53 protein-coding genes (2 of these 53 cut by a window edge) are annotated in these 57,166 nt (G+C 58.3%); 31 read left to right on the top strand and 22 right to left on the bottom strand.

All coding sequences use genetic code 11. The annotated features are described in order from the left end of the window. Positions 1-35, bottom strand: partial view of a CopG family ribbon-helix-helix protein gene (locus J2Y83_RS07405; RefSeq protein WP_017848887.1) — the 5' end (the start) only. The gene continues 208 nt to the left of window position 1, outside the view; only the first 35 of its 243 coding nucleotides appear in the window; the start codon lies at positions 33-35; the stop codon falls past the left edge of the window. Positions 36-583: 548 nt separating this feature from the next. Here J2Y83_RS07405 and J2Y83_RS07410 point away from each other — a divergent pair. The 5 genes from J2Y83_RS07410 to mqo all read left to right on the top strand — a co-directional run bounded on the left by J2Y83_RS07410 (position 584) and on the right by mqo (position 4,607). Then, positions 584-1,189: a hypothetical protein gene (locus tag J2Y83_RS07410; RefSeq protein ID WP_128192163.1), complete on the top strand. Its 606-nt coding sequence runs from the start codon at positions 584-586 to the stop codon at positions 1,187-1,189. A gap of 337 nt (positions 1,190-1,526) precedes the next feature. Continuing rightward, the gene (locus J2Y83_RS07415) at positions 1,527-1,760 is read left to right on the top strand and encodes a hypothetical protein (RefSeq protein ID WP_128192164.1); all 234 of its coding nucleotides are present in this window, start codon (positions 1,527-1,529) and stop codon (positions 1,758-1,760) included. Next, on the top strand, positions 1,729-2,094 hold the full coding sequence (locus tag J2Y83_RS07420) for a DUF6124 family protein (protein ID WP_253394154.1): 366 nt from the start codon (positions 1,729-1,731) through the stop codon (positions 2,092-2,094). The genes J2Y83_RS07415 and J2Y83_RS07420 overlap by 32 nt, the downstream gene beginning before the upstream one ends. Positions 2,095-2,233: 139 nt before the next feature. Beyond that, entirely contained in the window at positions 2,234-2,455 is a 222-nt protein-coding gene (locus J2Y83_RS07425) for a hypothetical protein (protein WP_253394156.1), read from the top strand. A gap of 505 nt (positions 2,456-2,960) precedes the next feature. Next, complete coding sequence (gene mqo / locus J2Y83_RS07430) at positions 2,961-4,607, top strand: malate dehydrogenase (quinone) (RefSeq protein ID WP_253394158.1); 1,647 nt, start codon at positions 2,961-2,963, stop codon at positions 4,605-4,607. A gap of 64 nt (positions 4,608-4,671) precedes the next feature. Here mqo and J2Y83_RS07435 read toward each other — a convergent pair whose 3' ends face one another. Then, complete coding sequence (locus tag J2Y83_RS07435) at positions 4,672-5,343, bottom strand: NADPH-dependent F420 reductase (RefSeq protein WP_253394160.1); 672 nt, start codon at positions 5,341-5,343, stop codon at positions 4,672-4,674. Positions 5,344-5,442: 99 nt separating this feature from the next. Between J2Y83_RS07435 and J2Y83_RS07440 the strand changes: the two genes are divergently transcribed. After that, complete coding sequence (locus J2Y83_RS07440; RefSeq protein WP_253394162.1) at positions 5,443-6,339, top strand: LysR family transcriptional regulator; 897 nt, start codon at positions 5,443-5,445, stop codon at positions 6,337-6,339. A 176-nt stretch (positions 6,340-6,515) separates the two neighbouring features. Continuing rightward, positions 6,516-6,845: a hypothetical protein gene (locus tag J2Y83_RS07445; RefSeq protein WP_253394164.1), complete on the top strand. Its 330-nt coding sequence runs from the start codon at positions 6,516-6,518 to the stop codon at positions 6,843-6,845. 7 nt (positions 6,846-6,852) lie between these two features. On the opposite strand, the gene J2Y83_RS07450 is transcribed toward J2Y83_RS07445, so the two are convergent. The 4 genes from J2Y83_RS07450 to J2Y83_RS07465 form a co-directional block, all read right to left on the bottom strand. Continuing rightward, a complete protein-coding gene (locus tag J2Y83_RS07450; RefSeq protein ID WP_253394166.1) occupies positions 6,853-7,248 on the bottom strand; it encodes a PIN domain-containing protein in 396 nt (131 codons plus the stop codon). Further along, positions 7,245-7,559 carry an AbrB/MazE/SpoVT family DNA-binding domain-containing protein gene (locus J2Y83_RS07455; protein WP_247401584.1) on the bottom strand — a complete coding sequence of 105 codons (315 nt, stop codon included), beginning with the start codon at positions 7,557-7,559 and terminating at the stop codon, positions 7,245-7,247. Before J2Y83_RS07455 ends, J2Y83_RS07450 begins: the two co-directional genes overlap by 4 nt. Positions 7,560-7,670: 111 nt before the next feature. Then, a complete protein-coding gene (gene ppnN, locus J2Y83_RS07460) occupies positions 7,671-9,044 on the bottom strand; it encodes a nucleotide 5'-monophosphate nucleosidase PpnN (protein WP_253394168.1) in 1,374 nt (457 codons plus the stop codon). A gap of 148 nt (positions 9,045-9,192) precedes the next feature. Further along, positions 9,193-10,017, bottom strand: a complete 825-nt coding sequence (locus J2Y83_RS07465) for an aspartyl/asparaginyl beta-hydroxylase domain-containing protein (protein ID WP_253394170.1) — start codon at positions 10,015-10,017, stop codon at positions 9,193-9,195. Between the two features lie 320 nt (positions 10,018-10,337). On the opposite strand from J2Y83_RS07465, the gene fabV reads away from it, so the two are divergent. Then, positions 10,338-11,531, top strand: coding sequence for an enoyl-ACP reductase FabV (gene fabV, locus J2Y83_RS07470; protein WP_046384297.1), 1,194 nt, complete (start codon positions 10,338-10,340; stop codon positions 11,529-11,531). Between the two features lie 176 nt (positions 11,532-11,707). Beyond that, entirely contained in the window at positions 11,708-12,331 is a 624-nt protein-coding gene (locus J2Y83_RS07475; RefSeq protein ID WP_253394172.1) for an HAD family hydrolase, read from the top strand. On the opposite strand, the gene J2Y83_RS07480 is transcribed toward J2Y83_RS07475, so the two are convergent. Next, positions 12,328-13,233, bottom strand: a complete 906-nt coding sequence (locus J2Y83_RS07480; protein ID WP_253394173.1) for a LysR family transcriptional regulator — start codon at positions 13,231-13,233, stop codon at positions 12,328-12,330. The two genes, J2Y83_RS07475 and J2Y83_RS07480, sit on opposite strands and share 4 nt — an antisense overlap. Positions 13,234-13,335: 102 nt before the next feature. Between J2Y83_RS07480 and J2Y83_RS07485 the strand changes: the two genes are divergently transcribed. Next, positions 13,336-14,505, top strand: coding sequence for an aspartate aminotransferase family protein (locus J2Y83_RS07485; protein WP_253394175.1), 1,170 nt, complete (start codon positions 13,336-13,338; stop codon positions 14,503-14,505). 57 nt (positions 14,506-14,562) lie between these two features. Here J2Y83_RS07485 and punR read toward each other — a convergent pair whose 3' ends face one another. After that, on the bottom strand, positions 14,563-15,477 hold the full coding sequence (gene punR / locus J2Y83_RS07490) for a DNA-binding transcriptional activator PunR (RefSeq protein ID WP_247395832.1): 915 nt from the start codon (positions 15,475-15,477) through the stop codon (positions 14,563-14,565). Positions 15,478-15,599: 122 nt separating this feature from the next. Between punR and punC the strand changes: the two genes are divergently transcribed. From punC to J2Y83_RS07505, 3 genes are all read left to right on the top strand, one after another. Continuing rightward, positions 15,600-16,784 (top strand): purine nucleoside transporter PunC, encoded by a 1,185-nt coding sequence (gene punC, locus J2Y83_RS07495; protein WP_253394177.1) that lies wholly within the window; start codon positions 15,600-15,602, stop codon positions 16,782-16,784. Between the two features lie 65 nt (positions 16,785-16,849). Continuing rightward, positions 16,850-16,987, top strand: coding sequence for a hypothetical protein (locus tag J2Y83_RS07500; protein WP_253394179.1), 138 nt, complete (start codon positions 16,850-16,852; stop codon positions 16,985-16,987). A 106-nt stretch (positions 16,988-17,093) separates the two neighbouring features. Then, complete coding sequence (locus tag J2Y83_RS07505; RefSeq protein WP_253394181.1) at positions 17,094-18,596, top strand: nucleobase:cation symporter-2 family protein; 1,503 nt, start codon at positions 17,094-17,096, stop codon at positions 18,594-18,596. Between the two features lie 38 nt (positions 18,597-18,634). Here the strand turns inward: J2Y83_RS07505 and J2Y83_RS07510 are convergent, their stop codons facing one another. Further along, positions 18,635-19,567 carry a proline iminopeptidase-family hydrolase gene (locus J2Y83_RS07510; protein WP_253394183.1) on the bottom strand — a complete coding sequence of 311 codons (933 nt, stop codon included), beginning with the start codon at positions 19,565-19,567 and terminating at the stop codon, positions 18,635-18,637. A 92-nt stretch (positions 19,568-19,659) separates the two neighbouring features. After that, positions 19,660-20,424, bottom strand: coding sequence for a LuxR family transcriptional regulator (locus J2Y83_RS07515; RefSeq protein ID WP_253394185.1), 765 nt, complete (start codon positions 20,422-20,424; stop codon positions 19,660-19,662). 184 nt (positions 20,425-20,608) lie between these two features. Between J2Y83_RS07515 and J2Y83_RS07520 the strand changes: the two genes are divergently transcribed. Genes J2Y83_RS07520 through J2Y83_RS07545 form a run of 6 tightly spaced genes read left to right on the top strand, consistent with a single transcriptional unit; the run spans position 20,609 to position 26,788 of the window. Then, positions 20,609-21,496 carry a proline iminopeptidase-family hydrolase gene (locus J2Y83_RS07520; RefSeq protein ID WP_253394187.1) on the top strand — a complete coding sequence of 296 codons (888 nt, stop codon included), beginning with the start codon at positions 20,609-20,611 and terminating at the stop codon, positions 21,494-21,496. A gap of 3 nt (positions 21,497-21,499) precedes the next feature. Beyond that, complete coding sequence (locus tag J2Y83_RS07525; RefSeq protein WP_253394189.1) at positions 21,500-22,447, top strand: ABC transporter permease; 948 nt, start codon at positions 21,500-21,502, stop codon at positions 22,445-22,447. Continuing rightward, entirely contained in the window at positions 22,444-23,301 is an 858-nt protein-coding gene (locus J2Y83_RS07530; RefSeq protein ID WP_253394191.1) for an ABC transporter permease, read from the top strand. The genes J2Y83_RS07525 and J2Y83_RS07530 overlap by 4 nt, the downstream gene beginning before the upstream one ends. Then, complete coding sequence (locus J2Y83_RS07535; RefSeq protein WP_253394193.1) at positions 23,298-24,254, top strand: ABC transporter ATP-binding protein; 957 nt, start codon at positions 23,298-23,300, stop codon at positions 24,252-24,254. The genes J2Y83_RS07530 and J2Y83_RS07535 overlap by 4 nt, the downstream gene beginning before the upstream one ends. Further along, complete coding sequence (locus J2Y83_RS07540) at positions 24,251-25,258, top strand: ABC transporter ATP-binding protein (protein WP_253394195.1); 1,008 nt, start codon at positions 24,251-24,253, stop codon at positions 25,256-25,258. The genes J2Y83_RS07535 and J2Y83_RS07540 overlap by 4 nt, the downstream gene beginning before the upstream one ends. A 15-nt stretch (positions 25,259-25,273) precedes the next feature. Then, positions 25,274-26,788 carry an ABC transporter substrate-binding protein gene (locus tag J2Y83_RS07545; protein ID WP_253394197.1) on the top strand — a complete coding sequence of 505 codons (1,515 nt, stop codon included), beginning with the start codon at positions 25,274-25,276 and terminating at the stop codon, positions 26,786-26,788. Between the two features lie 130 nt (positions 26,789-26,918). On the opposite strand, the gene J2Y83_RS07550 is transcribed toward J2Y83_RS07545, so the two are convergent. From J2Y83_RS07550 to J2Y83_RS07565, 4 genes are all read right to left on the bottom strand, one after another. Next, on the bottom strand, positions 26,919-27,659 hold the full coding sequence (locus tag J2Y83_RS07550; RefSeq protein WP_247405686.1) for a YciK family oxidoreductase: 741 nt from the start codon (positions 27,657-27,659) through the stop codon (positions 26,919-26,921). A 125-nt stretch (positions 27,660-27,784) separates the two neighbouring features. Further along, positions 27,785-28,456: an N-acetylmuramic acid 6-phosphate phosphatase MupP gene (gene mupP, locus J2Y83_RS07555; RefSeq protein WP_253394199.1), complete on the bottom strand. Its 672-nt coding sequence runs from the start codon at positions 28,454-28,456 to the stop codon at positions 27,785-27,787. 4 nt (positions 28,457-28,460) lie between these two features. Further along, the gene (gene ubiG / locus J2Y83_RS07560; protein WP_253394201.1) at positions 28,461-29,159 is read right to left on the bottom strand and encodes a bifunctional 2-polyprenyl-6-hydroxyphenol methylase/3-demethylubiquinol 3-O-methyltransferase UbiG; all 699 of its coding nucleotides are present in this window, start codon (positions 29,157-29,159) and stop codon (positions 28,461-28,463) included. Positions 29,160-29,221: 62 nt separating this feature from the next. Beyond that, positions 29,222-30,553, bottom strand: a complete 1,332-nt coding sequence (locus J2Y83_RS07565) for a TRZ/ATZ family hydrolase (RefSeq protein WP_253394203.1) — start codon at positions 30,551-30,553, stop codon at positions 29,222-29,224. A gap of 109 nt (positions 30,554-30,662) precedes the next feature. On the opposite strand from J2Y83_RS07565, the gene mtnA reads away from it, so the two are divergent. From mtnA to J2Y83_RS07625, 12 genes are all read left to right on the top strand, one after another. Beyond that, a complete protein-coding gene (gene mtnA, locus J2Y83_RS07570) occupies positions 30,663-31,739 on the top strand; it encodes an S-methyl-5-thioribose-1-phosphate isomerase (protein WP_253394205.1) in 1,077 nt (358 codons plus the stop codon). Between the two features lie 424 nt (positions 31,740-32,163). Next, on the top strand, positions 32,164-34,818 hold the full coding sequence (gyrA, locus tag J2Y83_RS07575) for a DNA gyrase subunit A (RefSeq protein WP_253394207.1): 2,655 nt from the start codon (positions 32,164-32,166) through the stop codon (positions 34,816-34,818). A gap of 238 nt (positions 34,819-35,056) precedes the next feature. After that, complete coding sequence (gene serC, locus J2Y83_RS07580; protein WP_253394209.1) at positions 35,057-36,142, top strand: 3-phosphoserine/phosphohydroxythreonine transaminase; 1,086 nt, start codon at positions 35,057-35,059, stop codon at positions 36,140-36,142. Next, on the top strand, positions 36,142-37,236 hold the full coding sequence (gene pheA, locus J2Y83_RS07585; RefSeq protein ID WP_253394211.1) for a prephenate dehydratase: 1,095 nt from the start codon (positions 36,142-36,144) through the stop codon (positions 37,234-37,236). Before serC ends, pheA begins: the two co-directional genes overlap by 1 nt. 9 nt (positions 37,237-37,245) lie before the next feature. Next, positions 37,246-38,358 (top strand): histidinol-phosphate transaminase, encoded by a 1,113-nt coding sequence (gene hisC / locus J2Y83_RS07590; RefSeq protein WP_253394213.1) that lies wholly within the window; start codon positions 37,246-37,248, stop codon positions 38,356-38,358. 28 nt (positions 38,359-38,386) lie between these two features. Then, positions 38,387-40,597, top strand: a complete 2,211-nt coding sequence (locus tag J2Y83_RS07595) for a bifunctional prephenate dehydrogenase/3-phosphoshikimate 1-carboxyvinyltransferase (RefSeq protein WP_253400355.1) — start codon at positions 38,387-38,389, stop codon at positions 40,595-40,597. Beyond that, complete coding sequence (gene cmk / locus J2Y83_RS07600) at positions 40,594-41,283, top strand: (d)CMP kinase (protein ID WP_253394214.1); 690 nt, start codon at positions 40,594-40,596, stop codon at positions 41,281-41,283. The genes J2Y83_RS07595 and cmk overlap by 4 nt, the downstream gene beginning before the upstream one ends. A gap of 119 nt (positions 41,284-41,402) precedes the next feature. Beyond that, on the top strand, positions 41,403-43,097 hold the full coding sequence (gene rpsA / locus J2Y83_RS07605) for a 30S ribosomal protein S1 (RefSeq protein ID WP_253394215.1): 1,695 nt from the start codon (positions 41,403-41,405) through the stop codon (positions 43,095-43,097). A 162-nt stretch (positions 43,098-43,259) separates the two neighbouring features. Continuing rightward, positions 43,260-43,544: a hypothetical protein gene (locus J2Y83_RS07610; protein ID WP_253394216.1), complete on the top strand. Its 285-nt coding sequence runs from the start codon at positions 43,260-43,262 to the stop codon at positions 43,542-43,544. Positions 43,545-43,675: 131 nt separating this feature from the next. Then, positions 43,676-43,972, top strand: coding sequence for an integration host factor subunit beta (gene ihfB / locus J2Y83_RS07615; RefSeq protein ID WP_017848846.1), 297 nt, complete (start codon positions 43,676-43,678; stop codon positions 43,970-43,972). A gap of 24 nt (positions 43,973-43,996) precedes the next feature. Next, the gene (locus J2Y83_RS07620; protein ID WP_253394217.1) at positions 43,997-44,239 is read left to right on the top strand and encodes a LapA family protein; all 243 of its coding nucleotides are present in this window, start codon (positions 43,997-43,999) and stop codon (positions 44,237-44,239) included. A 428-nt stretch (positions 44,240-44,667) separates the two neighbouring features. Continuing rightward, positions 44,668-46,032: a Wzz/FepE/Etk N-terminal domain-containing protein gene (locus J2Y83_RS07625; RefSeq protein ID WP_253394218.1), complete on the top strand. Its 1,365-nt coding sequence runs from the start codon at positions 44,668-44,670 to the stop codon at positions 46,030-46,032. Positions 46,033-46,078: 46 nt separating this feature from the next. Here the strand turns inward: J2Y83_RS07625 and J2Y83_RS07630 are convergent, their stop codons facing one another. From J2Y83_RS07630 to J2Y83_RS07665, 8 genes are all read right to left on the bottom strand, one after another. After that, positions 46,079-47,443, bottom strand: a complete 1,365-nt coding sequence (locus J2Y83_RS07630) for a formyltransferase family protein (RefSeq protein ID WP_253394219.1) — start codon at positions 47,441-47,443, stop codon at positions 46,079-46,081. Between the two features lie 4 nt (positions 47,444-47,447). Continuing rightward, entirely contained in the window at positions 47,448-49,040 is a 1,593-nt protein-coding gene (locus J2Y83_RS07635) for a YidC/Oxa1 family membrane protein insertase (protein ID WP_253394221.1), read from the bottom strand. A 118-nt stretch (positions 49,041-49,158) separates the two neighbouring features. Then, positions 49,159-49,386: a hypothetical protein gene (locus J2Y83_RS07640; RefSeq protein WP_253394223.1), complete on the bottom strand. Its 228-nt coding sequence runs from the start codon at positions 49,384-49,386 to the stop codon at positions 49,159-49,161. Between the two features lie 16 nt (positions 49,387-49,402). After that, the gene (locus tag J2Y83_RS07645; RefSeq protein ID WP_253394225.1) at positions 49,403-50,548 is read right to left on the bottom strand and encodes a CDP-glycerol glycerophosphotransferase family protein; all 1,146 of its coding nucleotides are present in this window, start codon (positions 50,546-50,548) and stop codon (positions 49,403-49,405) included. A gap of 2 nt (positions 50,549-50,550) precedes the next feature. Continuing rightward, on the bottom strand, positions 50,551-51,330 hold the full coding sequence (locus J2Y83_RS07650) for an NTP transferase domain-containing protein (RefSeq protein WP_253394227.1): 780 nt from the start codon (positions 51,328-51,330) through the stop codon (positions 50,551-50,553). Continuing rightward, complete coding sequence (locus tag J2Y83_RS07655) at positions 51,321-51,968, bottom strand: gamma-glutamyl-gamma-aminobutyrate hydrolase family protein (protein ID WP_253394228.1); 648 nt, start codon at positions 51,966-51,968, stop codon at positions 51,321-51,323. The genes J2Y83_RS07650 and J2Y83_RS07655 overlap by 10 nt, the downstream gene beginning before the upstream one ends. After that, positions 51,968-55,021 carry a PEP/pyruvate-binding domain-containing protein gene (locus J2Y83_RS07660; protein WP_253394230.1) on the bottom strand — a complete coding sequence of 1,018 codons (3,054 nt, stop codon included), beginning with the start codon at positions 55,019-55,021 and terminating at the stop codon, positions 51,968-51,970. The genes J2Y83_RS07655 and J2Y83_RS07660 overlap by 1 nt, the downstream gene beginning before the upstream one ends. A gap of 59 nt (positions 55,022-55,080) precedes the next feature. Continuing rightward, positions 55,081-57,166, bottom strand: the 3' portion of a protein-coding gene (locus J2Y83_RS07665; RefSeq protein WP_253394232.1) for a sulfatase-like hydrolase/transferase. 8 nt of this gene lie beyond the right edge of the window; 2,086 of the gene's 2,094 nt are visible here — the last part of the coding sequence; its start codon lies beyond the right edge, outside the window; it ends in the stop codon at positions 55,081-55,083.

Genomic DNA, 57,166 nt, shown 5'->3' on the forward strand with positions numbered 1-57,166 from the left:
AGGTCTTCCGGCAGGTTTAGGGATATCCCGGTCATGACAGCCTCGAAGGTGGAAGGTTATGGAGCATCTTACACCGTGGAACGCTGGGCTGAATCAGCAGGTCGTCGTGAGGTGTGGCTGGGCTTTTACTCTGCCAGCTCGAAGCCGGGTGCCGGGTATCGTAGTCTGACTTCGATATCGGCAAAATAATTAGCAGGTGATGAGGCGGCTTTTTGCTGTTTGGTAATTAGCTTTTTTTCAGATGTTATAAATAAATCTGTCCCCTTTTCGCCATATGGATTTCGTAGGCCATAGGTGACTCCTTCTGGCCGGTTTCTGCCTGTCGTGACCGGTAGAAGTCGATCCATAGCGAACGCTCGCCACGAACGGCTGAGTCTTCAGGCACGTCCCCTCTAGCGTACAATTCAGCCGATCAGGTTGAGCTGTGTCACTGATAGACACCTCGCGTAGATACCGAAAAAATTGAAGCCCTTCGTAGTCCACCTACTGGGACCAATCTGCCAACAGCACCTTTGCCCATCACACGGCACTACGATTGCGTACACCAAACCTCATGGCTCACACAAAAACCGAGAACTCCCACGTGCCAAGCAACTTCTTCATGCGCGCCCGAATTTACAGTTTTCTGGTGCAAAAAAAACTGTCTCCCATCAAAAAACTTTTTTCACTGGCTGTATGGAGCACCCTATCAACCGTCACCCTTGCAGCTTTCGCAGTGAAAGTGTCGATCGATCAACTGGACGCGAACAACACAACGTCAGCCAAAGGGGTTTACAAAGACTATTTGAGTCTTGCCTTGGCGAACCCAGAGTACGCGGGTGCCTCCTACCCTTTGTACGCCCCCCGATACAGCCACTTCAAATACGGATCCAATCAGCGAGAGGCATACGAGTTTTTCGTTTCACTGTTGCTGCACTCGGTCGACGAAATACTGAGCACACCGGAGAAGAAGCACTGGAGAAAAACATTGATAATGCAACTCTCGTATCACGCGTTGTATTTGAACACTCGAGAGTTTGGTTCGGAATCATATTTGTGTGAAACCCGAGACCTTGTCGTACTAGGCATCGAAGCGTATGCCGAGAGCCAATATGAATACAGCTCGGCTATGAATCCTATAAGGCTCGATAAAAAAATACGGTGCACAGAACAGGAGTGGAGGAAGGAGGAGAGCGAACAAAATGAGTGAGGGCAGCATTTTCGGTTATTCAAGGCCGATAAGCATCTGTTGGAGCTTACAGCCCAAGTTATTGCAACCAGCTTGGCGTTGAAGTTAGCTAGCACCGGACACTGTTCGCTTTATCAAAGAAGTAACGTTGGTACAAAAGTGGTACGCGGCTTTCAGGTCGGCTCTGTAGGGCAAGGAATACGTGGCCTACAGGATTAGCAGTTCCAATCCATCATCGGCGCGACAGAGAAACTGCGGGAAAGTGGACCTGTCTGTAGGGACATTGGCAATCTGAGTCAACGAGGCGAATGGCGTAGTTTAACGGGGATGTTTCTTAGGTGTCGGGGAGGTGTATACCGTGCTCTTCACCACTTCGAGCGGGGCGTTGCCATGTGTGGAATATGCCAGGAATATCGGTGAAATATCCCGCATTCTTCTCGACTTGCTCCTCAAACCTCCCGCCGCTAACCTCCTCAAGCCGCTGCCAATCCAGCGGCCGGAGGTGGAAGTCCGTATCGCTAAAGGCGTTTTAACTCCCGTCACTATTTGGAGCTTCGCCCATGCACAGCAACACGCCCAGTCTCTCTATTGATCGCGACCCTTCGCCCGTCGATACCAAGCTTCACGCCACAGCTCAATGTGCCATTGCTCGTGACTTGCCTCAATCCACCGACAATGCGCCTGACGAACACCCACCCCACAACCTATTCCTCGTCAGCCCCGACATAGACACCGAAACCCTCCTGGCCAACGCCTCCGAAAACCTCGCGTCCGCCAGCGAAATGGCCGCTACCGTGGCTTTCAACCTCGACGAGTCACAGCGCGCCATTGTCTTGGGTATTCAGCAACTGATCGACCTGAGCGCGCTACTCGTTGACCGAGCCCAGGACCAAGTCGCTCGTGTCATCAGCCCGGCTACAGCCTGACAATCGACCTCCGCCGCCTTACCCCAAGGCGGCAACCTGAACCCATTCTGTCTTCCGGCGAAGTTTCATCATTCCCTATGCCGTTGAGGCCTACGATCATCTCTATGGGAAACCCCCGAACCCACAGGGAACTGAAAAAATGATCTCGAACCTTGTCAAAGTCGTGATGATCGCCGGCGCGTTGCTGTTGAGCGCTTGTTCGTCGGATTCGTCGGGCGTGAGTCGCGACCCTTGTTTTGCAGGCGGATGCCAGGCGTTTGGTGACCACAGCCCCAGCAAGGCCGCCAAGATGAATTTTGGCGGCAGTGGGCTGGGGAGTCGTTATGGTGAGTACGGTTCGGGGTTGTTGCAGGATGACTGATGAGGTGGTGGGGCAGTCAGGGATGTGTTGATTGAACCGCCGCTATCGGGAGCAAGCCTCCTCCCACATGAGGGCCCCGGCGCGTGAAGCTGCATGCTATCAAATAGCTATGCCTGTGACTTCAGGTCGCGTCTGTCAGGCTTGACACTCACCCCGGTCAGCCCTGCCAAAACGCCTATTTTAGAGCTGTCAATTAGCCAAACAGCGCATGAGCGCCGGTTGGCGTGATATTCTGCGCGCCATCTTGGTCTAGTCTTTCTCCGGAACGTACACCCGTATACGTCCCGGCGGCTGGCTGTCGCCCAGGTAGCTGAAGCCAATAATGATAAGAAGTCAGCGCAGAAGGGACATAAAAGTGAGGTCGATACGTCGGCCTTGTGTGCCCACCCTGCGGTCCTTGAATGAATGTGCAAACCCCACGGTGCGTTGCCTGGCGCAGCGTGATCGAGGGTTCGCCAGGCTCAGGGGCAGTGGGGCGGATGGCGTTTTATCATAGGTGCTACTGATGTTTAAGAAAGTAAACACTGCCCTGCTGGGGTTGGCTTTGTCGATGGGGATCACGTCCGTTCACGCGCAAGAGGCAAAGAAAGTCGATGTGCTGCTGATCGGCGGCGGCATCATGAGTGCGACCCTGGGTGTCTGGCTTAACGAGCTGGAACCTAGCTGGTCGATGGAAATGGTCGAGCGCCTCGATGGCGTCGCCGAAGAAAGCTCCAACGGCTGGAACAACGCCGGTACCGGTCACTCGGCCCTGGCTGAGCTGAACTACACCCCGGAAGACAAGAACGGCAACGTTGAGATCCCGAAAGCGGTCGAAATCAACGAAGCGTTCCAGATCTCCCGTCAGTTCTGGTCCTGGCAGGTCCAGCAGGGCGTGCTGAAGAACCCGCGTTCGTTCATCAACTCCACACCGCACATGAGCTTTGTGTGGGGCGATGACAACATCAAGTTCCTGAAAAAGCGTTACGAAGCCTTGCAAGCGAGCCCGCTGTTCGCCGGCATGCAGTACTCCGAAGACCCGGCGCAGATCGCCAAGTGGGTTCCGTTGATGATGGAAGGGCGTGACCCGAACCAGAAAATCGCGGCCACCTGGAGCCCGCTGGGGACGGACATGAACTTCGGCGAGATCACCCGCCAGTTCGTCGCTCACCTGCAAACCACGCCGAAGTTCGACCTGAAACTGTCGAGCGAAGTGCAGGACATCACCCGTAACGCCGACGGTTCGTGGCGTGTGAGCTACAAAAACCTGAAAGACGGCAGCAAGACCGAAACCGACGCCAAGTTCGTGTTCATCGGCGCAGGCGGCGGTGCACTGCACCTGCTGCAAAAGTCGGGCATTCCTGAAGCCAAGGACTACGCTGCTTTCCCGGTTGGCGGTTCGTTCCTGGTGACCGATAACCCAACCATCGCCGAGCAGCACCTGGCCAAGGCCTACGGTAAGGCTTCGGTTGGCGCGCCACCGATGTCGGTGCCGCACCTGGACACCCGTGTGCTGGATGGCAAGCGCGTGATTCTGTTTGGCCCATTCGCGACCTTCTCGACCAAGTTCCTGAAAGAAGGCTCGTACCTGGACCTGCTGACCAGCACTACCACCCACAACATCTGGCCAATGACCAAAGTCGGTATTCGTGAATACCCGCTGGTCGAGTACCTTGCTGGCCAGTTGATGCTGTCGGATGACGACCGCTACAACGCCCTGAAAGAGTACTTCCCGAACGCCAAGCAATCCGACTGGCGCCTGTGGCAAGCCGGCCAGCGCGTGCAGATCATCAAGCGTGACGAAGAGCAGGGCGGCGTGCTGAAACTCGGCACCGAAGTGGTCAGCTCCGCTGACAACACCATCGCCGGCCTGTTGGGCGCATCGCCAGGCGCGTCGACCGCGGCGCCGATCATGCTGACCGTGCTGCAGAAAGTGTTCAAGGACAAGGTGGCGACCCCGGCCTGGCAGGAAAAACTGCATCAGATCGTGCCAAGCTATGGCACCAAGCTGAACGACAGTCCTGAGGCTGTTGCCAAAGAATGGGCCTACACCGCCGGTATCTTGCAACTGACCCCACCACCTGCGATTCCGCAGATGACCGCTCCCAAGGCCACCGAGGCTGCCAAGCCTGCGGCTGAGCCGAGCAAGCCGGCGTCTGATCTGGCGCTGTAAGAAACACCCAATAAAAAGCTCGCTGAACCGTTAACGGTCAGCGAGCTTTTTTGTGAGCGGCTGTTTAAGTAAGGGTGTGCGCCCGGTTGACCGCAGGCAGCTCAACGGTGCGCTCGGCCGCAGCCAGGGCCGCCCTCAGCCCGGCCTGGTCCAGCGCCACGCAATACGCCGGTTTGGCCCGCTCAAACCGCCAGCTTTCATCCAGCCCACCGGCATCCACGGCGTCAAAACCGAGCTCATCGAGCAACTGGATCACTTGCGCTTTTGCCGCAGCGTCATCCGCAGCCACCGGCAGTGCGCGGCGGTCGGGGGCGCCGTGAGGGCGGGCGTCCCGCGTCAGGTCTGGGGCAAAGATTGCGTTGAATACCTTCACCACATGGGAATGCGGCAAATGCTCGGCGAGCAGCCGGCTGGTGGTGGTTTCGAAACGGTCCAGCTCAGGGATGTGCCCATCGCGATCGGGGTAGTAATTGTTGGCGTCCATCACTGTTTTGCCTTCCAGCCACTGCGCGGGCACGCTGCGGTAATGTTCCAGGGGGATCGCCACGAGGACCACGTCGCCAAATCTGGCTGCGTCTTGCGCGCTGCCCACTTGAACGCCCCAAATGCCGCTGAGTACGCTACTCATGGTCTGGGGGCCACGGGAGTTGCTCAACATCACTTCATGCCCGGCCGCCAGCGCCAGTTGGGCCACCGCGCGCCCGATGAAACCTGCTCCAATCACGCCAATCTTCATGGCCTTGCTCCTGCAAAGTAGGGGAGCGGGTATGATGATTGGTAGCCAATGGGTGATAAATGAGCGTTGTGACGAGGCTGTTATTACTGGGAGTGGGGAATGATGGACCGTCTTTCGAGCATGAATGCCTTTGTGACCGCCGCCGAGTTGGGCTCTTACGCACGAGCCGCGGTGCGTCTGAACATGTCAGCGCAGATGGTGGCCAAGCATGTCGCCGCGCTGGAACAGCGCCTGGGCGCGCGCTTGCTCAATCGCACCACGCGCCGGCAAAGCCTGACGGAGTTGGGTAGCGCTTACTACGAGCGTTGCAAACATATCCTGACGGAGGCCGAGGCCGCCGATTCCCTGGCGCAGATCATGAATGACACCCCACGCGGCAAGCTGAAAATTACCGCCCCGGTGACTTTCGGCTCCTACAGTCTGATGCCTCTGGTGACCGCGTTTTTGCGTGATAACCCCGAGGTAAGCATCGACCTGCATCTCACCGATCGTTTCGTCGATCTAGTAGAAGAAGGCTACGAAGCCGCCTTCCGCATTGGCCCCCCAGCGATCACGGGGTTAACCGCCAGACCCCTGGCGCCGTATCGTCTGGTGGCCTGCGCGGCGCCTGCCTACTTGGCAGCACGGGGCACACCGTTGCGGCCGGCGGACCTTCAGCAGCATGAATGCTTGGGTTACGCCTTCTGGTCACGTCCGGCGGATCGCGAGTGGGTGTTCTACCAGGGCTCGGTCCCGCACACCGTGCAGGTTGCCAGCCGTTTGCAGATCAACGAAAGCAAGGCCTTGATGTCGGCTGCACTGGACGGGTTTGGCATTGTGCTCGGAGCTGAAGATTTTCTGCGCCCGGCCCTGGCCAGGGGCGAGTTGGTGCGGGTGCTGCCGGACTTTGACGCGCCGAGCCGGCCCATGCATTTGGTCTACACCGCCAACCGCCAGCGTACCGCCAAGTTGCGGCGTTTTGTCGAGGCTGTGCTGGAGCGCTTTGGCCCGATTTAAGCGTTCAAATCACGACCCGGCCTTCCGTCTGTTCCTCGGGATGCACTGTCGGCAGGTTCAGCAACCCGACAGACACCACCTGTTAAAAAGTACCCAGGCCTTGCAGGAGCGCGGCTGGAACAAGGGGGGATTTTTTACTGATACAGGTGTTGGGCGTTAGCGCCCGAGGGGTTTGTATGTTGCTCCGTTATGCAGCATTGGTGGTCATGGTCGTCGCGGCGTCCGGGTGTGTGCAAGAGCGCGTCGTGCATGCGCGTCGACCGTTAGAGCGTGAGTATGTGGAGGTGGTCGCGCCACAACCGCCGCCGATGCAAGTGATCGAAGTCGAGCCGGCGGTGCGCGAAGGTTATGTTTGGTCACGCGGGTACTGGCGCTGGGAAGGTGGACGCTATGTGGCCGTACACGGCCATTGGGAGCCGGTGCGCGAGGGCTACCGTTATGTGCATCCGCATTGGGTGCAACGAAATGACGGTTACCACTGGCAGCATGGTGGCTGGGTTCGCTGAACCCCTCTCAGACCAATCGCTTCATGCCCGCAGCCTTGGCTGCGTCGAGGTCAAAGGTGGCGGTGTATTCGCAGCCGGCTGCGTGGGCGCAGCGCGCAATCAAACAGTCGGCGAAATCGGCTTTGTTTGCCGAGAACCGCCGGAGTGCCTGCCAGATGATCTCGGCATGCTCGATGATCAATTCACGGGTACGCAGCAGCGTTTCCAGCACCGTCACCACGTCGCTCTTGGCTGACTGATAGCAACTTTGTAAAACCCACACCAACTCCACCACCGACACCAGGCTGACAAAGCCTGGCGACAGGGTGGTGAGGGATTCGATCAGCTCGGACGCCTTGGCGGATTGGACCGGATCGTCCTGGGTGACATAGCGCACCAGCACATTGGTATCCAGGCCGATCATTGCGCGCTCGCTCCCTGTGCCGCAATGGCGCGGTTCATGTCCTCGATGGAGATGGCCTGGGCAGGCTTGCGGATCAAGCCCTTGAGGTCGTGAACGGTTTTGCTCGCGGCAATAATGGAAAATTTGCCGTCTTCCATTTCGACGAATTCGACCCGGTCTCCCGTTTCCAGGCCCAGGGCGGTCCTGACTTGGACGGGGATGGTGATTTGTCCTTTTGAGGTAAGCGTGGCTGTCGCCATGTTGAAGGTCTCCAGCGTGATGCTCCTTACCTTAGGGTAAGGAGTGTGGGAGAACAAGATCCGTTGGTCCATAGGTCGCTCCTCGGGTGTGGGTCAGTCGGGCTTCGTAAAAACGATAGCCCGACGCTTCCCGCCGACAAGCCTGAACACAAGGTTAAAGCGCTACAGCATGTGTGGGCTGACTTACTGCACCACGCGGTAGCACGGCACATACGCCGCGCCGCCCGGCAACTTCATGCGGTGCTGGGCGACGAACGCCTGGAGCAGTTCATCCAGTGGCTTCATGATGGCCGGGTCGCCATGGATCTCGTAAGGGCCGTTCTGTTCGATCAGGCGAATGCCCTTGTCCTTGACGTTGCCCGCCACGATCCCCGAGAACGCGCGACGCAGGTTGGCCGCCAGTTCATGGGGCGGCAGCGCGTGACTCAGTTGCAGGCTGGCCATGTTTTCGTGGGTCGGGTCGAACGGGCGCTGGAAGCCTTCATCGATCTTCAACAGCCAGTTGAAGTGGAACGCATCGTTGCGCTCGCGGCGGAACTGCTTCACGGCCTTGAGCCCGGCGGTCATCTGGCGGGCCACTTCGGCCGGATCGTCGATGATGATCTGGTAGTGCGCCTGCGCCGCTTCGCCCAGCGTGGCGCCGACGAATGCGTGCAATTGTTGCAGGTACGGCGCGGCGTGTTTTGGCCCGGTGAGGATGACCGGGAAGGGCACGTCGCGGTTGTCCGGGTGCATCAGGATGCCGAGCAGGTAGAGGAACTCTTCCGCCGTGCCGGCGCCGCCCGGGAAGATGATGACGCCGTGGCCGACGCGCACGAAGGCTTCCAGGCGCTTCTCGATGTCCGGCAGGATCACCAGTTCATTGACAATCGGGTTCGGCGCTTCGGCGGCGATGATGCCCGGCTCGGTCAGGCCCAGGTAGCGCCCGCCGCTGATGCGTTGCTTGGCGTGGGAAATGGTCGCGCCCTTCATCGGGCCTTTCATCACGCCGGGGCCGCAGCCTGTGCAGACGTCGAGGCTGCGCAGGCCCAGTTCGTGGCCGACTTTCTTGGTGTATTTGTATTCTTCAGTGTTGATCGAGTGCCCACCCCAGCACACCACGATTTTCGGCTCGACACCCGGGCGCAGCGTGCGGGCGTTGCGCAACAGATGGAACACGTAGTCGGTGATACCCTGGGAGTTGCTCAGGTCGATGCGTTGGCTGTCCAGTTCGTTCTCGGTGTAGACGATGTCGCGCAGCGCGCTGAACAGCATTTCACGGGTACTGGCGATCATTTCGCCATCGACGAAGGCGTCGGCCGGCGCGTTCAGCAGTTCCAGGCGCACGCCGCGATCCTGCTGGTGGATACGCACTTCAAAGTCTTTATAGGCGTCGAGGATGGTCTTGGCGTTGTCGATGTGTGCGCCGGTGTTGAGGATGGCCAGGGCGCACTGGCGGAACAGGGTATAGATGCTGCCGGAGCCGGCTTCGCTCAGTTGCTGGACTTCACGCTGGGAGAGTGTTTCGAGGCTGCCCTTGGGGCTGACGGAGGCATTGATGACTTGACGTTGGGGCATTCTGATTCCTTGAAAGCGCAGCCACCGCGCCCTTCAGGGGGCGATGGCTTGAGAATGGTGGGCGCCGAATTCGGTCGCACGAGACGGTTATTCTGGCCGCCTCGCGGGCAGGGCGCAAACACCGTCCAGCACCATCATGCCGCAGAACCTACTGAATCAGCTTCCAGTTTTTGTAGAAAAACCGCCGCAGAGCGAACACCGCGCCGGCAAAACCTGCGATCACGGCATTGAGGACGGAGGGCAACATGGTCGGCCGCACGATATCAATGAACAGGCAGTAGCGTTTGGCGTCGTTCTTGTTGAAGGATGCATGCATCAGCGTGTCATCGAAGATAAACAGCGGGTCGTCGTGCCAGTAATGCTTGTGCTTGCCCACTTGGATGTACACACCCTCGTGGTGGGGCGCCGGCGCCATGTTGTAGAGCACCCGGAACATCATGCGCAGAGGGCCGAAGTGAAAGGACGTCGAGCGGTTTTCGTTGAACACCGACACGCCGATGGTCTTCACGAACGGCAACTTCTTGCGCAGCTCCGGGATATCCAGGGTGGTTTCGGTCGGCCGGCCGTACCATTGGAAAAACAACATGCCGCGTTTCTTCTCGGCCATGCGCTCGTCCAGGTAGCCGATGATCTCGTCCTTGTGGGCCATGGCGTCGTCGATCACCTGTTGCAGGTCTTCACGCCAGGCGGGCGGCAGGTCGCGCATCGTGTAGACGTGGCGGTTGCGGCTGCTCAACAGGTCGAACAGGGTGTTGAACGGTGCCAGCAGCCAGGTATTGCGGCCGCTGCCGATGAAATATTTCTTGAACGTGTCGCCGTCATACAGACCGTTGCGCAGGAAGTCATAGACACCGCAGACCAGCACCAGGCCGAGGAACACCGCAGTGGTCAGGGGGAAGAGGCAAATAATCAGCAGGACGCCGAATGCCCAGGCGATCGACACGGCTTTTTTGCGTAAGGCAGATTTGTTCATGAAACTCAGCTCCAGCTGGACGCCATTCGACAAGTCCAGGTCCGTGGCTGCGAGTGGTGGGATTATGAAACATATTGAAACAATCCCATCATGATAAGGCGTTCTCAGGTGGATCGGCGCTTTAAATATTACGAAATTGTGAAGAGATGGCACAGTTTTTAACCCACGGCCCGGCTTGCGCAGCGAGTGTTGGATTGGATTTTGTAAACAGAAGATTTGCGACTATCGTGACGCTTCGGTTTTTTGGACGTCATAGACCGGTACGATTAAGTTGAATGGCCACCATTGGCCTTCGGCACCTTGGAAGAGGCAGAAATTTTATGATCATCAAACCGCGGGTTCGTGGCTTTATCTGTGTGACCGCTCACCCTGTTGGCTGTGAAGCGAACGTCAAGGAACAGATCGACTACGTGACTCAACACGGCGTCATCGAAGGCGGCCCGAAAAAGGTGCTGGTCCTCGGTGCTTCCACCGGTTATGGCCTGGCCGCGCGCATCAGTGCCGCGTTTGGCTGCGGCGCCGATACCCTGGGCGTGTTTTTTGAGAAAGAAGGCGAAGAAGGCAAGCTGAGCTCCGCCGGCTGGTACAACAGCGCCGCGTTCGAGAAGTTTGCCGTCGAAAAAGGCCTGTACGCCAAGAGCATCAATGGCGACGCGTTCTCCGACGAGATCAAGCGCCTGACCATCGAGACCATCAAGAAAGACCTGGGCAAGATCGATCTGGTGGTTTACAGCCTGGCCGCGCCACGCCGCACCGACCCGCAGGGCGTGGTGCACAACTCCACCCTCAAGCCGATCGGCAAGGCCGTGACCCTGCGCGGGATCAACACCGACAAGGGCGTTGTCGTCGACACCACCCTTGAGCCGGCCACCCAGGAAGAAATCGACGGCACCGTGAAAGTCATGGGCGGCGAAGACTGGCAGCTGTGGATCGACGCCCTGCGTGAGGCGGACGTGTTGGCCGAAGGCGCCAAGACCACGGCGTTCACCTACCTCGGCGAGAAGCTGACCCAGGATATCTACTGGAACGGCTCCATCGGCGAAGCCAAGAAGGACCTGGACAAGAAAGTCCTGACCCTGCGCGACAACCTGGCCGCACTGAAGGGCGACGCTCGGGTGTCGGTGCTCAAGGCTGTGGTCACCCAGGCCAGCTCCGCGATCCCGATCATGCCGCTGTACCTGTCGTTGCTGTTCAAAGTGATGAAAGAGCAGGGCACCCACGAAGGTTGCATCGAGCAGGTCTATGGCCTGTTCAAGGACAGCCTGTACGGCCGCGAGCCGAAGCTCGACGCCGACGGCCGCCTGCGTGCCGACCTGGCCGAGCTGCAACCGAAAGTCCAGGACGCCGTGGCTGCGCTGTGGAACCAGGTCACCGACGACAACGTCAACGAGATCAGCGATTTTGCCGGCTACAAGGCTGAGTTCCTGCGCTTGTTCGGCTTTGAGATCGACGGCGTGGACTACGAGGCTGACGTGAATCCGACCGTGAAGATCAACGGTCTGGTCCAAGCCTAAATACGTTCGAAAAACATGTGGGGGCGGGCTTGCCCGCGATTGCAGTGGGTCAGCCGAAACTTCCGGCACTGACAAACCGCCATCGCGAGCAGGCCCGCTCCCACATTCGTTGTGTGTAAAGCCATCGCGATCTGCCAGACTCCATCCGCTATCAACTCACGCTAACGGAGGATCTGATGACGATTCGTGCAGTCGTTTTTGATTTTGGCGGTGTCCTGTTCGATTGGAGCCCGCAGCACCTGTACCGCAAGCTGATCGCCGATGAAGAGGAACGGCAATGGTTCCTCGACAACATCTGCACCCAGGCCTGGAACACCGAGCAGGACGCCGGGCGCACCCTGGCCGAGGCGACGCGCAGCCTCATCGCGCAATACCCCCATCACGAAACCTTGATCACGGCCTACTACGACCGCTGGCATGAAATGCTGCGCGGGCCATTGCCGGAGGGCGTGGCTATTCTCAAGGCGCTGCATCAAGCCGACATGCCGCTGTTCGGGCTCACCAACTGGTCGGCCGAGACGTTCCCTTATGCGCGGGCCAACTACCCGTTCCTGCAGTGTTTTCGCGACATTGTGGTTTCCGGCGAGTTGAAGCTGATCAAGCCCGATGCAGCGATTTATCACGCCAGCCTCGGCCAGGTGCGCGCTCACCTGCCGGATATCCAGCCTGGCGAAGTGGTGTTTATCGATGATGTCGCGGGCAACATCGACGCGGCCATTGCCCTGGGCTGGCAAGGCATTCACCACGTTTGTGCCGAACGTACCGCTGAGCGACTGCGTGAATTGGGCGTGGGCTTTTAGCGCGCCCATTTCTCCAGGGCAAAATCCACGAAAGCCCGCAGTTTAGGCAGGCGGTAACGATCCTGGCCGTACAGCAGATGCATGGGGCGGCTGGGCAGTTGATAACGGGTCAGTAATGCCTCCAGCTTTCCGCTCTGCAGGTCGGGCTGCACCAGGGCATCGGGCAGCATGACGATGCCCATGCCTTGCACCGCCGCCTGGCGCAGGGCTTGCGAGCTGTTGATGGTCAGCGAGCCGGACACGGGGATCTCCACTTCGCCGTCCGCGCCGCTCATGCGCCACAGTTTGTCGGCGTTACGCCAATCGTCGCTGGAGGGGTAGGCGAATGCCAGGCAGTCGTGTTGTTGCAGATCTTCCGGCGTTTGCGGCGTGCCGCGTCGCGCCAGGTAATCCGGCGCGGCGCACAGGGTGATGGTGTAGTCCTGCAGGGGCCGGGCGATCAGGCTTGAGGGTTCCAGCTCGCCCAGGCGGATGGCCACGTCGAAGCCGCTGTCGACCAGGTCCATGCGTTGATTGCTGAGCACCACGTACAACTTGATCAGCGGGTAACGTTGGGAAAATTCGCTCAAGGCCGGCGCCAGGCGTTCGGTGCCGAAGGCGGGCGGGGCGGTGATGCGCAGGGTGCCCTTGGGCACGTCGCTGTGGGCCTGTTCGGCCAATTGCTCGGAGTCGGCCACCAGCCCCAGCACTTCCAGGCAGCGCTGGTAATACTGCCCGCCGAATTCGGTGAGGCTTTGCTTGCGCGTGGTGCGCTTGAGCAGGCTGACCCCCAGCCGTTGCTCCAGGGCGCGCAAATGGTTGCCGACCATGGTGGTCGACATCCCACTGGCATGGGCCGCGGCGGTCATGCTGCCGGTCTCGACCACTTTCACATACACCGACATCGCCTGGAACAGATCCATTATCAAGCCCTGGTTTAAAGTCATTGCAGAAAAGCACAGTTTATCCAGCTTGGGTGGCTAACGATACTGTCCCCATCCCAACCTGCACTGGAGCTTGCCACCATGACCGCCGCTTGCCTGATGAGCACTTACCAACCCTTGGCCTTGAGCTTTGCGCGTGGCCTGGGCACGCGCTTGTGGGACCAGCAGGGCCGCGAATACCTGGACGCCGTGGCTGGCGTGGCCGTGACCAACGTCGGACACTCCCATCCGAAACTGGTGACAGCCATCAGCGAACAAGCCGGGTTGCTGTTGCACACCTCCAACCTCTACAGCATCGATTGGCAACAACGCTTGGCCCAGCGTCTGACCCAACTGTCCGGGCTGGATCGCGCGTTCTTCAACAACTCCGGCGCCGAGGCCAACGAGACCGCGCTAAAACTGGCGCGGTTGCACGGCTGGAAAAAGGGCATCGAGGCGCCGTTGGTGGTGGTGATGGAGAACGCTTTCCACGGGCGCACGTTGGGCACCATGGCGGCCAGCGACGGGCCTTCGGTCCGCTTGGGGTTCCAGCGCTTGCCGGGGGATTTTCTCAAGGTCGGCTTTGGCGACCTGGCGGCGCTGGAGGCGATCACGCAAGCGTTTGGCACGCGCATCGCAGCGGTCTTGCTGGAACCGATCCAAGGCGAAAGCGGGGTGCAGATGGCGCCAGCCGGTTACCTGAAAGCCCTGCGCGCTCACTGCACGCGCCACGGTTGGCTGATGATGCTCGATGAAATCCAGACTGGCATCGGCCGCACCGGCGCCTGGTTTGCCTTCCAGCACGAGGGCATCGTGCCGGACGTGATGACCCTGGCCAAAGGCCTCGGCAACGGCGTGCCCATCGGCGCCTGCCTGGCCAGGAACGTGGCGGCCGACTTGTTCACCCCGGGCAGCCACGGCAGCACGTTCGGCGGTAACCCATTGGCCTGCCGGGTGGGTTGCACCGTGCTGGAGATCATTGAAGAACAAGGCCTTCTGCAGAACGCCGCGCAACAGGGCGAGCGCTTGTTGGCGCGCTTATGGGTGGAGTTGGATGAGCACCCGCAGGTCCTGGCGATTCGCGGCAAAGGCTTGATGATCGGCATCGAACTGGCAAGCCCGTGTCGCGACCTGGCCCTGCGCGCCGCCCAGGAGCATGGGCTGCTGATCAACGTGACCCGGGGCAAGGTGATCCGCCTGCTGCCACCGCTGACCCTGGAGGCCAAGGAAGTCGAGATGATCGTGCGGGCCATCACCCGCTTGCTGGATTGAAATGAGATCCCCTGTGGGAGGGTGCTTGCCCCCTCCTACAGGGGATTCCGCTGATCTTCAGAGGTCACTCCCATTCAACCACTCTTGGTTCATCGTCTCGCTATCCCCCAGGTATTCCAGCAACCAACTCATCGCCGGGGACAGTTTGTTCTGCGCCCAGGCCACGCATGACGGGCTGGCCGGGAACGGCCGGCGCAGTTGCAGCGCGACCAGCTCACCGCGTTCGATCCACGGCAACACCTGATGCGCCGGCGCCATGCCGACGCACAGACCGTCGCGCAGGCAGTCAATGGCCGAGGCCCAGTTCGGCACCACCAGCCGGCGCTGGTTGTCCAGGGTCCAGGTATCGCGCTTGGGCAGGTTGCGCGAGGTGTCGGTCATGCACAGGGACGCGAACGGGCGCAGTTGATCGTCACTGAGCAAACCGTCCAGCGCCGCCAGCGGGTGTTTCGCGCTGACCACACACAACCAGTTCAACAGGCCCATATCGCGAAACGTGAAGTGACTCGCCACCGGCACCGCGCTGGTGGCGCCGATCACGATGTCGGTGCGCTCATCGGCGAGGGCGTCCCACACGCCGTTGTACACCTCGTACTCCAGCAGCAATTCCACGTCTGGGAACTGCCGATAGAAATCCAGCACCAACTGCCGGCAGCGCTGCGGCTTGACGATGGAGTCCACTGCGACCTTCAACTGGCCGCTCCAGCCATTGGCCACTTGCTGGCACAGGCGCCGTGTGCCGAGCATGGTTTTCATCACACTGCGGGCTTCGTCTATAAATAGACGGCCGGCGGGAGTGAGCTCTACGTCACGATGGCGCCGCACAAATAGGGGCACGGCCAGCCACTCTTCCAACTGACGCACCGTGTAGCTGATGGCCGACGGCACTCGGTGCAATTCCTGGGCGGCGGCGCTGAAGCTGCCATGGCGTGCGACCGCATCGACCACATCCAGGGAGTATTCGGACCACATGGCGGCTGCCTTCAAATTAATTGATAGAAGTGTCCAATTATTATCGCTTCACAGAGAAATTGTCAGCTTCATAATGGGCAGTAGTCAGCAAATTGTTTGATGGCAAGATCTACAAGGCTTCAATGAAAAATTCTTTTGGTTTCACCTGGTACCTGGCGGGGCTGAGCATGCTTGGTTATCTCGCCATGGACATGTACTTGCCGGCGTTCGGCGCCATGGGCGAGCAATTACACATCGGCGCGGGTGCAGTGGGCGCCAGCTTGAGTATTTTCCTCGCCGGCTTTGCCGTGGGGCAGTTGTTGTGGGGGCCGTTGTCTGACCGACTGGGGCGCAAACCGATCCTGCTCACGGGCCTGAGCCTGTTCGTGCTGGGTTGTATCGGCATGTTCTGGGTCGAGACCGCAGCGCAGTTGCTGGCACTGCGCTTTATCCAGGCGATTGGCGTGTGTTCCGCCGCTGTGAGCTGGCAGGCGCTGGTGATTGACCGTTACCCGGCCGATAAGGCTCACCGCGTATTTGCCAGCATCATGCCGCTGATGTCGTTATCGCCGGCCCTGGCGCCGCTGCTGGGGGCCATGGTGTTGAATCACTTTGGTTGGCAGGCGATTTTCGCGGTGTTGCTGGGCGTGTCGCTGCTGTTGCTGCTGCCGACTCTATTCCTGCGCACTGCGCCGAAACGGCTGGCGGAGGAGGGCGAACCTACGCGCCTCGGTTATGGGCAGTTGCTCGGCTCGCGCGTGTTCACCGGCAACGTCATGATCTTTGCCGCCTGCTCCGCCAGTTTCTTCGCCTGGTTGACCGCCTCGCCGTTCATCCTTGGCGACATGGGCTACAGCCCGAATGACATTGGCCTGAGTTATGTGCTGCCGACCCTCGCGTTCCTGATCGGTGGCTACAGTTGCCGCAGCGCTTTGCAGCGTTTCCAGGGCAAGACGTTGTTACCCTGGCTGCTGGTGGCCTACTGCATCAGCATGCTCGCGTTGTACCTGGTCGCCACCTTGAGCGTGCCGACCCTGACCACCTTGCTGATTCCGTTCTGCCTGATGGCCCTGGTCAACGGTGCCAGTTACCCCATCGTGGTGGCGAATGCGCTGATGCCGTTTGCGGAAAACTCCGGCAAGGCGGCGGCGCTGCAAAACACCCTGCAACTGGGCCTGTGTTTTCTCAGCAGCCTGTTGGTGTCGTCGATGCTCGAGCAGCCGCTGCTGATCACCGTGATTGTGATGCTGGCGACCGCACCGCTGGCGGTGCTGGGGTATTGGCTGGCGCGGCCGAAAACCGATCATTCGCAGCTGGAAAACGCTTGAGTTGGCAATGCATTCCAACATGTGGGAACTGGCTTGCCTGCGCTGGTATCGGCTCGGTGAACCTGATGCGCCGCGTTGTCTGCATCGCAGGCACGCCAACGCCCACACGTGATTGCGGTTTCTTCCGCGTCTTGAGCGATACGCCCTGGAACGTCACTGCCCTATTCAGCGTGGTCGTCGACGTGCGATTGGCGATTTTGTAACACCGTGGGATGGGATCTTGTTCGGGTGATTGTATACAACTCTATGGACATATAGTCCAGGTATTGCATACAGTGGCCCCACAACAAAAACAGAGACCCGCTCACCATGACTATCCCGAAGGCGTCACCGCAACGGCCCGAAGATGAGAATCTCGGCGTCGCCGCCAACATGGCTTACGGCCTGCAGCATGTGCTCACTATGTATGGCGGCATCGTTGCCGTGCCGTTGATTATTGGCCAGGCGGCCGGGTTGTCGCCGGCGGATATTGGCCTGTTGATCGCCGCGTCGCTGTTTGCCGGTGGCCTGGCCACGCTGTTGCAAACCCTTGGCCTGCCGTTCTTTGGCTGTCAGTTGCCGCTGGTGCAGGGCGTGTCGTTTTCCGGAGTGGCGACGATGGTGGCGATTGTCGGCAGTGATGGCGCCGGTGGGGTGCCGGCGATTCTCGGGGCGGTGATGGCTGCGTCGTTTATCGGGCTACTGATCACGCCGGTGTTCTCGCGGATCACCCGGTTTTTCCCGCCGTTGGTGACCGGCATTGTGATCACGACCATCGGCCTGACCCTGATGCCGGTGGCCGCGCGCTGGGCCATGGGCGGCAACAGCCACGCGGCGGATTTCGGCAGCATGGCGAATGTCGGCCTGGCCGCGCTGACGCTGGTGCTGGTGTTGTTGCTGAGCAAAATCGGCAGCGCGGCGATCTCGCGGTTATCAATCCTGTTGGCGATGGTGATCGGCACCGTGATTGCGGTGTTCCTCGGCATGGCGGACTTTTCCGGCGTGAGCCAGGGGCCGATGTTCGGCTTCCCTGCGCCCTTTCATTTCGGCGTGCCGACCTTCCATGTGGCGGCGATCATTTCCATGTGCATTGTGGTGATGGTGACGCTGGTGGAGACCTCGGCGGACATCCTGGCCGTGGGCGAGATCATCGACACCAAAGTCGACTCCAAACGCCTGGGTAACGGCTTGCGTGCCGACATGCTGTCGAGCATGTTTGCGCCGATTTTTGGTTCGTTTACCCAGAGCGCGTTCGCCCAGAACGTCGGCCTGGTCGCGGTTACCGGGGTGAAAAGTCGGTTTGTGGTCGCGACGGGCGGGGTGTTCCTGGTCATCCTCGGCCTGCTGCCGTTTATGGGGCGGGTGATTGCGGCAGTGCCGACCTCGGTATTGGGCGGTGCCGGGATTGTATTGTTCGGCACCGTGGCGGCGAGCGGTATTCGCACCTTGTCCAAGGTGGATTACCGCAACAACATGAACCTGATCATCGTTGCCACCTCGATCGGTTTCGGCATGATCCCCATTGCCGCGCCGAATTTCTATGATCACTTTCCTGGCTGGTTCGCGACCATTTTTCATTCGGGCATCAGTTCCTCGGCGATCATGGCGATTCTGCTGAACCTGACGTTCAATCACTTCACTGCCGGCAACTCGGACCAGCAGTCGGTGTTTGTGGCGGGGACTGAGCGCAGCCTGTGTTTCCAGGACGTGGCAGTCTTGCGCGAGGGCGATTACTTCAGGGGTGGCAAGCTGTTTGATGCCGAAGGGAAGGAGATTCCGCTGCTGGCCGAGGTGTCGAAAAAAGCGCCGAAGGCCGAGACCAGCGAAGCCTGAATGGGTGGGAGCGAGCAAACTCGCTCCCACGGTGGACCTCAGCCAGCCTTAAGGGCTTTGTGCGGCACAGAACACGCCTCATCCAAAAACTTCACCACGGTCCCCATGCACGCCTGGCGTTCTTCCACATGGGGCATGTGGCTGGAGTCTTCAAACAGCGCCCAGCGCACATCCGCGATTTCATCCAGGAACGGCTTGACCACCAACGGTGTGGCTTCGTCATGCCGGCCGGAGATCACCAGGGTCGGCACCTTGATCGCCGACAGACGGCCAATCACGTTCCAGTCCTTCAAACTGCCGATCACATGGAACTCGGTCGGGCCGCTCATGGCGTGGTACACGGTCGGGTCTGCATCGACCTGGGCGAAAGTGCGCGCGACCTCGTCTGGCCATGGGTTGACCCGGCAGACGTGCTGGTCGTAGAAAATTCGCGAGGCGGCGAGATATTCCGGGTCCTGGTAGGTGCCGGCGGCTTCATGCTTGAGCAGGGTTTCATGCACGCCTTCGGGCAGCAGCTGACGCAGGCGGTTGGCTTCGCTGACCCAGGTACGCATGCAGGTGGGCGAGTTGGCCGGGATAAACGCACGCAGGCCCTTGGGTTGCAGAATCGCATGTTCGCTGCCGAGCATGCCGCCCCAGGATTGCCCGAGAATTGCGTAGTTCTGGCTGATTTGCAGGTGGTCCAGCAGGTTGTTCAGTTCGTCGAGGAACAGGCTGACAGTCCAGAAGGACGGGTCTTTGTCGGGCAAGTGCGTGGAGCGGCCGTTGCCCAGTTGGTCGTAGTGGATGACAGCATGGCCACTGGCGGCAACGTCCTTGAAGGCGTCGACATAGTCATGGGTGCAGCCGGGACCGCCGTGGATGATCACCAACGGTGTACGGCCGGAGGTCAGGTCGCCGGTGATGCGGTACCAGGTCTGATAGGGGCCGAAGGGCGCGTACCCTTCGCGGATTTTCTCGATGAATTCCATTTCGTACCCTGCTTTGAAAAAAAGGATCAGGGACACGATAATCGGCACAGAACGTTTAGGTAACTAGCAAAACAGCTAGGTTTTGCCGAGGGTCAACCCTCCAGCAAGCGATAATGGGTGGCGCGCACCACGGCCTGTACGCGATTTTTCGCCCCCAGTTTGTGCATCGCTGAGGCGAGATGCAGGGTGACTACCGCCAGTGAGCGGCTCAACTGCGTGGCGATTTCGGCGGCGGTCAGGCCGTCGGCGGCCCATTTCAGGCACTCGCGCTCGCGTTTGGTCAGACGGATATGCGGGTAGGTGCGTAGTTCATTGCTGAACAACGGGTAGGCCGCTTCCTGCAATGCATGGGAAATCAGGTTGAAATCCGACAAGGTTTGCTGCGCATCCTCCAGCACCGTGTGCGCCTTGCCGGTGCGCAAGCCGGTCAACGATGCGAAGCCGCCCCGGGGCAGGTGAATCGGCACGCTGACGCCGCAGGTCAGTTGCTGATCATGCAGGTAAGACGAGACGGGGGCGTGGCACGGGTCCATGATCTTCTGCAGCGCGGTTTGCGCCTTGGCCTCGTAGGACCAGACAAACGGCGACACCGTGCTCAAGGCCAGGTGCTGCACCGGATCGATCTGGTAAAACCCTTCGCTGCACCATAAGGCGTGCCAATCGGAAGGGGTGTTGCGCAGTTGCAGCACAGAAGGTGTGATCAACGCACCGTTGAGGTCGATGGGCACCGGCGAATAGTCATACACCAGCGCATCGAAACCCAGCTGTTGGGCGAGGATAAACGTATTGTCCATCTGCTCATCCAGGCTCCTGCCCGGCATGAGACGGTGATTGAAGGCAGTTAGCTTGGCCAGCATCCGTTCTGCTCCCGAATTCATATGAATCTCGACTTGCTGCAAGTAGAATGCCACGCCCCGGCGAAGGACTGCCAGGCCAAACCTATAAGAAATACTAGGTTATGGATGCACGGCATCCTCGGTAGCTTATGGCCTCATAAGCGGCCGCAACCCGCCAGGCCGATACCACACAAGGAACGTATGCATGTGGCGTGAAATAGCCCCCGACCAGCAGTACACCGTGCAAGTCGATGGCCATGACCTCGTGGTCTACAGCTTTGGCGAAGGCGATGAGGTGCTGTTGTGCCTCAACGGCGGGCCGGGGCTGCCGTGTGACTACTTGCGCGACGCCCATGGCTGGCTCAAAGAGCATGACCTGCGAGTGGTTGCATTCGACCAGCTTGGCACCGGTGCTTCAGCCAGACCGACCGAAGTTTCCCTGTGGGAAATCGGCCGTTATGTCGAAGAAGTCGAAACCGTGCGCCAAACCCTGGGCCTGGGCCGTGTGCATCTGCTCGGGCATTCCTGGGGCGGCTGGCTGGGCATCGAATACGCCATCCGTTACCCCGATGCGCTGAAAAGCCTGATCCTGGAAAACACCGTCGGCGACATTCCGCACCTCTCCCGGGAACTCGAACGCCTGCGCGGCGCCCTCGGCAGCGAAACCGTGGCGATGATGCAGCGCCATGAAGCCATGGGCACGCTGGATCACCCGCAGTACCAGGCCGCGATCACCTTGCTCACCTATCGCCACGTGTGCCGCCTGGACGAGTGGCCGGCGCCGCTCCGGCGCTCCCTCGACGACTGGAACATGGGCCCCTACGCAACCATGCAGGGCCCCAACGAATTTCTGTATATCGGTAACCTCAAGGACTGGAACCGCATCGCCGAGATGGCTGAGTTCAAGATGCCGATGCTGATCACCACCGGCCAGCACGACGAACTCACCCCAGCCTGCGCCCTGCGCATGAAACTGGCCGCCCGGCACGCCGAATTGCAGGTGTTCCCCAACAGCAGTCATATGCCATTTTATGAAGAGCCCCAGGCGTACTTCCCGGTACTGCTGGACTTCCTCGCGCGTCACCGAGGCTGACGGATGAACCTGGCGCGCTACCGCTTTGTGCTGACCCGGCCGCTGCAATTGCTGCCGGTGCTGTTTGGCATCAGCCTGATCACCTTCGTGCTGGTGCGCTCGATTCCCGGTGACCCGGCGCGCGCGCTGCTCGGCTCGCGCAGCACGCCGGATGCGTTACTGAAGATCCGCGCACAGTTCGGGCTCGACCAGCCCCTGTGGCTGCAATATTTTTACTTCCTGAAAAACCTGCTCAAGGGCGACCTCGGCCAATCGCTGCTGTACAAGGTCGATGCGTTGAAGCTGATCGTCACCCGTATCGAGCCAACCCTGGTGCTGGTGCTCGGCAGTGTGCTGCTGGCGCTGCTGATTGCAGTGCCGCTGGCCACTGTCGCGGCGCGTCGCAAAGGCGGTTGGGCGGACAACCTGATCCGCGTGTTCACCACCGTCGGCCTGGGCATGCCGGCATTTTGGCTGGGGTTGATGCTGATCCTGCTGTTCAGTGTGCAATGGGGCCTGTTTCCGGTGTCCGGTTACGGTCGCACTTGGCTGGACAAGGCGCACCATATGGTCCTGCCGTGCCTGACCATCGCCCTGGCCCTGTCGGCGGTGCTGGTGCGCAACCTGCGGGCGAGCATGTTGATGGAGTTGCAGGCGGACCCTGTCACCGCCGCCCGGGCGCGCGGGTTGTCGGAAGCGGCGGTGTTTCGTCGGCATGTGCTGCCCAATGCCCTGGTGCCGGCGGTCAACCTGCTGGCGGTGAATATCGGTTGGCTGATCAGCGGCACGGTGGTCATCGAAAGCCTGTTCGCCATTCCCGGCATCGGCCAGTTGCTGGTGCGCGGCATCTTTACCCGCGACTACATGGTGGTGCAGGGCGTGGCCATGGTGCTGGCCTGTGCGACGGTGCTGGTCAACTTCGTGGCGGATGTGGTGACCGTCGCCCTCGACCCGCGGGTGAAGATGCAATGAGCAGCCGTCCCTTGATTGCCCCATGGCGCGTGCGCCTGCGCTTTGGCTTGCGCGACGGGCGGCTGACCGCCGCGTGGGGCATGCTGATTCTGTTGACGTGGCTAGGCCTGGCGCTGTTTGCGCCATGGATCGCGCCGTTCGACCCGATTGCGCAGAACACCGATATCAGTTTGCTCGGGCCGAGCCTGGGCCATCCCTTCGGTACGGATAATTACGGTCGCGACATTCTCTCGCGGGTGATCTGGGGCGCACGCATCGACCTGCAATTGGCGATTATCGGGGTGATCTTCCCGTTCATGCTCGGCACCGTTATCGGCGCGGTCTCCGGCTATATCGGCGGGCGTTTCGACAGCGTCTGCATGCGCATCATTGACGTGATCCTGGCGTTCCCGTTCCTGGTGTTGATGCTGGCAATCATGGCCATCCTCGGTCCGGGCTTGAAGAGTTTTTATATCGCCATGACGCTGGTGGGCTGGGTGTCGTATGCGCGGTTGATCCGCTCGCAGATCCTGGTGCTCAAGGAAAGTGACTTCGCCCTGGCGGCGAAAAGCCTCGGCTTTGGTCATGGGCGCATTCTGTTCCGGCATTTGCTACCGAATGCGATGTTTGGCTCGATTGTGTTTTCCATGTCTGACGCGGTGCTGGTGCTGCTCAATGGCGCGGCCGTGAGTTACCTGGGCCTGGGCGTGCAACCGCCGACCGCCGAGTGGGGGACGATGGTCGCCGAAGGGCAAGCCTTTATTACCACCGCCTGGTGGATCTGCACTTTCCCGGGCCTGGCCATCGTGACCTTGGCGATGGGCTTCAGCCTGCTCGCCGATGGCGTGGCGCAAGTGCTGGGAGAGCGCGCATGAGCCTGCTTCAAGTGCGCGATCTGAGCGTGATTGCCAACAATGCCGGACGCGAGGTGACCCTGGTCGACCGCGTCTCCTTCGACTTGGCCGAAGGCGAAATCCTCGGCCTGGTGGGCGAAAGCGGTTCGGGCAAGACCATGGCCTGTCGCGGGCTGATACGTCTATTGCCGTCGCCCAACCTGCGCGTGCAGGGCGGTGCGGTGTGCCTGGCCGGCCAGGACTTGCTGCAACTGGACGACGCGGGCATGCGCGCGGTACGCGGCGGGCAATTGGGCATGATTTTCCAGAACCCCAGCAGCCACCTCGACCCGCTGATGCGCATCGGCGAGCAGATCGCCGAGGGCATCCGCCTGCATCAAGGCGCGTCGAAAAAAGACGCGCGCCGGCAAGCCATCGAGGTGTTGCGCCAAGTGGGTATTCCCGATCCCCAGGCACGGGTCGACAACTACCCCCACGAGTTTTCCGGCGGCATGCGCCAGCGCGCCATGATCGCCGTGGCATTGGGCTGCAACCCGAGGGTGCTGATTGCCGACGAACCCACCACGGCCCTCGATGTGACTGTGCAGGCGCAAATCCTGCGGCTGTTGCTCGATCTGCGCGACCAGCGCGGCCTGTCGATCATCATGATCACCCACGACCTCGGCGTGGTGGCGCAAACCTGCGACACCATCGCGGTGATGTACGCCGGGCGCCTGTGCGAGCACGCCAGTAAATACGAGCTGCTCGCCCATCCCCGGCACCCGTATACCGCGGGCCTGATCGACTGCCAGCCGGCCCACAGCACCGGCCACGCTTTGCTGCGCACCATCGCGGGTCAGCCGCCATTGCTGGATGCGTTGCCCGCCGGGTGCCGCTTCCACCCGCGTTGTCCGCAGGTCGGCAGCCTATGTACCGAAGTGTTGCCGCAAGGTGCGCGGGTGGCCTGTCACTATCCGTTGGGAGGTCGCCCATGAGCCTGTTGCAGATCAAGGACCTGGAAGTGCGGTTTGCCGCGTCCGGCAGCGGCATGTTCGGCCTCAACAAGCAGTGGGTGAGGGCGGTCAACGGAGTGTCGCTGAACCTCGCGGCGGGCGAGACCCTGGGCCTGGTGGGCGAATCCGGCAGCGGCAAAAGCAGCCTTGGCCGGGCGATTCTGCACCTCAACCCGATCAGCGCCGGGCAGGTGCTGTTCGACGGCATCGACATGGCACACGGCAGCGCCATCGACATCGCCCGCCTGCGCCATGAAACCGCGATGATCTTCCAGGACCCGTATGCCGCGCTGAACCCACGCCACACGGTCGGCGAAACCCTTGCCGAAGTGTTACGGGTACAGCGCAAAGTCGCGCCGCAGCAGATCGCGCGGCGTGTCGACGAGTTACTCGAGCTGGTCGGCCTGCGCCCTGAATTGGCCGCTCGCAAGCCCGGCTCCCTCAGCGGCGGCCAGTGCCAACGGGTCGGTATCGCCCGGGCGCTGGCGGTGGAACCGCGCTTGATCATTGCCGATGAGTGCGTGGCGGCCCTGGATGTATCGATCCAGGGCCAGATCATCAACCTGTTGCTGGAACTGCAACAGCGCATGAACCTGGCGATCCTGTTTATCGCCCATGACCTGGCCATCGTGCGCCGCCTGTGCGACCGGGTAGCGGTGATGTACCTGGGCAAGATCGTCGAGGAGGGGCCGGTGGAAGCGGTCTTCACCTCACCGCGTCATCCGTATACGGCGGCGCTGATCCAGGCGATTCCCGAGATCGATCCGCATCGGCCGTTGCCCACAGAGCCGTTACCCGGCGAGCCACCGAGCCCGCTGAACTTGCCTACAGGCTGTGCGTTTCACCCGCGTTGCCGGTATGCCCAAGCCATGTGTTCCGTGGTATTGCCGCCTACTCATTTCCTGCACGAGCATCGGTACAGTTGCGTGCTTGAAAAACCTTTGCTTCAGCCCACCCCTGCCATTCTTGAACAACCGCCGTTATAAACAAGGAGTTATGACATGCAATCACGCCACTTGAAGTTGCTCGCCGCCGCGACATTGACCGCCTGGTCGCTGACCGCCGGTCTTGCCCAGGCCGCCGGTGTCCTCACCATCGGTTGCCGTGAAGACAGCACCACGTTCGACCCGATCAAAAGCGCGCAAAACCGCGACACCTGGGTATTCGCCAACGTCTACGACACCCTGGTACGCGTGGATAACCTGGGCACCAAGATGGAACCGGGGCTGGCAGAAAACTGGGAGATTTCCAAGGACGGCCTGACCTACACCTTCAAGCTGCGTGCGGCGAAGTTCTCGGATGGCACGCCGATCACGGCAGAGGATGCGGCGTTCAGCCTGTTGCGCATCCGCGACAACAAGGCCTCGCTGTGGAGCGACCCATTCAGCCTGATCGACACGGCCAAGGCCGCCGATCCGCAAACCCTAGTGGTGACGCTGAAGACCCCGGCGGTCGCCTTCCTCTCGCAACTGGCGTCGCCGACGGTGTCGATCCTGTCGGAAAAGGCCATGACCAAAATGGGCGAAGACGCCTACGCGCAAAACCCGGTGACCTCCGGAGCGTTCACCGTGGACGAATGGCGCAAGGGCGATCGGGTGATCCTGAAGAAAAACCCGAACTTCTGGCAGGCCAAAAACGTCAGCCTGGATGGCGTGGAGTGGGTCTCGGTGACCGACGACAACACGCGCATGCGCATGGTGCAGAACAACGAACTGGATACGGCGATCTTCGTACCGTTCTCACGGGTTGAAGAGCTGAAAAAAGACAAAAACGTGGTGATCCATTCCGACCCGTCCACCCGCGAAGATCACCTGCTGATCAACCATGAGCACGGCCTGCTGGCCAAACCGGAAGTTCGCCAGGCGCTGGACATGGCCATCGATAAACAATCGCTGGTGAAGACGGCCACTTACGGTCAAGGCACCGTGGCCTATTCCTACATCCCCAAAGGCTCGCTGTACCACTACGCCAACAACCTGCAACGCCCGTATGACCCGACCGCCGCGAAGAAACTGCTGGCCGATGCCGGTGCCAAGGACTTGAAGCTGAACTACGTGGTCAACGCTGGCAACGAAGCCGACGAGCAGATCGCGGTGATCATCAAGGACCAGTTGGCCAAGGTCGGCGTGACGGCCAACCTGCAGAAAGTCGACCCGACCCAAAGCTGGCAGATGCTGGTGGACGGTGAGTACGATATTTCGGTGATGTACTGGACCAACGACATCCTCGACCCGGACCAGAAGACCACCTTCGTACTGGGCCACGACACCAACCAGAACTACATGACCCGCTACAAGAACGACAAGGTCAAGGCGTTGGTGACGGCGGCGCGCATCGAGGCCGACCCGGCCAAGCGTGAGCAGATGTATGTCGAACTGCAGAAACTGGCGAAACAGGATGTGAACTGGATCGACCTGTACTACAGCCCATACATCAACATCTCACGCAAGAATGTGAGTAACTTCCTGCAAAACCCACTGGGCCGTTTCACCCTCGAGGAAGTGGTGAAAAACTAAAGAACACTGCTAAATAAATGTGGGAGGGGGCTTGCCCCCGATAGCGGTGGGTCAGTCACACATACAGTGACTGACACCCTGCTATCGGGGGCAAGCCCCCTCCCACATTTTGTTCAGGTTGTGTCAGCGGCTACTGCGCGTCAAACGCCTGTCCATTGATCCCGGTACTGTCCGGCCCCATCAGGTACAAGTACACCGGCATGATGTCTTCCGGCGCCGGGTTGTCGGCCGGGTTTTCCCCCGGATAGGCCTGGGCCCGCATGCTGGTGCGCGTGGCGCCGGGGTTGATGCTGTTGGCCCGTACCGGCGCAACGGTGTCGAGCTCGTCGGCCAGGGTTTGCATCAGGCCTTCGGTGGCGAATTTCGACACGCCATAGGCCCCCCAATACGCCCGGCCCTTGCGCCCGACGCTGCTGGAAGTGAACACCACCGAGGCGTCCTGGGACAGCTTGAGCAGCGGCAACAGCGTGCTGGTCAGCATGAACATCGCGTTGACGTTGATGTGCATCACCCGCATGAAGTTCTCACCGGACAACTGCTCGATCGGCGTGCGTGGGCCGATGATCGAGGCGTTGTGCAGCAGGCCGTCGAGGTGGCCGAATTCCTTTTCGATCATCGCCGCCAGCTCATCGTACTGATGGGGCAGGGCAGTCTCCAGGTTGAACGGGATCACCACCGGTTGCGGGTGGCCGGCGGCTTCGATCTCGTCGTACACCTGGGCCAGGTTGGCTTCGGTCTTGCCCAGCAACAGCACGGTCGCGCCATGGGCGGCATAGGTTTTCGCCGCCGCCGCGCCAATCCCGCGACCGGCACCGGTCACCAGGATGACGCGGTCTTTGAGCAGTTCGGGACGTGCAGAGTAATCAAACATAAATAGCCTCGACAAAATTCAGTAGGTTGCAAACCCCAATCTTGAGCGCAGTGAAGATCCAATGTGGGAGGGAGCAAGCTCCCTCCCACATTGGATCTTCATAGGTCAGCAAAACCGGTAAACCATCAGCAACTGCACAGCGCGTTATCCAGCACCTTGCGCAATTCCAGCGGGTGGTCCACCACCACATCCGCGCCCCAGTGACGCGGGTTGTCGTCCGGGTGGATGTAGCCATAGGTGACCGCCGCCGTGCGGGTGCCGGCGTCGCGGCCGGACTCGATGTCGCGCAGGTCATCGCCGACGAACAGCACGCTGGCCGGGTCCAGGTTGAGCATCTGGCACGCCAGGATCAGCGGCTCCGGGTGCGGCTTGCTGTGTGTCACATGGTCCGGGCAGATCAGCAGTGCCGAGCGCTCGGCCAGGCCTAACTGCTGCATGATCGGCTCGGCAAAGCGCAGCGGTTTGTTGGTGACCACGCCCCAGATCAGCTTGGACTTTTCGATGTCTTCCAGCAGCTCGGCCATGCCGTCGAACAACGTGCTGTGGATCGCGCAGCCCTTGAGGTAGCGCTCGAGGAACTCCAGGCGCAGTTCTTCAAAACCTGGGGATTCAGGGTCCATCGAGAACGTCACGGCGACCATCGCCCGTGCGCCGCCGGAGATTTCATCGCGGATATGCTGGTCGTTGATCGGTGCCAGGTTGCGGTCGGCGCGCATGGCCTGGCAGATGGCGATAAAGTCCGGCGCGGTGTCCAGCAGGGTACCGTCCATGTCGAAGAGAACCGCTCGCAACTTCACAGGCTTACTCCTCGCGCAGGGTCTGGATCATGTAGTTGACGTCGACGTCGCTGGCCAGCTTGTAGTGCTTGGTCAGCGGGTTGTAGGTCAGGCCGATGATGTCCTTGACGCTCAGCCCGGCCTGACGGCTCCAGGCACCCAACTCGGACGGGCGGATGAATTTCTTGAAGTCGTGGGTGCCGCGGGGCAGCAGCTTCATGATGTATTCGGCGCCGATGATCGCGAACAGGTAGGCCTTGGGGTTGCGGTTGATGGTGGAGAGGAACACCTGGCCGCCGGGCTTGACCATACGGAAGCAAGCGCGGATCACCGAGGACGGGTCCGGCACGTGTTCGAGCATTTCCAGGCAGGTGATCACGTCGAACTGCTCGGGCATTTCCTCGGCCAGGGCTTCGGCGGTGATCTGGCGGTATTCGACATTCACCCCGGATTCCAGCTGATGCAACTGGGCCACGGCCAACGGCGCTTCGCCCATGTCGATGCCCATCACGGTAGCGCCGCGCTGAGCCATGGCTTCGCTGAGAATGCCGCCGCCGCAACCGACGTCCAGCACCTTCTTGCCGGCCAGGTTGATGCGCTCGTCAATCCAGTTGACCCGCAGCGGGTTGATGTCGTGCAGGGGTTTGAACTCGCTTTCGCGGTCCCACCAGCGGTGGGCCAGGGCTTCGAATTTGGCGATTTCGGCGTGGTCGACGTTGCTCATGGTGGTTCCTCTAAATCTGATAAATCGGTTTGTCGGCCCTGAACACGGGTTCAGGACCGGCGTTATTCGCGGTGCCCGCTGATGCGCTGGCCCCAGGCAATGGCCATGGCGGTCAACTGTGGTTCATCCATGCGGGTCAATTGCCGGTTGTCGAGCAACTGCTTGCCGGCGACCCAAAGGTGTTTCACGCAATCGCGTCCGGTGGCATATATAAGCTGTGAGACCGGATCGTAGATCGGTTGTTGCGCCAACCCTGAAAGATCAAAGGCGACGATATCGGCCGCTTTACCGACCTCCAACGAGCCAATCTCGCTTTCCTGGCCCATGGCACGGGCACCGTTGAGGGTCGCCATGCGCAAGGCGCGGTGGGCATCCAGGGCGGTAGCCGAGCCGGCGACGGCCTTGGCCAGCATCGCCGCGGTGCGGGTTTCGCCCAGCAGGTCGAGGTCATTATTGCTGGCGGCGCCGTCGGTGCCGATGGCCACATTGACGCCAGCCTGCCACAGACGCTCCACCGGGCAGAAGCCACAAGCCAGTTTCAGGTTCGATTCCGGGCAATGGATGACGCTGGTGTTGCTTTCTACCAGCAAAGCCAGGTCGTCCTCGCTGATTTGGGTCATGTGAACGGCCTGGAAGCGTGGACCCAGCAGGCCGAGGCGACCGAGGCGCGCCAACGGGCGTTCGCCGGTCCGCTCGACAGCCTGTTGTACCTCAAGCGCGGTTTCGTGCACATGCATATGGATCGCGGCGTCCAGCTCCTCGGCGATCACCCGGATCTTTTCCAGGTTGGCATCGCTCACGGTGTAGGGCGCGTGGGGGCCGAAGGTGATCTTGATGCGCGGGTGATGCTTGAGGTCGCCGAACAGCTCGATGCCCTGGCGAATCGCCTCATCGGCGGTGCTGGCGCCAGGAATCGGGAAGTCGAGGATCGGAATTGCGATCTGCGCGCGCATCCCGCTGTTGTGGACGCAGTCACTGGCAATCTTGGGGTAGAAGTACATGTCCGAGAAGCAGGTAATGCCACCCTTGAGCTGTTCGGCGATGGCCAGGTCGGTGCCGTCGCGCACGAAGGCTTCATCGACCCACTTGGCCTCCGCGGGCCAGATGTGCTTTTCCAGCCAGGTCATCAGCGGCAGGTCATCGGCCATTCCGCGAAACAGGCTCATCGCCGCGTGGCCATGGGCGTTGATCAGGCCGGGGCTGAGCAGCATGCCCTGCAGCTCGCGCACTTCGCCGGCGGAAAGTTTCAATGCCGCGGCCCGTGGGCCGATAAAGGCAATGCGCCCATCGCGGATGCCCAGGCCATGCTCCTTGAGCACCACGCCGGCGGGTTCGACAGGTACCAGCCACGTCGGCAGTAGCAATAAGTCGAGCGGGGCGGCAGTGGAGGTCATCGCAGGCTTCTTCCCGGGCAGCTATAAAAGAAGGGCGAAGTATACCCGAGCGTCCTGGCTGGCGGATCGCTATAATCGGCGGCTTTTGTTCATGAGTGCGGGGTGAGGGATGCGCGATCGACTGTTGGCTGCGGAGAAAGTGAAGGCCATCGATTGGCGCGATGGCGCACTGCACCTGCTCGACCAGCGTGTTTTGCCGTCCCGGGAAAGCTGGGTGACCTGCACCACGGCCGATGAGGTGGCCACGGCGATTCGTTCGATGGTCGTGCGCGGCGCCTCGGCCATCGGCATCAGCGCGGCCTACGGCCTGGTACTCGCCGCCCGCGAGCGGATCGCCGAAGGCGGCGATTGGCAGGCCGCATGGGAAGAAGACTACGCACTTCTGGCCGATACTCGCCCGACCGCTGCGAACCTGTTCTGGGCCCTCAAACGCATGCGCGACCGTCTGGACCGCCTCAAGAAACACGCCAATCCGCTGGCTGTGCTGGAAGCCGAAGCGATTGCGATCCATGAAAGCGACCGCGAAGCCAACCTCGTCATGGCCCAGTTGGGCGTCGAGCGGATTCGCAAGCACCAGGGCAATGCTCAGGCGATCCTGACCCACGGCAACGCAGGCGCCCTGGCGACGGGAGGGTTCGGTACGGCCCTCGGGGTGATTCGTGCTGCCTTTCTGGAGGGATTGGTCGAGCAGGTCTACGCCAACGAAACCCGGCCCTGGCTGCAGGGTTCGCGGCTGACCGCCTGGGAGCTGGCGGGCGACGGTATCCCCGTCACGGTCAACGCCGACTCGGCGGGCGCGCACATCCTCAAGACCAAGGGCGTGACCTGGGTGATCGTCGGCGCAGACTGCATTGCGGCCAATGGTGATGTGATCGGCAAGATCGGCACCTATCAATTGGCGGTGTGCGCCATGCACCATGGCGTGCGTTTCATGGTGGTGGCGCCGAGTTCGACCCTGGACCTGATGATGGCTGCGGGCGACGACGTGGCCCTGGAAGAGCGTGATGCGGGCGAGTTGCTGGAAGTCGCCGGCCAGCGCTTCGCCGCTGATGTGAAAGCCTTCAACCCGGTATTTGACGTGACCCCGGCCGACTTGATCGACGTGATCGTGACTGAAAAGGGCATTGTCGAACGGCCGGACACCGCCAAAATCGCCCAGTTGATGTGCCGTAAGCGCCTGCATTGAGGGCGTTGGTGCCTGCCAGATTGCTATCGGGGGCAAGCCTCCTCCCACACTCGACCTGTGAACACAGTCAAAATGTGGGAGGGGGCTTGCCCCCGATCAGCCTTAAAAGTCCATAGATTCTTCGGATCTGCCGGGTAAAAACAGCCCCACCCCGGCTCTGAGGCCCTCTCGTCGTCCTCAAGCCTGTCATCCGTCAACTTACTACGCTCCATGCCCGTCAGGGGGATAGGTGCGTGGCGGCGATTGTGATAACATCCGGCGGTTTCCAGGGCCGCCCCGAGGGGCTGCCCTTAACGTGCAGATCCGTGTCATAACTCGTTGATTTGTCGTAAGTCGTTGCCAGGCACCATGCCGGCAGCGGCGAGCTTCGTTCGTCCCATATGGATGTGACGAGGTTTCACCCGAAAAAGGAATCAGGCTTCTCATGGGCGAACTGGCCAAAGAAATCCTCCCGGTCAATATCGAAGACGAGCTGAAACAGTCCTACCTCGACTACGCGATGAGCGTAATTGTCGGTCGGGCACTGCCTGATGCGCGCGATGGCTTGAAGCCCGTGCACCGGCGTGTGCTGTTCGCGATGAGCGAGCTGGGTAACGACTGGAACAAGCCGTACAAGAAATCTGCCCGTGTTGTCGGTGACGTGATCGGTAAGTATCACCCTCACGGCGACACTGCGGTGTACGACACCATCGTTCGGATGGCCCAGCCGTTTTCCCTGCGCTACCTGCTGGTAGACGGCCAGGGCAACTTCGGTTCGGTCGACGGCGACAACGCCGCGGCCATGCGATACACCGAAGTGCGCATGACCAAGCTGGCGCACGAGCTGCTGGCCGACCTGCACAAAGAAACCGTGGACTGGGTGCCGAACTACGACGGCACCGAAATGATCCCGGCGGTCATGCCGACCCGGATTCCCAACCTGCTGGTCAACGGCTCCAGCGGTATCGCCGTGGGCATGGCCACCAACATTCCGCCGCACAACCTCGGTGAAGTCATCGACGGTTGCCTGGCCCTCATCGACAACCCTGAGCTGACCGTCGATGAGCTGATGCAATACATCCCCGGTCCGGACTTCCCGACCGCCGCGATCATCAACGGTCGCGCCGGCATCATCGAAGCCTATCGCACCGGTCGTGGCCGCATTTACATGCGCGCCCGCTCGATGATCGAAGACATCGACAAGGTCGGTGGCCGTCAGCAGATCGTCATCACCGAGCTGCCTTACCAGTTGAACAAGGCGCGTCTGATCGAGAAGATCGCCGAGCTGGTCAAGGAGAAGAAGCTCGAAGGCATCACCGAGCTGCGCGACGAGTCCGACAAGGACGGTATGCGCGTCGTGATCGAGCTGCGTCGTGGCGAAGTGCCTGAGGTGATCCTCAACAACCTCTACGCCCAGACCCAGCTGCAAAGCGTGTTTGGTATCAACGTCGTGGCCCTGATCGACGGTCGCCCGCGCATCCTGAACCTCAAGGATCTGCTGGAAGCCTTCGTCCGTCACCGTCGCGAAGTCGTGACCCGCCGTACCGTATTCGAACTGCGCAAGGCCCGCGAGCGCGGCCACATCCTGGAAGGCCAGGCAGTTGCGCTGTCGAACATCGACCCGGTCATCGCCCTGATCAAGGCTTCGCCGACCCCGTCGGAAGCCAAGGAAGCGCTGATCAAGATGCCGTGGGAATCCAGCGCCGTCGTGGCGATGGTTGAACGTGCCGGCGCCGATTCCTGCCGTCCCGAGACCCTCGACCCGCAATACGGTCTGCGCGAGGGCAAGTATTTCCTGTCGCCGGAACAGGCCCAGGCCATCCTGGAACTGCGCCTGCACCGCCTGACCGGTCTGGAGCACGAGAAGCTGCTGGCCGAGTACCAGGAGATCCTCAACCAGATCGGCGAGCTGATCCGCATCCTCAACAGCGCCGTGCGCCTGATGGAAGTGATCCGCGAAGAACTGGAAGTGATCCGCGCCGAATACGGCGACGTGCGCCGCACCGAAATCCTCGATGCCCGTCTCGACCTGACCCTGGGTGACATGATCCCGGAAGAAGAGCGCGTCGTGACCATTTCCCACGGTGGCTACGCCAAGACCCAGCCATTGGCTGCGTACCAGGCCCAGCGTCGTGGCGGTAAAGGTAAATCGGCTACCGGCGTGAAGGATGAGGACTACATTGCTCACCTGCTGGTCGCCAACAGCCACACCACGCTGCTGCTGTTCTCCAGCAAGGGCAAGGTGTACTGGCTGAAAACCTACGAAATCCCGGAAGCCTCCCGCGCCGCCCGTGGTCGTCCGTTGGTCAACCTGCTGCCGCTGGACAGTGATGAATACATCACCACCATGCTGCCGGTCGATGAATACACCGAAGGTCACTTCATCTTCATGGCCACCGCCAAGGGCACCGTGAAGAAGACCCCGCTGGAATCCTTCAGCCGTCAACGCAGCGTGGGCCTGATCGCCCTGGAGCTGGATGAAGGCGACGTACTGATCTCCGCAGCCATCACCGATGGCGAGCGTGAAGTCATGCTGTTCTCCGATGGCGGCAAAGTGACGCGCTTCAAAGAGTCCGACGTGCGAGCCATGGGCCGTACCGCCCGCGGTGTGCGCGGCATGCGTCTGCCGGAAGGGCAGAAGCTGATTTCCATGTTGATCCCGGAAGAAGGCAGCCAGATCCTTACCGCTTCGGCGCGTGGTTATGGCAAGCGTACTGCCATCAGCGAGTTCCCGGAGTACAAGCGTGGCGGCCAGGGTGTTATCGCCATGGTCAGCAACGATCGCAACGGCCGTCTGGTCGGCGCGGTCCAGGTGCTCGATGGCGAGGAGATCATGCTGATTTCCGACCAGGGCACCCTGGTGCGTACCCGTGTTGCCGAAGTGTCGAGCCTGGGTCGTAACACCCAGGGCGTGACGCTGATCAAGCTGGCCAGCGACGAGACGCTGGTAGGCTTGGAGCGCGTTCAGGAGCCGTCGGAAGTCGAAGGCGAAGAACTGGAAGGCGAGGAATTTGACGGCGAGGTGATCGCAACCGGCGATGACAACGTCGACGAACCGACCCTCGACGCTGCCGCAGACGAAGAAGAACCGCAGGAATAAGCGGACAAGCAAGGGGGGCGGATGAAGATTCGCCCCTTGTTGTTTGTCACCTTTGAAATATCAATGCTCCCCTTGTAGGAGCGGGCTTGCCCGCGAAAATCGTCAACGATAACGCGTGCATCCTGGATAAACGCGGTGATCTTGCGTTTTTCGCGGGCAAGCCCGCTCCTACAGGCAGCGTTAGCAGTTAATATTCGATTTATTGCACCACCCCCACCAGATCAGAGTGAGATTGGATGTGAGCAAGAGAGCCTATAACTTCTGTGCCGGTCCCGCGGCGCTTCCTGAAGCAGTCCTGCAGCGCGCGCAGGGTGAACTCCTCGATTGGCATGGAAAAGGCCTCTCTGTGATGGAAATGAGCCATCGCAGTGATGAGTTCGTGTCCATCGCCACCAAGGCCGAGCAGGACCTGCGCGACTTGCTGGACATTCCCTCCGACTACAAAGTGCTGTTCCTGCAGGGCGGCGCGAGCCAGCAGTTCGCCCAGGTGCCGCTGAACCTGCTGCCCGAAGACGGCACGGCCGATTACATCGACACCGGTATCTGGTCGCAGAAAGCCATCGAAGAAGCTGCGCGCTACGGCAACGTCAACGTCGCCGGTACCGCCAAGCCTTACGATTACTTCGCGATTCCAGGTCAGAACGAGTGGAAGCTGTCGAAGGACGCGGCCTACGTACACTACGTGGCCAACGAAACCATCGGCGGCCTGGAATTCGACTGGGTGCCGCAAGTGGGTGACGTGCCGCTGGTGTGCGACATGTCTTCGGATATCCTCTCGCGGCCTATCGACGTGTCCAAGTACGGCATGATCTACGCCGGCGCGCAGAAGAACATCGGCCCGAGCGGCATCCTGGTCAACATCGTCCGTGAAGACCTGCTCGGTCGCGCCCGTTCGATGTGCCCGACCATGCTCAACTACAAGGTCGCGGCCGACAACGGCTCGATGTACAACACGCCGCCGGCCTTTGCCTGGTACCTCTCGGGCCTGGTGTTCGAGTGGCTCAAGGAGCAGGGCGGTGTTGCCGCCATGGGCAAGCTCAACGAAGTGAAGAAGCGCACCCTGTACGACTTCATCGACGCCAGCGGCCTGTACAGCAACCCGATCAACCTGACCGATCGCTCATGGATGAACGTGCCGTTCCGTCTGGCCGACGACCGCCTGGACAAGCCGTTCCTGGTCGGTGCCGAGGCGCGTGGCCTGCTGAACCTCAAGGGTCACCGTTCGGTAGGCGGCATGCGCGCCTCCATCTACAACGCTGTCGATATCAATGCCATCAACGCGTTGGTGGCCTACATGGCAGAGTTCGAAAAGGAACACGGCTAATGTCTGAGCAAGAACTCAAGGCCCTGCGCGTGCGCATTGACAGCCTGGACGAGAAAGTCCTGGAGCTGATCAGTGAGCGCGCGCGCTGCGCCCAGGAAGTGGCGCGGGTGAAGATGGCGTCCCTGGCGGAAGGCGAAGTGCCGGTGTTCTATCGTCCGGAGCGTGAAGCCCAGGTGCTCAAACGCGTGATGGAGCGCAACAAGGGGCCGTTGGGCAACGAAGAGATGGCGCGGTTGTTCCGTGAAATCATGTCTTCCTGCCTGGCGCTTGAGCAGCCGCTGAAAGTGGCTTACCTCGGCCCGGAAGGCACCTTCACCCAGGCGGCGGCGATGAAGCACTTCGGTCACGCGGTGATCAGCAAGCCGATGGCGGCGATCGACGAAGTGTTCCGTGAAGTGGCGGCCGGCGCGGTGAATTTTGGCGTGGTGCCGGTGGAAAACTCCACCGAAGGCGCGGTCAACCACACCCTGGACAGCTTCCTTGAGCACGACATGGTGATCTGCGGCGAAGTCGAGCTGCGCATCCACCACCACCTGTTGGTGGGTGAAAACACCAAGACCGACAGCATCAGCCGCATCTACTCCCACGCCCAGTCCCTGGCCCAGTGCCGCAAGTGGCTGGATGCGCACTACCCGAATGTCGAGCGCGTGGCGGTGTCCAGCAACGCCGAAGCGGCCAAGCGGGTCAAGGGTGAGTGGAACTCGGCGGCGATTGCCGGGGATATGGCCGCGAGCCTGTATGGTCTGACGCGCCTGGCCGAGAAAATCGAAGACCGCCCGGACAACTCCACGCGCTTTTTGATGATCGGCAGCCAGGAAGTGCCGCCCACCGGCGACGACAAGACCTCGATCATCGTCTCCATGAGCAACAAGCCCGGCGCGCTGCATGAACTGCTGGTGCCGTTCCACGACAACGGGATCGACCTGACGCGCATCGAGACTCGTCCTTCGCGCAGCGGTAAATGGACCTACGTGTTTTTTATCGACTTCGTCGGCCATCACCGCGACCCGCTGGTCAAAAGCGTGCTTGAGAAAATCAGTCAGGAAGCCGTGGCACTCAAGGTGCTGGGCTCTTACCCGAAAGCGGTTTTGTGAGGCGTTAACATGAGTGGCAACTTCCTCGCCCTGGCGCAGCCGGGCGTGCAGCAACTGTCGCCTTACGTTCCAGGCAAGCCTGTGGACGAGCTGGCGCGTGAGTTGAACCTGGACCCGACGAAGATCGTCAAGCTGGCCAGTAACGAGAACCCTCTGGGTCCAAGCCCCAAGGTCCTGGCGGCGATTCGTGAAGAGCTGGCCGAGCTGACCCGTTATCCGGATGGCAACGGTTTTGCCCTCAAGTCCCTGCTGGCGCAAAAGTGCCGGGTCGAGCTGAATCAGGTGACCCTGGGCAACGGTTCCAACGACATTCTTGAACTGGTCGGTCGCGCCTATCTGGCGCCGGGCCTGAACGCCGTGTTCAGCGAACACGCGTTTGCGGTCTACCCGATCGTCACCCAGGCCGTCGGTGCCGAAGCGCGGGTGATTCCTGCCAAGGACTGGGGCCACGACCTGCCGGCCATGCTGGCGGCGATCGATGCGCAGACCCGCGTCGTGTTTATCGCCAACCCGAACAACCCGACCGGCACCTGGTTCGATGCGCAGGCACTGAACGACTTCCTACAGGATGTGCCGGAACATGTGCTGGTGGTGCTGGACGAGGCCTACATCGAGTACGCCGAAGGCAGCGACCTGCCCGATGGCCTGGATTTCCTCGCGGCCTACCCGAACCTGCTGGTTTCGCGCACGTTCTCCAAGGCTTATGGCCTGGCATCGCTGCGCGTCGGCTACGGCCTGTCGACGGCGGTGGTGGCTGATGTGCTCAACCGTGTGCGCCAACCGTTCAACGTCAACAGCCTCGCCCTCGCGGCGGCCTGCGCAGCGTTGCAGGATGCCGAGTACCTGGAAGAAGGGCGGCGCATCAACGAAAGCGGCATGCTGCAGTTGCAGGCCGGCTTTCGTGAGCTGGGCCTGGGCTGGATTCCGTCCAAGGGCAACTTTATCTGCGTCGATCTCGGCCAGGTGGCGGCCCCGGTGTTCCAGGGCTTGCTGCGCGAAGGCGTGATCGTGCGTCCGGTGGCCAACTACGGCATGCCGAACCACCTGCGCATCACCGTCGGCCTGCCGGCTGAGAACAGTCGCTTCCTGGAGGCGCTGGCCAAGGTTCTGGCTCGTGGTTGATGTCACTGCATTGCAACCTGCTGTGCCTATGATCGGTCGCCTGGTGGTGGTCGGTCTGGGCTTGATCGGTGGTTCCTTCGCCAAAGGCCTGCGCGAGAGCGGGTTGTGTGGCGAAGTGGTCGGCGTGGACCTGGACCCGCAATCGCGCAAGTTGGCGGTTGAGTTGGGGGTCGTCGATCGCTGTGAAGCCGACCTGGCGCTCGCGTGCCAGGGCGCCGATGTGATTCAGCTCGCCGTGCCGATCCTGGCCATGGAGAAGTTGCTGGCGGTACTGGCCGGCATGGACCTCGGCCAGGCGATCCTCACTGACGTCGGCAGTGCCAAGGGCAATGTGGTGCGGGCGGCGCAGCAGGCGTTTGGCGAGATGCCCGCGCGTTTTGTGCCGGGCCACCCGATTGCCGGTTCCGAGCAGAGCGGGGTGGAGGCGTCCAATGCGCAGTTGTTTCGTCGGCATAAAGTGATTCTGACGCCACTGGCGCAAACCGATCCGGCAGCCTTGGCCGTGGTCGATCGTCTGTGGCGCGAGCTGGGCGCGGATGTGGAGCATATGCAGGTCGAGCGCCACGATGAAGTGCTGGCGGCGACCAGTCATCTGCCCCATCTGCTGGCGTTCGGCCTGGTGGATTCGTTGGCCAAGCGCAACGAAAACCTCGAGATTTTTCGCTATGCCGCCGGTGGCTTTCGCGATTTCACGCGGATCGCCGGCAGCGACCCGGTGATGTGGCACGACATCTTCCTCGCCAACCGCGAGGCCGTGTTGCGCACCCTGGACACCTTCCGTAGCGACCTAGACGCCTTGCGCGACGCGGTCGATGCCGGGGATGGCCACCAGTTATTGGGCGTGTTTACCCGTGCGCGGGTGGCGCGTGAACATTTCAGCAAGATCCTGGCGCGCCGGGCCTACATGGAAACCGCAGTGAACGCCGATGACCTGACTTTCCTCGCCAACCCGGGCGGCCGCTTGAGCGGGCGTATTCGGGTGCCGGGCGACAAGTCGATCTCCCATCGGTCGATCATGCTCGGTTCGTTGGCTGAGGGCGTGACCGAAGTCGAGGGTTTCCTTGAGGGTGAAGATGCCCTGGCGACCTTGCAGGCGTTTCGCGACATGGGCGTGGTGATCGAGGGGCCGCACCATGGGCGCGTGATCATTTATGGTGTCGGGTTGCACGGCTTGAAGCCGGCGCCGGGGCCGATCTATCTCGGCAACTCCGGCACGTCCATGCGCCTGTTGTCCGGCTTGCTCGCCGCGCAGCGCTTCGACAGCGTGCTGACCGGCGATGCTTCGCTGTCCAAGCGCCCGATGAATCGCGTGGCTGAGCCGCTGCGGGAAATGGGCGCAGTGATCGAGACCGGCCCGCAAGGGCGTCCGCCGCTGACCATTCGTGGTGGCCAAAAGTTGAAAGGCCTGACCTATACGCTGCCGATGGCCAGTGCGCAGGTCAAATCCTGCCTGCTGCTGGCGGGCCTGTATGCCGAGGGCAAGACCTCCGTCACCGAGCCGGCCCCGACCCGCGACCATACCGAGCGCATGTTGCGCGGTTTTGGTTATCCGGTGGAGGTGGTAGGTGCAACGGCGACGGTCGAGTCGGGCCATGCGCTGACGGCCACCCATATTGAAGTGCCGGGGGATATTTCCTCGTCGGCGTTTTTCCTGGTGGCGGCTTCGATTGCCGAAGGTTCCGAGCTGTTGCTGGAACATGTTGGGATCAATCCGACGCGCACCGGGGTAATCGACATCCTGCGGCTGATGGGCGCGGATATCACCCTGGAAAACCCGCGTGAAGTGGGCGGCGAGCCGGTGGCCGACCTGCGGGTGCGTGCTGCCGCGCTGAAAGGGATCGAGATTCCTGAAGCGCTGGTGCCGCTGGCGATTGATGAGTTTCCCGTGCTGTTTGTTGCCGCTGCCTGCGCCCAAGGGCGAACCGTCTTACGCGGTGCGCAAGAGCTTCGCGTCAAGGAGTCCGACCGTATCCAGGTCATGGCCGACGGTCTGTTGGCGCTGGGCGTGAAGTGTGAACCCACCCCTGATGGGATTATCATTGACGGTGGCCTGATGGGCGGTGGTGAGGTCCATGCCCATGGCGATCACCGGATTGCGATGGCGTTCAGCGTGGCTTCGCTGCGAGCAGCGGCGCCGATTCGTATCCGTGACTGCGCCAATGTTGCTACGTCTTTTCCGAATTTTCTTACACTGTGTGCCCAAGTCGGCATCCGTGTTGCCCAAGAGGCTCAATTGTGAATATCAAAGCACCGGTGATTACCATCGACGGGCCAAGCGGCTCGGGCAAGGGCACGATCGCCGGCATCCTGGCCAAGCGCCTGGGCTGGTGCCTGCTGGATTCCGGCGCGCTGTACCGTCTGCTGGCGTTTGCTGCCCGCAACCACGGCGTCGACCTGACCAACGAAGAATCCCTGAAGCTGCTGGCGGCGCACCTTGACGTGCAGTTCGTCGGTGCGACAGAAGGTCATCCCCAGCGCATCATCCTGGAAGGGGATGATGTGACCGATGACCTGCGTAATGAGCAAGTCGGTTCCTGGGCTTCCCAAGTTGCCGCGCTGCCCGCCGTGCGTGATGCGCTGCTGCAGCGCCAGCGGGCGTTTCAGGAGCCGCCGGGCCTGGTGGCCGATGGCCGCGACATGGGCACGGTGGTGTTTCCCGAGGCGCCGCTGAAGATTTTCCTGACCGCCAGTGCCGAGGAACGCGCGCGTCGCCGCTACTTGCAGTTGAAGGGCAAAGTCGATGGTGTTAGTCTGTCGAGTCTGCTAGATGAGATTCGTGCACGCGATGAGCGTGATACCCAGCGCGCAGTAGCCCCGCTCAAGCCGGCGGCTGATGCCATACAGCTGGATTCCACGGAGTTGTCCATCGAGCAGGTGTTGGAACGCATCTTGAGTGAAATCGCCCTTCGCGATATCACCGGGTGACCAAGAAGTCTGCAGGGGACCAGTCATAGTCCTGCGGTGCTTCTTTTAATTGAAACTAACCCACACCGTCTGGGGCGTGGAGATGGGCGTATTCTTCGCCCTTATCAACAGGAATTAAAATGAGCGAAAGCTTTGCGGAACTCTTTGAAGAAAGCCTAAAAACCCTGAACCTTCAGGCAGGCTCCATCATCACCGGTGTTATCGTTGATATCGATTACCAAGCTCGCTGGGTAACCGTTCACGCTGGTCTGAAGTCTGAAGCACTCATCCCGCTTGAGCAGTTCTACAACGACGCTGGCGATCTGACTATCAATGTCGGTGACGAAGTTCACGTTGCTCTGGACTCGGTTGAAGACGGTTTCGGTGAAACCAAGCTGTCCCGTGAAAAAGCCAAGCGCGCTGAATGCTGGATTGTTCTCGAAGCAGCCTTCGCAGCTGAAGAAGTGGTCAAGGGCGTTATCAACGGTAAGGTTAAAGGCGGCTTCACTGTCGACGTTAACGGCATCCGTGCGTTCCTGCCAGGTTCTTTGGTCGACGTCCGTCCAGTGCGCGACACCACGCACCTGGAAGGCAAGGAACTCGAATTCAAGGTCATCAAGCTCGATCAGAAACGCAACAACGTTGTCGTTTCCCGTCGCAGCGTCCTGGAAGCAGAGAACTCCGCCGAGCGTGAAGCTCTGCTGGAATCCCTGCAGGAAGGCCAACAAGTCAAAGGTATCGTCAAAAACCTCACCGATTACGGCGCATTCGTCGATCTGGGTGGCGTCGATGGCCTGCTGCACATTACCGACATGGCTTGGAAGCGTATCAAGCATCCTTCCGAAATCGTCAACGTTGGCGACGAGATTGATGTCAAGGTTCTGAAATACGATCGCGAACGCAACCGTGTTTCCCTGGGCCTGAAGCAACTGGGTGAAGATCCATGGGTCGCTATCAAAGCCCGTTACCCAGAAAGCACTCGCGTCACCGCGCGTGTTACCAACCTGACCGACTACGGCTGCTTCGCTGAGCTGGAAGAAGGCGTTGAAGGCCTGGTACACGTTTCCGAAATGGACTGGACCAACAAAAACATCCACCCTTCGAAAGTCGTACAAGTCGGCGACGAAGTGGAAGTTATGGTTCTGGACATCGACGAAGAGCGTCGTCGTATCTCCCTGGGCATCAAGCAGTGCAAATCTAACCCATGGGAAGATTTCTCTGGCCAGTTCAACAAGGGCGATAAAATCTCCGGCACCATCAAGTCGATCACCGATTTCGGTATCTTCATTGGTCTGGACGGCGGCATCGACGGCCTGGTTCACCTGTCCGACATCTCCTGGAACGAAGTGGGCGAAGAAGCTGTTCGTCGCTTCAAGAAGGGCGACGAGCTGGACACCGTTATCCTGTCGGTTGACCCAGAGCGCGAGCGCATCTCCCTGGGTATCAAGCAACTGGAAAGCGATCCGTTCTCCGAGTACGTTCAAGAGAACGACAAAGGCGCAATCGTTAAAGGCATCGTGAAAGAAGTTGACGCTAAAGGCGCCATCATCACTCTCGCCGACGATATCGAAGCGACTCTGAAAGCCTCCGAAATCAGCCGTGACCGCGTTGAAGACGCGCGCAACGTTCTGAAAGAAGGCCAGGAAGTAGAAGCCAAGATCATCAGCGTTGACCGCAAGAGCCGCGTGATCCAACTCTCCATCAAGTCCAAGGACGAGATCGAAGAGAAAGAAGCTATCCAGAGCCTGCGCGACAAGCCAGCTACCTCTGACATCGCTTCGGGTCCGACCACTCTGGGCGACCTGCTGCGTGCACAAATGGAAAAACAGAACTGAGTTCTGTCAGACCATAGAAAAAGGGCGACTTCGGTCGCCCTTTTTTGTGTCTGAAATTTGTTGAATCAACAACTTAGAACGACGTAGAGCCGACTGATGTCAGAACTGATTATAGTCTTCAGAGAAGCTATTCACATGTTGCTGATTCAGTAAGGATTTTCAATGAACAGGCTCATTTTAGTGTTCTCAATCGCAATGCTTGCAGGTTGCGCTGCCACCAATGCCAAGACTCACGCACGGCATGGCGTCAGTGGTATCGAGATCGACTGCTCAGGCTTGGGCTCCAACTGGGAGAAGTGCGAGAAGCGCGCGGCTCGAGAGTGCAAGATGCAGGGGTACAAGGTCGTCACCAGGTCCAGCGATGCCAAGGACGAGGAAGGAGATTATTTGTTCGGCTGGAACCCGGCAGGCGCCGTTACCCGCACGATGCTGGTGATCTGCAATTGAGCGTGTAAGCGCTTGATAGTGAAGTCGATCTGGCGGGTAGATAAGTTATTGCATGGGCTGTTCAAATTCATCAAGTCATGCTAAAACCTTTGAAGCGCTTTTCCTAGCTGCTTGAAAAAGAAGGGAAAAATATGACGAAGTCGGAGTTGATCGAACGAATTGTCACCCATCAAGGGCTGCTCTCATCCAAGGATGTGGAGCTGGCCATCAAGACCATGCTTGAACAAATGTCCCAATGTCTGGCGACCGGCGATCGGATTGAGATTCGAGGGTTCGGTAGCTTCTCGCTGCACTACCGCGCCCCACGCGTAGGCCGTAACCCTAAAACCGGACAATCCGTCAGCCTGGATGGTAAGTTCGTGCCTCACTTCAAGCCGGGCAAGGAATTGCGTGATCGAGTGAACGAAGACGAAGAAGAAAACGTCTGAGTGTCTTTGGGGTAGGAGAAGAGTATGCGTGGGATTAAGCGCGCCGTAGTGTTGCTGACAGTGCTGGTGGTTGCACTGGTGGTTATAACGTTTGTGCTCGAAAACCAGCAGGGCGTGTCTCTCTCGTTCCTTGGCTTGGCGACCGGGCAGGTGCCGGTGTCGGTATTTGTGATCGTGGCGTTGATTGTCGGCATGCTGATAGGGCCATTGTTAGGCGTATTGGTGCGGAGTCGGCGGCATAAGTCGGTTCCTGTAGGGCGTGCCTAGGAGGGGGGACTCTGCCGTTCTGCAAAATTTGTGTGCATACTGAGGCCGCCACTCGTCAGAAAATCGCCTAAAAATAGCGCATGAATTCCACCGTCGCCTTGTAATGATGCAGCCACCCTTAAGTAGAAATCCCCCGGATTCATTGGGTTTTAGCCCGCCAGTTCGGAATTTTCTTTCTGTTTTCAGCTTCCTTGGACGTGTTCCATGGGGGTTGCCCCTATACACGCAAAAAAACCTGACGGTTATGTCAATACTTGCAATATGTCAGAGAGATGGCAAAATGAAATCTGTTCTCGATAACGGGCAATTTGTGCGCTCAAAATTTGGCAGCGACGCTGGGTTTTGACGGTCATCTAATTAGAATAAAAAAGACACAATTTTGTCTGCATAACGAGCCCGCAGTTTCTTTTTGAAGGCAGGTTTTTGTTGTGAGTAGTAGTTTTCGTGCCCCCCTAGTACGTTCTTCCGACGAAATAGATCTCGTCGAGCTTATAAAATCTGTCTGGCATCAAAAAAAGCTACTGCTTCTAGTAACTCTGGCGGTTGGCTTGATTGCGGCGTGCTATGCCTTTTTAGCGACGCCCGAGTATAAAATCAGTGCGGTGTTGCGTCCTGCTGCTATTAATGAGTTAGACGCGCTGAATCGTTCTGAGGTTTATCAGCTTCCTCCCGCTGAAGCGCTTCTCAAGGTTGGCGAGGCACTGGAGTCTTACGATACTCGTCTAGCGTTCTTCAGAGCCAATCAGAACCTATTCGAAAGGTTTGTGCGTCCAGGCCAAACCTTGGAGCAGAGTTTTGAAGAGTTCAACCACAATTCTATTCATTTGAGTCTTCCTGATGCAGATAAGAAAAGCGCATCAAGTGCTTACATAAAACTGGAGATGACTTATCCGAAGGGGATTGATGGTGTTGCTATTCTCAATGGGTTTGTCGATTATGCGATCATCAGTGAGCGTGAGCAGATTGCTGCCGACTTGAATGTGATCGTAAAAAACCGTCTCAATGAGCTGGCAGGTAAATTCGATTCGGCTCGTTCGAACTACGATGTGGAGAAAGAGGCTAAAATTGCTTCGTTAAAAGAAGCTGACTCATTAAGGCATGCACAGTTGCAAGATGAGTTGAAGGCACTTCGTTCTCAATTGAAAACATTGCGCAGCGATCGTATTGCTCAACTGAATGAAGCGATCGGAATTGCCAAATCCTTGGGTATCCAAAAACCAACTACCCCATCTTCACTCAGTGAGTCGCTGAATACCGGAGCTGGTAGTGTGATGCGTACCGAAGTTAATAATCAACAGATTCCTCTTTATTTTATGGGCAGCGAGGCGCTTAGAGCAGAGCTCACCGCGTTACAGCAGCGCAGGTCGGATGATTTCACTGACTCTCGCATTGCTCAGATTGCCAAGGAGCTTCAGCTGCTGGCGTCCAATCGCGAAGTTGAAGTGCTGAATGCACGGAAGAATGAGGACATTTTTCTCGCGGGTGTTCAGCCATTGCGTGCAGAAATGAGCCGTTTGGGTAGCCTAAACATCGATATGGCGAGCCTGAAATTAGTGACTGTCGATCAGCAGGCGCTTGAGCCGTTGGCTCCGGCTAACCCAAATCGTCTACTCGTCGTGTTGCTTGGCTTATTTGGTGGGGCTGTACTTGCGATCTGCATCGCACTCTTGAGGTCTGTCATCCTTTCAACACGTGCCACCGTAAAGGAGGGGGGGGCTGGCGTGTCAGTTCCATTCTTAAAGGCTCATGCTCTGGAAGATACGCAGCAGCGTTCGGGCCGGGTGGCGCAGTAATCGTTTAGGGTTGTGGGGCGCCTGGCCCCACAATGTATAGATGTGCTCATGTGTTGGTGAACAGTTGAGCAAACACCCTTCGTTTAATCTGATCATGCATAAAGTGATAAGTCACACTTGCGTCTTCGTCTTGTGAAAGGGCGGCAATCTGTGTGAAGCCAACAGTCTCCACCAGTGCTCGTCGTAATACAAAAGACCGAACCCAGGGGTCTAGAAACGCGTAAGTGGCTCTGTACAGTGTCCTCACGTCTATGTTGGCTATTTCATGATGGGGAGCCAAGGAAGGCAAGTAGCTCGCTAGTATGATATCGCCGTCATCGATTCCCGGTGTCATGTAGAAACATGTCGCAGAGGTGCGTCCTTTTATCAGGTGTGACCAAAGCACGCAATCGGCGCCGCGTATTTCTGGCAAGTGGCCCGGGTGTATATGAATGAACTTGAGCGTTGTGATTTCCAGCAACCGTCTGGGTACGATTCCGCCGCCTGTGAATAATATCTGCGTTTGTGGAAGCGCGCGTAGTCTGTCGTAGAGCGCATCGTCTGCCAAACTTTCTATCATTAGTGTTTCTACGTCAGGCGAATAGCTACTCAAATCGCCTAGTGCCAATGCGTCATCTACGTCCTTGTCCGAAAAAAACAGTTTGTTTTTGACGGTGTTTATTATCGAGTCACAAAGGGCGGCTTCTGTTTTTCGAAGTGTCCTTGACCAATAATGAATACTGTTTTTTTGCCTGGATTGTGCATAGCCCAATTTCAAGTTCCCTGGCAGAAAACGCCCGATGGGTTTTCGGGATACCAGATCATTCTTTGACACGAGCTGGATTATTTTCTCAGGCTTCAGGCCCATGCTCTTCAGGGTGGCCAAGTACGCGCGAGCGATGGGACCTTCCCAAAACAGGACAGTGATCGGGAGCATTCCAGTGTTAGCTGGCATCTGGGTGTTCGCGATCATTTCAGGAGGCGGTGTGTCGGTACTCGGAAACGTTGTCAGGAACTTCTCAGCCTCGGTATTGATTAACGATGCGAGGCTCGGGTCCACCACAATGTTCTCTGCACCCAAACTATCCAGAAGTTTGAGTACGGCGTTAAGTCTTTTGATCGCACAAACTATGCTTCCATTGCTGGCTAGGCGCCTGAAGTCTTTGAACAGTAGCGCTAATGCCAAGAGCTGCAGTTCCCCAGTCAGGCGGCTGGTAGACGCCTTGGCGCCGCTCTCTTGGTAGCTTTCATAGAGGCACTTGGAGATCTCAACACGTTTTGAGAGGAATTCCATGGCGTGGTGTACATCATCCGCCCACGCGACAGGTTCAGCTGCGGTGAGCAATACAGATGCCGTGTCAAAGTAAGCGTCTTGCTTGCGAAGAAGCGGTGTTGCGGGCAGGTAGTTGCTGATAAAGCGCTCGATCATCATGGGCTTAAGCTGCCTTTACTATTTTTTGATGGGCGACTTGCAGAATATTGGCAACCGTCCAGTACAGCACCATCCCGGAAGGGAATGAGTAAAATAGCAGGAAGAATCCCAGTCCCATCAGTCCGGTAGTGAGGCTTTGGCGCAGCGATGATGTTCCGTCGGCTGGTGTGGTTGGGTTAAGTTTTATACTCAATATCGTTGTCAAAGACATCAGTACGGGGAGTAAGTTGAAATAGGAGCCAAATAGAGGTAAATCTATTCCCAATGAAAACAACTGGTCTGGTTCAGCCAGTGTTTTCATCCATAGGAAAGATGCATCTCTCAATTCAAATGTTTGCCCTAGTAAATGGTAAAGAGAAATGAATATAGGCACCTGAATTAGTACGATCAAAAGCGGTTTCAGACCTGCCAGCGGGCTTACTTTATGATATTCGTAAAGCTGAAGGATTCTTTCACTTTGCTCCCCTCCTTTGTAGTTTTTACGAATCTCTTGTAGCTCTGGCTGGATACGGGCCTGAATAGCTGAAAATTTCTTCTGCGCCAGAATTGCATTCTTGGCGATTGGGTATACCGCTAAGCGTACGAGTACCGCCAGCAGAATGATCGCAATCCCCCAACTGCCAACTATTTGCTGAATAAAATGCAATAGATGCATGATGGTCAAGCTTAACCATCGCATCCAATCCCACAGACCGGAAAACAGCAATCCGTCCAACTCCGGCGTTTGAGCGATGAGTGCCGCATAAGCTTTGCCTCCTCCAAACACGCTCCATTGGTAGGATTGAACGGGTTGGCTACCCGGCTCTCCAACGGGTAAGAGGATGTTGATTGACGTTTCGAACGAGTCGTACTCGGCGTTGCCTGTTAAGGTTTGTGGAGTGTTGGCTTGCCACATAGCGCGCTTCGCGAGATCGCTGGAGGGCGTCATGATGAGTGCGAGGTAACGGCTTTGAAGGCCTACCCAGCTCCACTGACCCGCTTCATGAGATGTGTACCCAACTGGCCGGTCGGTATTGTTCAATCGAACTGTTGTGATGCCTTCGGCATTGCGATAAACCAATTCAGTGAACGAATAAATACTTTGCCCCATGCCTAGGCCTGTGGCAGGGATTTCCCCAATACCTGGCCCGACCTGCAATACAAGGTGATCGGTCGGGCTTGTTTTCAGGCTCTTGAGGTCTAGGTCCAAGGCGAAGTCAACCCGCCACTGGTTCTCCTGCAGTCGCCAAGTCTTCCGGATACTGAAGGGTAGCTCGGGGCTTTCCAGGCCGATCACTATTGCATTGGGCTGCTGTTCAACGATCTTCCATCCGCCAGCCATTAGCTGCCAATCAGCCAAGGACTTGCCGTCAAGCTCGCCACTCAGCAAAAACAGCTGTCCCTTCGGGGCGGCCATGTCTTGAGCGTGCCCAGATGCACCGCGCAGTTGAGGGAGCGACCAGTGCTGAACAGCGCCCGATGAGAGGTTAAAGTCCAAATGCAAGTTTGCATTTGAAAGTGCGGCCGTTGACTGGTCTGCTGCTTGCGCGACTTGAATAAGCAGCAGCAGCAACCAGCAGAACCAATTGCGCGGAGTGTATTTTTTATGCGAGGGCATGGGAATGACTTTTGGCTGCGTTTGGCGGGAGGATATTTAAGTTCGCAGACGAGCTAGTGCCTGCAAGCACCCGGCAGATTAATCTAACGCGGCGGGCTGCTTGCGAACACTAGTAAACTTACTTTTTCTCGGTGTCAGTTTCTTTTTTCATGACATCTTTGCGCAAACCAAGCATGCGCAATAATCGGTGCCAATAAAGTTTCATCACCATGGCAATTGCCGCCAGTGCTCCCAGAATACCTTGCAGCATGGCACTCCCAGTACCTGGATCGAGGTAGGCGAACGCATTGATTGGCAAGAAAACCAAGCAGAGCAAGGCGACTATTGAGAAGTTGGAATTTTTCATGAACTACACCCCATTATTACTTAATTAAAGAAACCAAATAAGCAGCAGCTGTGTCGCCGCTTTGCCCTGAGTTATAAATCCAGCGCTGGCGTATATTTTTCAGCGCTGTTTGCCATTTTTTTGAATCGACAGCTATGGCACACGCAATATTTCCTAGCTCTGCTAACTCGTTCGTTGGTACCACAACACCTAAGTGCTCGCGTGCTTGTACTTCTATCGGTTCAATGCCGATTGCAGTGTATTCTGAGTTGAGTACTTTGCGTGGGACGTCTGCAAATATGACCGGGCGTTCCAGCCCCAGCGAAAACTCCAACGCCGCACCGGACCAGTCGCTGAGCATGATATCCGAATCTAGCAGCGAGGTGGCGGCATCACTATCTTCATCCAGTCGGAATCGCGGTTCATCGCGGTAATATGCGGCAATGACATCCAATTTGTCGGGTGTCAATTTGCGCGTGCGGGGATGGGGGCGTAGTACAACCTTCAGGCCAGCATCGATCAGCGGTCTGATCACATCAAGCCCGTGGCGCTCAATAAGGCCATTTTCACCCCATGTAGGCGCTACCAGTATCTGCACCGGTTCACCGTGACGTTCGTGAGGGCCTTGACGGCCGCTTTCGAGGATCGTATCAAGACGTCCGTAACCATGCTCTATCAGAGTTTTTGGACGCAGGTCGAGTAGTTTTTCCCTGGCTCTGGTCTCTTTAACGTGGTGAGGGCCGACGCACAGAATTGAATCAAAATGATCAAATGCCGCTGCACGGTAAATCATGTGTGTGCTGACGATCGAGTGATGCAGGTATGTATAGTGGACCGAAAAGGGAGAGCGTTTGATGTGAAAGCTCTGCAAGTCAGGCATGGTCATCAAGAGAACATCTGCGTCCAATGTGGCAAAGAACAGTGTGCGCATAGTGCCTTCACCAATATAGAAAGAACGCATTCCTGCTAGCGGTTTTTCCAGTAAAGGGTCGTTCTCGGCAGATGTCACATATAAGATCGGTGCGCCATGATTCACTTGGAGTGCTTTGTAGATGGGTTCAAAGTAAGTCCAGTAGCCGCGACCCTCGGAATAGAACACCAGCGTGCGCTCTTCGCGTGGAATGCGCTTGAACGCTTGCAAGCCCCTCCACTCGCGGAGCATTTTGCGTATAGCAGTGAGCATGCTCAGTCCCTAAGCTGGATGAATGTGTCCAACTGCCCGCTGCGAAGCAGTTCATGATATTGGTTCAGATCTTCGACGGTGTCGACTTCCAGCCATCCGTTATCAGTGAATGCAGCCCGGGCACTCCACCCGGTATCGATCAGGTGCTGCAAAAACGTCGTCATGTACATATTGTCGAAATCTTTTCCGTCTCGTAGAACAGTACGGTCCAGTTTGTACCAGGCATCGCGAAAAGCTTTTACGCAATCCCCTCTAACCTTGATCAACCCCATGTACTGCCCTTGCACATCGCTATAGCTCGACGGCTTTTTCCCGAGCTCGGTGATGCAGTTTTCGCTGTTTAGCTTCAGTGTTTCTGCATCGGACAGCGGGTTCTCCATGCGGATTTCCCAGAACCTGCGCCACTCTCGATCTATTGAGATCGCAAGCGGGGCGTCAGTGCCTAGTAAGCTCTCAAGTACTGACTGCTCATAGACGATGTCGCCGTAAGCGATAAGTAAATCCTCTCCCTCAACCATCCATTCTTGCGCACAAAATAGAGTCGAGACCATATTGGTGCTAGCGAAGCGAGGGTTGTGCAGCACTTCGACGCCTTGTCCCTCAAGACAGTCGGCGCGATATCCGCCTACCAGCGCAATATCTTTCAATCCCGCAGCTCTCAGCACATCCAGTTGGCGGTGCAGCAGGGGACGTCCATGCAGTTCAACCAGGCACTTGGGCCGATCATCCGTAAAAGGGCGCAGTCGTGTGCCTTGACCAGCTGCTAGGATAATTACGCGCATGGTGTGTCCTTACTAAAGAAGAGGTGACGAATAAGCTTTGCATCAAGGATGGCGTTAGCGGAGGGCCTCTCGGGATGCCACATTATGGCTGTCCAGGGAAGTTGGCGGTGAACAAATGCCTCGATGGAGCCGTCGTCTGCCCAAGCTTGGGCTAGCAAGTTTTCTGCCAGATCCTTGGGCTGAATGCCCCAGCCATGGAAACTGTTGACTTCTCGATAGCCTGCCAGCAGTGGCGCGTGCTCTGTAACGCTGATGGTGTGTGTACAGCTAACGTGACCGGAGAGAGGTGTGAGGCTGCCACCCAGAAAATGATTGAGCATTTGCATTCCGCGACAAACGGCCAGCACCGGAAGGTTCATGTCTCTGGCCCTGGCTAATAGAGCGGTCTCCGTAGCATCGCGCTCCGGTGACGAGTTGACGGCGGCGGGAAGATGGGCGAGATCATTTCCACCACTCAATATAAGGCCGGCAACATTTTGGCGCTCGAACCAGCCGCCAGCCGATGATAACCCATTGGGCACCGGCACCAAGTCGATCCCCAGTTTTTCCATGAAAGTCGACCAGCGTTGATCAAGGCAATCACGCTGCTCGTCGTACCCAGGGACCCGTTCAGCGCGCTGTGTAATTGCAATACGCACTAGCGGATCACCCGAATTATGCGATTCCCGGCATCCAGTTCCAGGCTTTGCGCGGCCGCCAATGCGCGATATTGCGTCTCGCCGACCCCTAATGCTGCTGGCAAGCCAAACTCCGCTGCGCGGATGGCCATGTGCGAGTTGGCGCCGCCATACATGGTGATCAACCCCGCAATCTGTCGACCGAAGAGCCAGTCATAGCCGGGATCGGCCTGTGGGATCATTGCAATTTTCCCGGCAAGCTCCTGCTCATCAATGCTTTGGCTCAGGTCCACGCAAGTGCCTCGTACTATTCCCGTGCCAACAAAGTTGGGTTGCGTTGCCGGATAGAGGAATGCACTGAAGTCCTCTGTTGAACACAGTAGGGGAGGCAGTTCAATAACTTGTATTTGCTGATGTTCAGTCCTACCTGTATCGGCTTGCGCAAGCAAATTCTGGCTAAGCTCCTTTGGACTTAACGTTGAGCCTCTTAGCGCCATCAGTTTTTGAATTTCGATGTAGGCCAGGTCTTCGCGGGAAATACCCAGAGGTTCGGCCCAGTTCACCAATGTATCCAGAGCCATGGAAAGGTTGCGAGTGAAGGCAAACTTAGCGTACTCGCGTCCCTCGATAGCCTGCCTTAAAAATAGCTCCAACTCATCAGCACTACCTGCAATGCCTTGCTCGTTCAGGGCTTTAGTAAATCGTTGTCTCGCCTGCTGCCATAGTTGACCATTTACCAAGGTTGTCAAAGGTTGCGAGGCCGCGCTTTCGACGATGGGGGTCAGGTAGCGTTCGGGGTCTGCGCGATAGCTCAGCGAATTGATGTCATAGGTTCCCGGGCGTAAATGGCCATACTTATGGACAAAGTCTGCGCGGCTTATCTCTCCGTTGAAGCAGTCTAGGGCATCATGCGTTAGCGTATGGCTGATGGTTCGAATGGAACTCAGGAAGTCATCCATTTCTGCTTCGGTCAAGATACCGGTATTGACTGCAGAGCGCAGGAACGTTACAGCAACGAAAGCGCTTCGTGCCAAATGCGCGAAAGGCAATGCGCCATACCGACGACAATCGTGTAATAACGTCGAGACAAGTTCCAAGGGGGGCAGGGACGACGAGGCTAGGTGGGCAAAGCGCTGCTCAAGCTCAGTTACGACAGCCAAATCGTGGCTGTTGCGCATAATGGCGTTCTGGCTGATTTCTCGTAATCCGTCACGCAAAAGCTCGATCTCTTGGGTGAAAAATCCGCCATGCGTACTCAGTCGCTCATGCCAACGATTAAAGTCTAATGCAAAGCAAGTGGGGACAACATCAAACTCCACCTTGTCGTGAAGGTGAGGGTGTTGTTCCAACCAGGACAGGTAGAAGTCAACCAGGCGGCCTGCAAGTGCATCGTCCAGCCCCTTGGGAATAAACGAGTTGAAACTTGCTCGGATATCGACGTAAGGGTGGCCGGCAAAACTGATCAATAGCGGTTGTGGGCGAACATCCCGGTAGCCGTACTCGGCCCGTTGGGTGGCCCATGTCTCATCCATGATCAGATATTGGTAGAGGCTGACTGATAAAGGTGTCGGTTTGGTTCCAATGATTTCGGCGGGATTCCAGTCCGGCATGATCCCGAATAAGCCTCGCTGCCCCACAACGAACGGCGCCGGTTGCTGCAGTCGGTTGAACAGCTCACGGGCTTCGTCCAGGCGTTTCAGGATATCCACGTCGCTGCCGTCCCATCTGGAATGATCCACCGCGATGGGGCGAACCTGCAGGATGTGTAATCCTGCGTCGGCTGTAATCGCAAACTCAACGTCCAGAGAATCGTAACCCAATAAAGATTCAATCTCCCGCAACGCAGGAAGCAGTCCGCGCAACCGTTCGGGAATATTCGTGCTGTGCGTGCAGGCATCACGCCTCATCAGCAGTGTCTTGTCATCGTGACTGCTGCCACTGGTGATCGATTCAGTACTGCCGCTTGTGTCATCGTAGTTGACGACGTAATAGGGCGCGCCACTGCTCAAACTACGAGTGAACGCGACGCCGCTCGCAAGCACTTTTTCCAGCATGGGTTGAACCAGCACCTGATTCTCAGGGTTGGTATCACTATAAGAGGCGATAACGTGCTCAATTGCGTTTTTCAGGCTCGTAGCGTTACGGCCATCGATGTTCAGCAGGCTGGTGTAGGCGCCGGCATTCGAGTTGACAAATCCATCTTCGGACAGCGCACTGCTGCGAATAACCAAGTATTGATCAGGGAAGTCTTGCTGGATGGTGTCAATCAGTGACTCGGGGATTTCCTGCCACTGGGCAACGGTGAAACTGACTTGATCTTCAATTCGGCTAAGCTTGACCATTCGACGCAAACGGCGAAGAGTCTGTGCTTTGGTGCCTAATACGAAATGTGCGAGATCTTGAGGCTCATTGAGTTCGGCCCAGTCACCTTGCACGTCAACCGCTTGAACATTCATTCCCTGGCAACGCAGCGCTTCAACGAGATCAGAGAGGTGACCCTTCTGGAAGCGCTGTTGCAGGTCAACTTTGGATTCCTGCAAGTATTGGACTGCCCGCGGCCCAAAATGAACGCACCCAACGAACTCCGCCGAGGCGAGGCTAGACGGGATGTCGGGTCCCAGTCGCGTGATCAACTTTCCGAAAAGGCAGACTTTCTCGCTACGCTCCAAGTCTGAACGAGTACGGCCTGCGTAGCGCGTACGCCAATGGCTGTCGACTGCAACACTGATATCGGCCTGTGACTCGACCATGGCGTCAATCAAACTGCGACGAAACAGGATGTCGGAGTAGGAGACCAGGCTCTTGGTTTTGTCAGTCAGGTCAACTTGCAGAAATGAATAGGCAGATTGGGTAACCTGCCAGTCGCCGTTAATCCAGTAGTTGAAGTCGGGGTACCGTTCCTTGATCGTATCCACTTTATAGCCGCCGACAAAATGAACGTCCGACGCGCGCGAGGTCGTGGCGTGAAGCAGCCAGTCGATAACGCGCGTGTGGCCAGAAGCGCTGCGTAACGCAGCGTGTTCGTCACCTTGGAAGGGCTTGCCTGCCCCGAGAAAAATTATGGCTGACTGCATGAGTGTTTCTCGTTGTCCGTGAGCAGGTGTGATCGTTGGTTCGATAGTGCCATTGCCCATTACCAGCCTTGTGCGCCTTCGCTCCAATAACCGAAGGCGAAGCACTTGCGGAGTGGGTCAAGCAACTCTGGATTTAGTCTTGAGGCGATCGTGCAGGAGGCGTAAGCGCCGTGTGCCAGTAGCTTGTAGCCCGCGCCATTGGATCGATATATGTACTGAGGAGTCTTCTCCTGGCTGAGTTCGGGATCCCGAGGCAACTTTTTGATAAAAGTAGGTGCCAAGCCAGGGATCCAATCGGCCGCAGAGCGTCCCCATATACTGAATAAACCGTCGAAGCCCTGGCTGAGTGGGTAGCTGCCTTTTGCCTGGTGATATTTTTCCAGAGCGTCCCGGATTTCAGCTAGGTCGCGTAGACGCTGTTCATAGCGCGTCATTTCGGACGCTCTGAATGTAATTGCTCCGGTGGATTTTAGTGCGGATAAAAAATCATTATCTCTGAGAATGCTGACTGTGATCTGAGTATCAAAATCAAAAGACGAAGTCTGATCTTTTACTACATCTAAATAGAGTTTATTGTCGTCGTGTTGAGGTGTTGCGCTTAGAAGGTCAACTCCCGTGTATTCGTTGCATTGAGAATCGCTGGGGGCGTGAAGGCACAGTGTTTTGGCGAGGTCGGTCAGGCTACTAAGTTCGCTGTTATATATTATTGAATCATTGGCGCTGGACGGCGCCTTGATCATCAAAAGTGGGCGGTATCGGTTATAACCCCATAGTGGGTGATCGTTGAATGTGATACCGTCGGGATCAGATTCGAAGTAGTTGGCAGGCGCGCCATGATCACTTTTTACGATGAGAGTCGTTTGATCGTAAACGCCAAGCGCTTTGAGCTTCTCTATATAAGTTGCGGTCTGCTGAAGTGCGCAGTAAGTCTCATTTAGTAGGCCTTGATAGTTTTGATTCGAATTGAACCACTCTGCGCTATCGCTTCTGTAAGTGCAATTTTCGTCAAAGTCCACGGGGAAGTGGGTGTGTAGGAAGTGCATGAAACGCACTGTACGTCGTGAGTTGGTAACGTGCAGATTTTGAGTGAGCGCTACCAGATCGTCACGCTGTAGGGTGTTCTGCGCGTCCCACGGCGCGCCTTGATGGGCCAGGGTTCGCTCCGCTTTTGAGTCTTGCAGATAAGTCTGTTTGACGGTTCGAAGTTCGTCGGCTACGAATTTGGCCAAAACGGGAGAACCAATGCGCGCCGCAATATGTGGGTAAAAGCTCAGGGCAATCGACGCTTGCTCGCCGAAACTGTTATCGATAAGGGTTCCGGGGATGATGACGTCTGGTAATGTGTCATTGAACGAACTGTATACCCCATACGTCATGACATCCGAGGAAGCTAGTTGCTCGCGTTTTATTGAGTTTATTTTTTTAGATAACTTATTATTCAGCTCGCCTGATACGGTGCTTAATGCCCTAAAATCCATATTTCCATAAATTTCAGAGCGTAGTGAGGCCTCCGTTGCTGGCGCTATGGAAATGGCGTTGTCGTAAAAAATCAAGTCCTTGAACGCAGTCTTCAAATCTGGATGTTCTTCAATTACCTGCTTCGCTACGTTACCGGCTACACCGTCGAAGCTCAGAACGATGACGTTATCGTTTTTTGAGAGGCCGGAGAAGCGACCCATAGACGCTCCTGTGTCAATAAGGGTATATGCGGCGGAGCCCAAAGATGTTGAAAGCAATATCAGTACGAACGCTTGGGTTGCAGGTTTGATTTTTGTATAAGTCAACAGGGTCAGAATGAGTGCCAGGCTGCCTACGATTACTAAGTTTCGATAGTTAATAGGCAAGTCCTCAGGGGATGCCATGCCCGCTTGGCCTGCTAAGGGTAATAGTAAGCCTGATAGGCAGGTCCAGAATATAATGAAATAAAGTATGCCCGATGCTAGCCAGTTTAGGCGTAACCAAGTCAGAACTGTGGATGCCAAAAAAAGAACGCTACTTGCTATGGCGGTCAATGCTATCGAAAAAAAGAAAAATTCTTTTATGCTGAAATTTACGTCGCTTAGCGCAAGGTAAACGACATAAAGTGGAATCCATAAAAACAGTGTGGATGCAGTCAAGAATGAAAGCGCTGAGCGTTTTAAAATG

This window comes from Pseudomonas marginalis, assembly GCF_024169655.1.
GTDB lineage: Bacteria > Pseudomonadota > Gammaproteobacteria > Pseudomonadales > Pseudomonadaceae > Aquipseudomonas > Aquipseudomonas paraveronii.

Bases quoted from the DNA above. Each gene is read 5' to 3' on its own strand.
- J2Y83_RS07420 (WP_253394154.1), top strand. From the start codon at position 1,729: ATGCACAGCAACACGCCCAGTCTCTCTATTGATCGCGACCCTTCGCCC.
- J2Y83_RS07425 (WP_253394156.1), top strand. From the start codon at position 2,234: ATGATCTCGAACCTTGTCAAAGTCGTGATGATCGCCGGCGCGTTGCTG.
- mqo (WP_253394158.1), top strand. From the start codon at position 2,961: ATGTTTAAGAAAGTAAACACTGCCCTGCTGGGGTTGGCTTTGTCGATG.
- J2Y83_RS07435 (WP_253394160.1), bottom strand. From the start codon at position 5,343: ATGAAGATTGGCGTGATTGGAGCAGGTTTCATCGGGCGCGCGGTGGCC.
- J2Y83_RS07440 (WP_253394162.1), top strand. From the start codon at position 5,443: ATGATGGACCGTCTTTCGAGCATGAATGCCTTTGTGACCGCCGCCGAG.
- J2Y83_RS07445 (WP_253394164.1), top strand. From the start codon at position 6,516: ATGTTGCTCCGTTATGCAGCATTGGTGGTCATGGTCGTCGCGGCGTCC.
- J2Y83_RS07450 (WP_253394166.1), bottom strand. From the start codon at position 7,248: ATGATCGGCCTGGATACCAATGTGCTGGTGCGCTATGTCACCCAGGAC.
- J2Y83_RS07455 (WP_247401584.1), bottom strand. From the start codon at position 7,559: ATGGACCAACGGATCTTGTTCTCCCACACTCCTTACCCTAAGGTAAGG.
- ppnN (WP_253394168.1), bottom strand. From the start codon at position 9,044: ATGCCCCAACGTCAAGTCATCAATGCCTCCGTCAGCCCCAAGGGCAGC.
- J2Y83_RS07465 (WP_253394170.1), bottom strand. From the start codon at position 10,017: ATGAACAAATCTGCCTTACGCAAAAAAGCCGTGTCGATCGCCTGGGCA.
- fabV (WP_046384297.1), top strand. From the start codon at position 10,338: ATGATCATCAAACCGCGGGTTCGTGGCTTTATCTGTGTGACCGCTCAC.
- J2Y83_RS07475 (WP_253394172.1), top strand. From the start codon at position 11,708: ATGACGATTCGTGCAGTCGTTTTTGATTTTGGCGGTGTCCTGTTCGAT.
- J2Y83_RS07480 (WP_253394173.1), bottom strand. From the start codon at position 13,233: ATGGATCTGTTCCAGGCGATGTCGGTGTATGTGAAAGTGGTCGAGACC.
- J2Y83_RS07485 (WP_253394175.1), top strand. From the start codon at position 13,336: ATGACCGCCGCTTGCCTGATGAGCACTTACCAACCCTTGGCCTTGAGC.
- punR (WP_247395832.1), bottom strand. From the start codon at position 15,477: ATGTGGTCCGAATACTCCCTGGATGTGGTCGATGCGGTCGCACGCCAT.
- punC (WP_253394177.1), top strand. From the start codon at position 15,600: ATGAAAAATTCTTTTGGTTTCACCTGGTACCTGGCGGGGCTGAGCATG.
- J2Y83_RS07500 (WP_253394179.1), top strand. From the start codon at position 16,850: ATGCGCCGCGTTGTCTGCATCGCAGGCACGCCAACGCCCACACGTGAT.
- J2Y83_RS07505 (WP_253394181.1), top strand. From the start codon at position 17,094: ATGACTATCCCGAAGGCGTCACCGCAACGGCCCGAAGATGAGAATCTC.
- J2Y83_RS07510 (WP_253394183.1), bottom strand. From the start codon at position 19,567: ATGGAATTCATCGAGAAAATCCGCGAAGGGTACGCGCCCTTCGGCCCC.
- J2Y83_RS07515 (WP_253394185.1), bottom strand. From the start codon at position 20,424: ATGCTGGCCAAGCTAACTGCCTTCAATCACCGTCTCATGCCGGGCAGG.
- J2Y83_RS07520 (WP_253394187.1), top strand. From the start codon at position 20,609: ATGTGGCGTGAAATAGCCCCCGACCAGCAGTACACCGTGCAAGTCGAT.
- J2Y83_RS07525 (WP_253394189.1), top strand. From the start codon at position 21,500: ATGAACCTGGCGCGCTACCGCTTTGTGCTGACCCGGCCGCTGCAATTG.
- J2Y83_RS07530 (WP_253394191.1), top strand. From the start codon at position 22,444: ATGAGCAGCCGTCCCTTGATTGCCCCATGGCGCGTGCGCCTGCGCTTT.
- J2Y83_RS07535 (WP_253394193.1), top strand. From the start codon at position 23,298: ATGAGCCTGCTTCAAGTGCGCGATCTGAGCGTGATTGCCAACAATGCC.
- J2Y83_RS07540 (WP_253394195.1), top strand. From the start codon at position 24,251: ATGAGCCTGTTGCAGATCAAGGACCTGGAAGTGCGGTTTGCCGCGTCC.
- J2Y83_RS07545 (WP_253394197.1), top strand. From the start codon at position 25,274: ATGCAATCACGCCACTTGAAGTTGCTCGCCGCCGCGACATTGACCGCC.
- J2Y83_RS07550 (WP_247405686.1), bottom strand. From the start codon at position 27,659: ATGTTTGATTACTCTGCACGTCCCGAACTGCTCAAAGACCGCGTCATC.
- ubiG (WP_253394201.1), bottom strand. From the start codon at position 29,159: ATGAGCAACGTCGACCACGCCGAAATCGCCAAATTCGAAGCCCTGGCC.
- J2Y83_RS07565 (WP_253394203.1), bottom strand. From the start codon at position 30,553: ATGACCTCCACTGCCGCCCCGCTCGACTTATTGCTACTGCCGACGTGG.
- mtnA (WP_253394205.1), top strand. From the start codon at position 30,663: ATGCGCGATCGACTGTTGGCTGCGGAGAAAGTGAAGGCCATCGATTGG.
- gyrA (WP_253394207.1), top strand. From the start codon at position 32,164: ATGGGCGAACTGGCCAAAGAAATCCTCCCGGTCAATATCGAAGACGAG.
- pheA (WP_253394211.1), top strand. From the start codon at position 36,142: ATGTCTGAGCAAGAACTCAAGGCCCTGCGCGTGCGCATTGACAGCCTG.
- hisC (WP_253394213.1), top strand. From the start codon at position 37,246: ATGAGTGGCAACTTCCTCGCCCTGGCGCAGCCGGGCGTGCAGCAACTG.
- J2Y83_RS07595 (WP_253400355.1), top strand. From the start codon at position 38,387: ATGATCGGTCGCCTGGTGGTGGTCGGTCTGGGCTTGATCGGTGGTTCC.
- rpsA (WP_253394215.1), top strand. From the start codon at position 41,403: ATGAGCGAAAGCTTTGCGGAACTCTTTGAAGAAAGCCTAAAAACCCTG.
- J2Y83_RS07610 (WP_253394216.1), top strand. From the start codon at position 43,260: ATGAACAGGCTCATTTTAGTGTTCTCAATCGCAATGCTTGCAGGTTGC.
- ihfB (WP_017848846.1), top strand. From the start codon at position 43,676: ATGACGAAGTCGGAGTTGATCGAACGAATTGTCACCCATCAAGGGCTG.
- J2Y83_RS07620 (WP_253394217.1), top strand. From the start codon at position 43,997: ATGCGTGGGATTAAGCGCGCCGTAGTGTTGCTGACAGTGCTGGTGGTT.
- J2Y83_RS07630 (WP_253394219.1), bottom strand. From the start codon at position 47,443: ATGATGATCGAGCGCTTTATCAGCAACTACCTGCCCGCAACACCGCTT.
- J2Y83_RS07635 (WP_253394221.1), bottom strand. From the start codon at position 49,040: ATGCCCTCGCATAAAAAATACACTCCGCGCAATTGGTTCTGCTGGTTG.
- J2Y83_RS07640 (WP_253394223.1), bottom strand. From the start codon at position 49,386: ATGAAAAATTCCAACTTCTCAATAGTCGCCTTGCTCTGCTTGGTTTTC.
- J2Y83_RS07645 (WP_253394225.1), bottom strand. From the start codon at position 50,548: ATGCTCACTGCTATACGCAAAATGCTCCGCGAGTGGAGGGGCTTGCAA.
- J2Y83_RS07650 (WP_253394227.1), bottom strand. From the start codon at position 51,330: ATGCGCGTAATTATCCTAGCAGCTGGTCAAGGCACACGACTGCGCCCT.
- J2Y83_RS07660 (WP_253394230.1), bottom strand. From the start codon at position 55,021: ATGCAGTCAGCCATAATTTTTCTCGGGGCAGGCAAGCCCTTCCAAGGT.